This is a genomic window from Lactobacillus xujianguonis, from assembly GCF_004009905.1.
GTDB lineage: Bacteria > Bacillota > Bacilli > Lactobacillales > Lactobacillaceae > Lactobacillus > Lactobacillus xujianguonis.
In genome coordinates this window covers 3,793-61,463 of the sequence record NZ_ML136877.1, presented here as the reverse complement: position 1 = coordinate 61,463, position 57,671 = coordinate 3,793, and the positions used below count along the sequence as shown (strand labels likewise).

54 protein-coding genes, 1 pseudogene and 1 riboswitch (1 of these 56 running past the window's edge) are annotated in these 57,671 nt (G+C 38.2%); of the genes and pseudogenes, 37 read left to right on the top strand and 18 right to left on the bottom strand.

The window, feature by feature from the left end; all coding sequences use genetic code 11:
- Positions 1-579, top strand: the 3' portion of a protein-coding gene (locus tag EJK17_RS04300) for an SLAP domain-containing protein (protein ID WP_161494924.1). 567 nt of this gene lie to the left of the window's left edge; 579 of the gene's 1,146 nt are visible here — the last part of the coding sequence; the start codon falls outside the window, past its left edge; its stop codon occupies positions 577-579.
- Positions 580-624: 45 nt separating this feature from the next.
- Here EJK17_RS04300 and htpX read toward each other — a convergent pair whose 3' ends face one another.
- From htpX to EJK17_RS04285, 3 genes are all read right to left on the bottom strand, one after another.
- Positions 625-1,515, bottom strand: a complete 891-nt coding sequence (htpX, locus tag EJK17_RS04295) for a zinc metalloprotease HtpX (protein ID WP_103662271.1) — start codon at positions 1,513-1,515, stop codon at positions 625-627.
- A gap of 15 nt (positions 1,516-1,530) precedes the next feature.
- Positions 1,531-2,091 carry a LemA family protein gene (locus EJK17_RS04290; RefSeq protein ID WP_103662272.1) on the bottom strand — a complete coding sequence of 187 codons (561 nt, stop codon included), beginning with the start codon at positions 2,089-2,091 and terminating at the stop codon, positions 1,531-1,533.
- 99 nt (positions 2,092-2,190) lie between these two features.
- Positions 2,191-3,297, bottom strand: a complete 1,107-nt coding sequence (locus EJK17_RS04285) for an SLC13 family permease (protein WP_103662273.1) — start codon at positions 3,295-3,297, stop codon at positions 2,191-2,193.
- 198 nt (positions 3,298-3,495) lie between these two features.
- On the opposite strand from EJK17_RS04285, the gene EJK17_RS04280 reads away from it, so the two are divergent.
- The 5 genes from EJK17_RS04280 (at position 3,496) to EJK17_RS04260 (ending at position 7,658) form a co-directional block, all read left to right on the top strand.
- Entirely contained in the window at positions 3,496-3,900 is a 405-nt protein-coding gene (locus tag EJK17_RS04280) for an iron-sulfur cluster biosynthesis family protein (RefSeq protein ID WP_103662274.1), read from the top strand.
- A 71-nt stretch (positions 3,901-3,971) separates the two neighbouring features.
- Positions 3,972-5,750 (top strand): glycerophosphoryl diester phosphodiesterase membrane domain-containing protein, encoded by a 1,779-nt coding sequence (locus EJK17_RS04275; protein ID WP_103662275.1) that lies wholly within the window; start codon positions 3,972-3,974, stop codon positions 5,748-5,750.
- Positions 5,751-5,831: 81 nt separating this feature from the next.
- Complete coding sequence (locus EJK17_RS04270) at positions 5,832-5,972, top strand: hypothetical protein (RefSeq protein WP_103662276.1); 141 nt, start codon at positions 5,832-5,834, stop codon at positions 5,970-5,972.
- A gap of 123 nt (positions 5,973-6,095) precedes the next feature.
- Positions 6,096-6,740, top strand: coding sequence for a YfbR-like 5'-deoxynucleotidase (locus tag EJK17_RS04265; protein WP_103662286.1), 645 nt, complete (start codon positions 6,096-6,098; stop codon positions 6,738-6,740).
- Positions 6,741-7,658 (top strand): HNH endonuclease, encoded by a 918-nt coding sequence (locus tag EJK17_RS04260; RefSeq protein WP_103662277.1) that lies wholly within the window; start codon positions 6,741-6,743, stop codon positions 7,656-7,658. It abuts the gene before it with no gap.
- 98 nt (positions 7,659-7,756) lie between these two features.
- On the opposite strand, the pseudogene EJK17_RS04255 reads toward EJK17_RS04260, so the two are convergent.
- From EJK17_RS04255 to EJK17_RS04240, 4 genes and pseudogenes are all read right to left on the bottom strand, one after another.
- Positions 7,757-8,673, bottom strand: a pseudogene (locus tag EJK17_RS04255) (DUF805 domain-containing protein).
- 79 nt (positions 8,674-8,752) lie between these two features.
- Positions 8,753-9,508, bottom strand: a complete 756-nt coding sequence (locus EJK17_RS04250; RefSeq protein WP_103662279.1) for an amino acid ABC transporter ATP-binding protein — start codon at positions 9,506-9,508, stop codon at positions 8,753-8,755.
- Positions 9,508-11,133 (bottom strand): ABC transporter substrate-binding protein/permease, encoded by a 1,626-nt coding sequence (locus EJK17_RS04245; protein ID WP_103662280.1) that lies wholly within the window; start codon positions 11,131-11,133, stop codon positions 9,508-9,510. Before EJK17_RS04245 ends, EJK17_RS04250 begins: the two co-directional genes overlap by 1 nt.
- 107 nt (positions 11,134-11,240) lie before the next feature.
- Positions 11,241-11,416: riboswitch (Lysine riboswitch) on the bottom strand.
- Positions 11,417-11,464: 48 nt separating this feature from the next.
- On the bottom strand, positions 11,465-12,097 hold the full coding sequence (locus tag EJK17_RS04240; protein WP_103662282.1) for a DNA-3-methyladenine glycosylase: 633 nt from the start codon (positions 12,095-12,097) through the stop codon (positions 11,465-11,467).
- Between the two features lie 51 nt (positions 12,098-12,148).
- On the opposite strand from EJK17_RS04240, the gene EJK17_RS04235 reads away from it, so the two are divergent.
- Positions 12,149-12,508: a DUF488 domain-containing protein gene (locus tag EJK17_RS04235; RefSeq protein ID WP_103662283.1), complete on the top strand. Its 360-nt coding sequence runs from the start codon at positions 12,149-12,151 to the stop codon at positions 12,506-12,508.
- Here the strand turns inward: EJK17_RS04235 and EJK17_RS04230 are convergent.
- From EJK17_RS04230 to EJK17_RS04220, 3 genes are read right to left on the bottom strand one after another with little or no spacing between them, the layout of a single operon-like run.
- A complete protein-coding gene (locus EJK17_RS04230) occupies positions 12,503-13,294 on the bottom strand; it encodes a TerC family protein (protein WP_103662284.1) in 792 nt (263 codons plus the stop codon). The two genes, EJK17_RS04235 and EJK17_RS04230, sit on opposite strands and share 6 nt — an antisense overlap.
- Positions 13,281-13,796 carry a methylated-DNA--[protein]-cysteine S-methyltransferase gene (locus EJK17_RS04225; RefSeq protein ID WP_127796233.1) on the bottom strand — a complete coding sequence of 172 codons (516 nt, stop codon included), beginning with the start codon at positions 13,794-13,796 and terminating at the stop codon, positions 13,281-13,283. The genes EJK17_RS04230 and EJK17_RS04225 overlap by 14 nt, the downstream gene beginning before the upstream one ends.
- Before the next feature lie 45 nt (positions 13,797-13,841).
- Complete coding sequence (locus tag EJK17_RS04220) at positions 13,842-14,546, bottom strand: NAD-dependent protein deacylase (RefSeq protein ID WP_103662024.1); 705 nt, start codon at positions 14,544-14,546, stop codon at positions 13,842-13,844.
- Positions 14,547-14,653: 107 nt separating this feature from the next.
- Here EJK17_RS04220 and EJK17_RS04215 point away from each other — a divergent pair, with 107 nt between their 5' ends.
- Positions 14,654-15,130, top strand: coding sequence for a hypothetical protein (locus EJK17_RS04215; protein WP_103662025.1), 477 nt, complete (start codon positions 14,654-14,656; stop codon positions 15,128-15,130).
- A gap of 36 nt (positions 15,131-15,166) precedes the next feature.
- On the opposite strand, the gene cls is transcribed toward EJK17_RS04215, so the two are convergent.
- Together cls and EJK17_RS04205 are read right to left on the bottom strand one after the other, a co-directional pair.
- Positions 15,167-16,624, bottom strand: a complete 1,458-nt coding sequence (gene cls, locus EJK17_RS04210; protein ID WP_103662026.1) for a cardiolipin synthase — start codon at positions 16,622-16,624, stop codon at positions 15,167-15,169.
- 15 nt (positions 16,625-16,639) lie between these two features.
- On the bottom strand, positions 16,640-17,569 hold the full coding sequence (locus EJK17_RS04205; RefSeq protein ID WP_103662027.1) for an alpha/beta hydrolase: 930 nt from the start codon (positions 17,567-17,569) through the stop codon (positions 16,640-16,642).
- A 73-nt stretch (positions 17,570-17,642) separates the two neighbouring features.
- Here EJK17_RS04205 and EJK17_RS04200 point away from each other — a divergent pair, with 73 nt between their 5' ends.
- Positions 17,643-18,425 (top strand): ribonuclease H family protein, encoded by a 783-nt coding sequence (locus tag EJK17_RS04200; RefSeq protein WP_103662028.1) that lies wholly within the window; start codon positions 17,643-17,645, stop codon positions 18,423-18,425.
- Positions 18,426-18,462: 37 nt separating this feature from the next.
- On the opposite strand, the gene EJK17_RS04195 is transcribed toward EJK17_RS04200, so the two are convergent.
- Complete coding sequence (locus EJK17_RS04195) at positions 18,463-19,419, bottom strand: DUF1002 domain-containing protein (RefSeq protein WP_103662029.1); 957 nt, start codon at positions 19,417-19,419, stop codon at positions 18,463-18,465.
- A gap of 172 nt (positions 19,420-19,591) precedes the next feature.
- On the opposite strand from EJK17_RS04195, the gene EJK17_RS04190 reads away from it, so the two are divergent.
- From EJK17_RS04190 to EJK17_RS04155, 8 genes are all read left to right on the top strand, one after another.
- A complete protein-coding gene (locus EJK17_RS04190; protein ID WP_103662030.1) occupies positions 19,592-20,452 on the top strand; it encodes a glycosyltransferase family A protein in 861 nt (286 codons plus the stop codon).
- On the top strand, positions 20,436-21,092 hold the full coding sequence (locus tag EJK17_RS04185; RefSeq protein WP_127796232.1) for an alpha/beta fold hydrolase: 657 nt from the start codon (positions 20,436-20,438) through the stop codon (positions 21,090-21,092). Before EJK17_RS04190 ends, EJK17_RS04185 begins: the two co-directional genes overlap by 17 nt.
- 76 nt (positions 21,093-21,168) lie before the next feature.
- Positions 21,169-21,807 (top strand): NAD(P)H-binding protein, encoded by a 639-nt coding sequence (locus EJK17_RS04180; protein ID WP_103662032.1) that lies wholly within the window; start codon positions 21,169-21,171, stop codon positions 21,805-21,807.
- Positions 21,808-21,908: 101 nt separating this feature from the next.
- A complete protein-coding gene (locus EJK17_RS04175; RefSeq protein WP_103662033.1) occupies positions 21,909-22,895 on the top strand; it encodes a ribose-phosphate diphosphokinase in 987 nt (328 codons plus the stop codon).
- 132 nt (positions 22,896-23,027) lie between these two features.
- Entirely contained in the window at positions 23,028-23,711 is a 684-nt protein-coding gene (locus EJK17_RS04170; RefSeq protein WP_103662034.1) for a TetR/AcrR family transcriptional regulator, read from the top strand.
- Positions 23,712-23,723: 12 nt separating this feature from the next.
- Complete coding sequence (locus tag EJK17_RS04165) at positions 23,724-24,557, top strand: hypothetical protein (protein ID WP_103662035.1); 834 nt, start codon at positions 23,724-23,726, stop codon at positions 24,555-24,557.
- Between the two features lie 119 nt (positions 24,558-24,676).
- Positions 24,677-26,167 carry an ABC transporter substrate-binding protein/permease gene (locus EJK17_RS04160; RefSeq protein WP_103662036.1) on the top strand — a complete coding sequence of 497 codons (1,491 nt, stop codon included), beginning with the start codon at positions 24,677-24,679 and terminating at the stop codon, positions 26,165-26,167.
- Complete coding sequence (locus EJK17_RS04155; RefSeq protein WP_103662037.1) at positions 26,160-26,900, top strand: amino acid ABC transporter ATP-binding protein; 741 nt, start codon at positions 26,160-26,162, stop codon at positions 26,898-26,900. Before EJK17_RS04160 ends, EJK17_RS04155 begins: the two co-directional genes overlap by 8 nt.
- 165 nt (positions 26,901-27,065) lie before the next feature.
- Here EJK17_RS04155 and EJK17_RS04150 read toward each other — a convergent pair whose 3' ends face one another.
- Entirely contained in the window at positions 27,066-28,292 is a 1,227-nt protein-coding gene (locus tag EJK17_RS04150; RefSeq protein WP_103662038.1) for a CAP domain-containing protein, read from the bottom strand.
- A 149-nt stretch (positions 28,293-28,441) separates the two neighbouring features.
- Here EJK17_RS04150 and EJK17_RS04145 point away from each other — a divergent pair, with 149 nt between their 5' ends.
- From EJK17_RS04145 to EJK17_RS04120, 6 genes are all read left to right on the top strand, one after another.
- Complete coding sequence (locus EJK17_RS04145; protein WP_103662039.1) at positions 28,442-29,524, top strand: D-alanine--D-alanine ligase family protein; 1,083 nt, start codon at positions 28,442-28,444, stop codon at positions 29,522-29,524.
- A 22-nt stretch (positions 29,525-29,546) separates the two neighbouring features.
- Positions 29,547-30,287, top strand: coding sequence for a MerR family transcriptional regulator (locus EJK17_RS04140; RefSeq protein WP_103662040.1), 741 nt, complete (start codon positions 29,547-29,549; stop codon positions 30,285-30,287).
- Positions 30,288-30,361: 74 nt separating this feature from the next.
- Positions 30,362-31,471 carry a YibE/F family protein gene (locus EJK17_RS04135; protein WP_103662041.1) on the top strand — a complete coding sequence of 370 codons (1,110 nt, stop codon included), beginning with the start codon at positions 30,362-30,364 and terminating at the stop codon, positions 31,469-31,471.
- On the top strand, positions 31,468-32,253 hold the full coding sequence (locus EJK17_RS04130) for a YibE/F family protein (RefSeq protein ID WP_103662042.1): 786 nt from the start codon (positions 31,468-31,470) through the stop codon (positions 32,251-32,253). Before EJK17_RS04135 ends, EJK17_RS04130 begins: the two co-directional genes overlap by 4 nt.
- Entirely contained in the window at positions 32,225-33,043 is an 819-nt protein-coding gene (locus EJK17_RS04125; RefSeq protein WP_103662043.1) for an alpha/beta hydrolase, read from the top strand. The genes EJK17_RS04130 and EJK17_RS04125 overlap by 29 nt, the downstream gene beginning before the upstream one ends.
- 90 nt (positions 33,044-33,133) lie before the next feature.
- Entirely contained in the window at positions 33,134-34,672 is a 1,539-nt protein-coding gene (locus tag EJK17_RS04120) for a M1 family metallopeptidase (protein ID WP_103662044.1), read from the top strand.
- A 37-nt stretch (positions 34,673-34,709) separates the two neighbouring features.
- Here EJK17_RS04120 and EJK17_RS04115 read toward each other — a convergent pair whose 3' ends face one another.
- Positions 34,710-37,724, bottom strand: coding sequence for a TIM-barrel domain-containing protein (locus EJK17_RS04115; protein ID WP_127796231.1), 3,015 nt, complete (start codon positions 37,722-37,724; stop codon positions 34,710-34,712).
- Positions 37,725-37,890: 166 nt separating this feature from the next.
- Between EJK17_RS04115 and nagA the strand changes: the two genes are divergently transcribed.
- Complete coding sequence (nagA, locus tag EJK17_RS04110) at positions 37,891-39,048, top strand: N-acetylglucosamine-6-phosphate deacetylase (RefSeq protein WP_103662046.1); 1,158 nt, start codon at positions 37,891-37,893, stop codon at positions 39,046-39,048.
- 402 nt (positions 39,049-39,450) lie between these two features.
- Here nagA and EJK17_RS04105 read toward each other — a convergent pair whose 3' ends face one another.
- Positions 39,451-39,927, bottom strand: coding sequence for a nucleoside 2-deoxyribosyltransferase (locus EJK17_RS04105; protein WP_103662047.1), 477 nt, complete (start codon positions 39,925-39,927; stop codon positions 39,451-39,453).
- Positions 39,928-40,048: 121 nt separating this feature from the next.
- Here EJK17_RS04105 and EJK17_RS04100 point away from each other — a divergent pair, with 121 nt between their 5' ends.
- Complete coding sequence (locus tag EJK17_RS04100; protein WP_103662048.1) at positions 40,049-40,531, top strand: PTS sugar transporter subunit IIA; 483 nt, start codon at positions 40,049-40,051, stop codon at positions 40,529-40,531.
- A gap of 43 nt (positions 40,532-40,574) precedes the next feature.
- On the opposite strand, the gene EJK17_RS04095 is transcribed toward EJK17_RS04100, so the two are convergent.
- Entirely contained in the window at positions 40,575-41,378 is an 804-nt protein-coding gene (locus EJK17_RS04095) for a tyrosine-protein phosphatase (RefSeq protein ID WP_103662049.1), read from the bottom strand.
- A gap of 150 nt (positions 41,379-41,528) precedes the next feature.
- On the opposite strand from EJK17_RS04095, the gene EJK17_RS04090 reads away from it, so the two are divergent.
- Complete coding sequence (locus EJK17_RS04090) at positions 41,529-42,014, top strand: universal stress protein (RefSeq protein WP_425459966.1); 486 nt, start codon at positions 41,529-41,531, stop codon at positions 42,012-42,014.
- A 168-nt stretch (positions 42,015-42,182) separates the two neighbouring features.
- On the opposite strand, the gene EJK17_RS04085 is transcribed toward EJK17_RS04090, so the two are convergent.
- Positions 42,183-42,761, bottom strand: coding sequence for a DNA-3-methyladenine glycosylase I (locus tag EJK17_RS04085; protein ID WP_103662051.1), 579 nt, complete (start codon positions 42,759-42,761; stop codon positions 42,183-42,185).
- Between the two features lie 168 nt (positions 42,762-42,929).
- Between EJK17_RS04085 and EJK17_RS04080 the strand changes: the two genes are divergently transcribed.
- From EJK17_RS04080 to EJK17_RS04035, 11 genes are all read left to right on the top strand, one after another.
- Positions 42,930-43,415: a hypothetical protein gene (locus tag EJK17_RS04080; protein WP_103662052.1), complete on the top strand. Its 486-nt coding sequence runs from the start codon at positions 42,930-42,932 to the stop codon at positions 43,413-43,415.
- 58 nt (positions 43,416-43,473) lie between these two features.
- Positions 43,474-44,868: a metallophosphoesterase gene (locus tag EJK17_RS04075; RefSeq protein ID WP_103662053.1), complete on the top strand. Its 1,395-nt coding sequence runs from the start codon at positions 43,474-43,476 to the stop codon at positions 44,866-44,868.
- Between the two features lie 96 nt (positions 44,869-44,964).
- A complete protein-coding gene (gene asnB / locus EJK17_RS04070) occupies positions 44,965-46,914 on the top strand; it encodes an asparagine synthase (glutamine-hydrolyzing) (protein WP_103662054.1) in 1,950 nt (649 codons plus the stop codon).
- A 24-nt stretch (positions 46,915-46,938) separates the two neighbouring features.
- Positions 46,939-48,240 carry a carboxylate--amine ligase gene (locus EJK17_RS04065; RefSeq protein WP_103662055.1) on the top strand — a complete coding sequence of 434 codons (1,302 nt, stop codon included), beginning with the start codon at positions 46,939-46,941 and terminating at the stop codon, positions 48,238-48,240.
- Positions 48,241-48,411: 171 nt separating this feature from the next.
- Positions 48,412-50,943, top strand: a complete 2,532-nt coding sequence (locus tag EJK17_RS04060) for a plasma-membrane proton-efflux P-type ATPase (protein ID WP_127796230.1) — start codon at positions 48,412-48,414, stop codon at positions 50,941-50,943.
- 159 nt (positions 50,944-51,102) lie between these two features.
- A complete protein-coding gene (locus tag EJK17_RS04055; RefSeq protein ID WP_103662057.1) occupies positions 51,103-51,306 on the top strand; it encodes a hypothetical protein in 204 nt (67 codons plus the stop codon).
- A 9-nt stretch (positions 51,307-51,315) separates the two neighbouring features.
- On the top strand, positions 51,316-52,410 hold the full coding sequence (locus tag EJK17_RS04050; protein ID WP_161494919.1) for a PAS domain-containing protein: 1,095 nt from the start codon (positions 51,316-51,318) through the stop codon (positions 52,408-52,410).
- 186 nt (positions 52,411-52,596) lie between these two features.
- A complete protein-coding gene (locus EJK17_RS04045) occupies positions 52,597-53,814 on the top strand; it encodes an MDR family MFS transporter (RefSeq protein ID WP_103662059.1) in 1,218 nt (405 codons plus the stop codon).
- A gap of 79 nt (positions 53,815-53,893) precedes the next feature.
- Entirely contained in the window at positions 53,894-55,843 is a 1,950-nt protein-coding gene (locus tag EJK17_RS04040) for a M13 family metallopeptidase (protein ID WP_103662060.1), read from the top strand.
- A 299-nt stretch (positions 55,844-56,142) separates the two neighbouring features.
- Positions 56,143-56,358, top strand: a complete 216-nt coding sequence (locus EJK17_RS11620) for an AlbA family DNA-binding domain-containing protein (protein WP_201738267.1) — start codon at positions 56,143-56,145, stop codon at positions 56,356-56,358.
- Positions 56,359-56,433: 75 nt separating this feature from the next.
- Entirely contained in the window at positions 56,434-57,603 is a 1,170-nt protein-coding gene (locus EJK17_RS04035) for an ATP-binding protein (protein WP_236629364.1), read from the top strand.
- Positions 57,604-57,671: the final 68 nt, after the last annotated feature.

Below are 57,671 nucleotides of genomic sequence, written 5' to 3'. Positions count from 1 at the left end.
GGCGATCTGGCCCAAGTTGCTGGTAAAAATGTGATGCGCTTAAGCTATAATACTTACGTTTATAACAAAAAAGGGCAAAGAATTAAGAGCCAAGGTAAGCTGAAGAAAGGCACGTTAATCAATTACAGCGGCAAAGCTAGTGCTGCAAGTAGTGATCGTACTTATTTCTTCTATCCAAGTGAGTCTGATACTAAGCATCCGCAAGCCTTAAAGCAATATCAGATTAAGGGTCAGAGTTACTATGCCTTAGGTGGTGGCCGTTATGTCAAAGCTGCCAATGTTGATAAGATCAATGGCCAGTATGTCTTTACTAATGATCCAACTTATGTGGTGCCTTATTCAGATCTATTTGTGTTAGATAAGAACTTCAAAGATACTAAGCAGGTTGTCCGGGCCGGTAGTAAGGTTAAGATTGATCAAGTTATCAGCGTTAATAATTCAGAAGATCCACAACTTTATGTACGTTTAGCTGGTAGCAAGGATCAGTACTTGTATTGGTCTGATGCTGGTGAATATCCAAATGAAAATGAGGGTACCTTCAAATTTAGATTCTTCATGGATCCAGTCAATGAAAAGTAAATAATATCAAAAAATAGTTTGGGAAAATTTTTCCCAAACTATTTTTTACATTTTTTCTAATCGTTTAATTCGATCAGCTGTTGGTGGGTGAGTGTCAAATAAACTTCCGCTGTGTTTAAAGGGATTTTCAATGTACATTCCGCTACTTGAGCGATCCGCCACTTTCATTGGCTGACTGTTCTCAATCTTAGTCAAAGCTGATATTAATCCTTGCGGATTGCGAGTTAATTCCACTGAAGAAGCATCAGCTAAATACTCCCGGTTACGTGACAAGGCCATTTGTGCTAGGGATGCTGACAAAGGTCCCAAAATTAAGACAAACAAGATTGCTACCATCTTAAAAATCGTAACTAAGGCGTTATTATTGTTGTCGTTATCGCGATCTCGTGAGCCACCACCGAACCAGATCATTCTTGAAGCGATTCCTGATAAGAATGAAATGACACCGACTAAAACAACAGCGATGGTTGATAGGCGAATATCATAATTTCTAATGTGAGAAATTTCATGGCCTAAAACGCCTTCTAGTTCTTCACGATTCATTAAATCAAGTAATCCTTGGGTAACAGCAACGGCGCTGTGGTCAGGATCACTTCCCGTTGCAAAGGCGTTCGGACTAGGATCAGGAATAATAAAGACGCGCGGCATGGGTACTCTCCCGACCATGGCCATATCTTCAACAATATGCCAAAGTTCGGGGTTATCGGCTTCATGAATTTCATGGGCGCGATTTAAACTCATCACCATGTTAGCTGGATTACGCATGACTAAGAACATGTAGATTAAACTACCAATTACGGCTACCACAATGCCGACAATAGCATTATCGCTAAACATGTAGCCAAAGCCAGCACCAACTAGGGCTAAGATCACCACAAAAGCCAACATAACAATGACGGTCTTGCGTTTATTGCGGGCAATTTGTTGGTATAACATATTTCAACCTAATTTCTAAAACTTAACCTTAGGAACTGCCTTTTCTTCAGCTGGAGTTTCTAAGTAGTCAACCTTAGTGAAGTGGTGAATTTTAGCCACAATATTGGATGGGAAAGTTAATAACTTTTGATCATATTGCGCAGCACTTGAGTTGTAAAGTTGACGAGAGTAAGCAATTTTATTTTCAGTGTTAGTTAATTCTTCTTGTAATTTTAAGAAGTTTTCGTTGGCCTTTAAGTTAGGATAGTTTTCTGATAAGGCAAAAATCGTCTTTAAAGAATCAGTTAATTGGTTAGAAACTTCTTGAATCTTTTCCCGGTTATCAGCAGGGATTTGGGTTAATTGATTCCGCAATTCAACTACTTTTTCAAAAGTTTCACTTTCATGCTTAGCATAGCCCTTAACAGTTTCAACTAAGTTAGGGATTAAATCGTTACGCCGCCTTAATTGCACATCAATTTGACTCCAGGCTTCTTCAGTATAGATTTTAGCCTTTTGTAAGCCGTTATAAGCAGTAATGTAGATTGCTACGATTAATACAATGATAATTAATAGAATCCATAGTAATGGAGACATAGTGATCTTCCTTTCTTAACAAAGAGATATTTATTTAATTGTATCTGATATTATAACTTAATCGCAATCAAAAAAGATGCTGCTGAGCAGCATCTTAACTTAAATTCTAAAAATTAATAGTAACCAACCAACGATGGTTAAAATGATCAAACCAATGAATTGCATCACAGTCCATTCTTTGAAGAACTTAGACCGACTAGCAGTTGCGTTTTGGTTGAAAGTCTTTAAGACTAATATGTTGGCCATTGAACCAATTGCAGAACCAAAACCACCGATGTTAGAGCCGAGGAATAAGGCTTGAGCATAGGTTGTAAACTTACCAACTAAGATGGTTGATGGAACGTTACTCATGATCTGACTGGAGATAATTGATGTCAAGTAGGTAGAAATCTCAGAGCGGACCAACATATGAATTGCACCAACGATAACTGGAATTTGCTGAATATCACTAATGAAAATGAAGAAACCGGTGAAGGTTAACAGCAAAGCGTAGTCGATTTTTAACATAATTCGTGGATTGATTAAAAGTGCAAGCCCAATTGCAATTAGCATTGGCCAGATAATTGGCACTACTCGGAAAACACCGAAGAAGAAGAAAATAAAGACGGCAGTCGTGATCAAAGTTGGACGCATACTGATTTTGATTTCTTCAGTTTCTTGAACTGGGATCTCTTCTTTGGGGATGAATAAAAAGACCAAAATCAAAATCAACATTGAGATAATCAAGTATGGTATAGACCATGAAAAGAACTCCACAGCGCCAACATTATACCGACTAACCAAAAAGATATTGTGTGGATTACCCCAAGGCGTGAAAGCAGCACCAATATTGGCGCCCATCCCAATTAAAGTAACCGGTAAAATTTGTGGCAATTCATACTTTTTAGCAATATTTAAATAAAGCGGAATTAAGGTCAAACATGTAATGTCATTTCCTAAAAACATGCCGGCAATTACTGACAATAAGGTGAATAGCATGTTAAGCTTACGTGTATTATCAGCAATGCTAGTTAATTTATATGCTAAAACATCAAGCACATGCAAATAAGCATAAATCTGAATGATGGTTAGCATCGCAGCGACCGAGAACAGGGTATGAAAATTAATATCTTCAAACCGTGGACGCGCGAAAAAAAGACTCACTACTGTAATAAGAACAGTAATTTGTAAAATTCTATCTTTAGCAATATTCTTTAAGACGGTCATAAAAGGTCCCCCTCACGTGTTACAATCGTCTAAAAACCCTATTTATCATTTTGAGCCTTTTTTGTGGTGCTTGCAATGATAAATTTTGAAATTTTATATATGAAAGCCATTTCAGAGCATATTTTTAGGAAAAAGATTTAAGTCATGCTATATTTAAGTAAGTAAAAATCTAATTTAAACATAATCGGAGGGATAAAAATGGCAGACGAAAAATTTTCAATTAAAATTAAACCTGAAGCTAAAGCAGTAATTGAAAAGCAAATGGACGCAGATCATCAAATTGTAATTTTGGCACTAGATGATGGTTCTACTAAGTACTCTAAAAAGGGTGGTACTTGCACCATCGGTGACAGCTTTAAGTTTGTTACTTTAGCTAAAGCTGATCCCGACTACAATATTAAAATTGCTAACGATGCCGGTCTTGATTTGTACACGGCTCAGCCAGAAACAACTTATTTTGAACCAGGCTTAGTATTGAATGCTCGTGCTTCGACCTTAAGTTTATCTTCCGACAGTGGCATTATTGATGGTGGAGTAACTGTTAGTCAATATGAGCCAGAAAAGGTGACTGCTGAAGATCTTAAAAATGGTGGTCAATGCTAGAATAGTGATGATTAAAGACGAGACAGCTGCCTCGTCTTTTTTGTTAGTTAAGAAAGTGATATAAATAAAAAATGATCCCAGAATTCAAAAGCTACTTAAGAGAATTTAAACGGCACTGGCTAAGTTATTTACTCTTACTGATGTTGTTTGATCTTTTTAACCAGTTTATTTTGATTCCGCTCTTACGCTATATCACTACTTTTGTCTTACAAGCAGGGGCAATTCCGTTTGTTTCATATCAAAATGTGGTGACGATCATTACTACTCATACTATTGTTTTTGTGATTTTAATTTTGGAATTACTATTATTGCTGTTCTTAATCTATGTGCAATTGGTAGTATTGCTATTAAGCATTAAAACAATCGCAAGTGATAACTTTGAGTTGAAAACTATTTTTCACCTAACCTGGCAGCGCATTAAGAAAACTAGACTTAGTACGCTATTATTAGTGACGATGTATTTCTTAATCTTGGTACCGTTAGCTGATATTGTCTTTCGCACGCCGTTACTTGCAAAAATCCAGATTTCTGAGTTTATCTTAGATTATTTGACACGGACACCGCTTTTATTAGGAATTCTAGTTGCTTTTTATCTTATCATTATCTGTTTAGGAGCAAGATGGGTACTTGCGCTACCACTAATTATTTATCGACAAGAAAAGCCGCTAGCCGCGATTAAAAGCAGCTGGCAACTGACTAAAAATGGCAACTGGTGGTCATTATTGAGCCGCATGCTAGTAGTGGCAATTTCAACTGCAATTGTCTTGGTAATTTTTTATGGCTTAATTTATGGTTTACAGCTAATTTGGGACTTATTTCCTGGGAAATATTTGCCAATGACATTGGCAATTTTGAATTTAACTTTAATCCAAATAGTAAGTGCCATCGTCTTGGCTGGAGTAATAGTTGTCTTTACCTTGATATTGCTACGAGGGATTAAGTTATTACCAAAAGGAAAAAGCAGTTTTATTACAAATAAAAAGACGATTTTTATTGCAGTTTTGGCTGCTTTAATTATTGTTGCTAGTAGCGTTTTTACTAATAGTCTTTATTTAACTGGGACTAATGGCAAACGCCTATTAATAATTTCACATCGCGGAGTTAGTGACCAAAATGGAGTTCAAAATACTATTCCGGCATTAACCAAAACAGTTAAACTTAAACCAGACTATGTTGAAATTGATCTTCATGAAACTAAGGATCATCAATTTGTGGTCTTACATGACGAAAATTTAGCTAAGTTAACGGGTGTTAATAAGGCTCCAAGTGAACTAACCCTAAAAGAACTTACACAGCTGACAGCTAAAGAAAATGGTCATCAAGCTAAAATCACTAGTTTTGATCAATATCTTAAAGCCGCTCAAAGGCATAAGCAGAAATTATTGCTTGAAATTAAAACCACACCCAAAGATTCCAAAAAGATGCTCCAAAATTTCAATCGAAAATATGCAGCGACGATTTTAAGGGATCATTATCAAGTTCAGTCACTAGATTACCGGGTAGTGGAAGGACTCCATCAAATCAATTCCAAATTAAAAGTGCTCTACATTCAGCCATATAATTTCACTTATCCGCATAGCGTGGCGGATGGATATTCAATGGAGTACTCAACTTTAAATACCGACTTTGTTTGGCAAGCTCATTTAAAGCAGCATCCAGTCTACGCTTGGACAATTAATGACGAAAAGTTAATGAAGAAAATGATGTATGGGCAAGTGGATGGTTTGATTACGGATAATGTGACTCTGGCTAAGAAAGCAATTAAGGCTTATCAAGCAGATACTAGTTATGCCCAGCGAATCTTAAATTATCTGATTGTGGTTCATGTATCAGGGAATTTAGAAGTTTAATTTTGAGGAAAACTTGAAGTAGAGTCGTGGTCATGCTAAAATATACTAGATTTTCGAAAATCTGAAAGGAAGTATAGTACTATGCGTAAAGGTGAAAACTACAACACTGGTTGTGAACCAAACCAAAGACCTAAGAACAAGAGAAATGCTAAGAAGCGTGTTGCTCACGTAGCTAACGTTGTTGCATTCCTTAACAAGGCCGCAAAAGACGAAAACAAGTAGTCTTTAATAAATATTGAAATGAAAAGCAGTTTGCAATTGCAAGCTGTTTTTTTGTTGCATCCAAAAAAATTTTTTGGTAACATAGTAAAAATTTTAGACAAGTTTAGAGAAGGGATGAATGAAATGGGATTAAATGCATATATTCAGGGATTTAATAGCTTAGAATCAATTGATCGGGCACCAGGTTACTTTAAGTATCATCATCATTCTGTTGCCGATCACTGCTTTAGAACAGCTGAATTAGCTCAAATGATGGGTGATATTGAAGAAGTTAAGGGTAAACAAAAAGTTAACTGGAAAGCTTTGTATGAAAAGAGCTTGAATCACGATTATACTGAGCGCTTTATTGGTGACATTAAGACGCCGGTGAAATATGCGACCCCGCAATTGCGGAAGATGATCGGGGACGTTGAAGAAACGATGACTGATAAGTTCATCAAGGATGAGATCCCTAAGGAATTTCAAGAAATTTATAAGAAGCGCCTTTCAGAAGCTAAAGATGACACTTTAGAAGGTAAGATTTTATCTGTGTGTGACAAACTGGACTTACTTTATGAAGCATATGGTGAAATTGAATTAGGTAATCCTAATCCAGTCTATATGCAAATGTTCAAGGAAAGCTTGGAGACAATTAAGAAGTTTGATGACTTAGTTTGTGTGCAATACTTTATCAAGCATATTCTGCCTGACTTATTTAAGGGCGATTTTGCTGGTAAGGATAAGATGCAACGGATAGCTTTTAGCATTCTTTTGTTGGGGGATGATTAGGTGAAGTTCTTATGTAGTTCATGCGGTTTACGGATGGACTCGTTGCACTTTAAACAAAAAGGGTTAATGAATCCCAAATTAACTAGCATTTGTGATCTTTGCTTGCAGCGCGGAGAAATTGCAGAAAATTATGCTAATGATCCAATTAATACTTTTGCGCAAAGCTTGCTGTACACCTTTGTAGGTAAAGAAGGCGAGATTGAGGAGAGCAGCTTTTTGGTGAAAACGAAGCAATTGCGCAAGCGTTATGAAGCTTTCTTGCAAGATTATGATGGTAACGAATTAGCTCAGCAGCAACTTCCACGCGAAGAATTTAATCAAGCGGTGATTAAGAGTGAGACTGGTGCAATTGATTATGTGCCTGATCCAGGGCGAGATTTTCAATATAATCTGGAACATTTAGGCTTGCAGGTTGATTTTCAATTAAATGAAGTTGATTTTATTGACCGCGAGCGAATTCGGGCCAAGTATCATTATCGCTGTCAGTATTGTGGGCGACGGGGTCACAGTGTGGATCACAAGGATCCGGTGTCGCTATCACATAATAATGACTTGAATAACCTAATTTTGTCATGTAGTGAATGTAATCGGATTAAGTCTAATATGCCATTTGCGCTCTTTAAAGAGTTAAATGATCAAATTGCTCCCATTAATAAGCAACTAGTGAAGTATGAAAATGCACTGGGGACTTTAAAAGAGGAGTTTGAACATCGGCGCCGTAATTTAGCGGCTCAAATGCATTTAAAAGGTGTAGTTAATGATCCTGAGTTAAATGCTATGCGCAAGGAAAATAAACGCCTGCAGGATGCAATTGACAGTCTGCAGAGCGATTATGATGCTTTACGCAAGACCCGTGAAAATTATTTTGTGACTAATTGGAAAATTACTGAATTAAAAAAGAAAAACGACATTATTTAAAAATCGCTATTTTTTGTAAACTGGTTAAAATTTCATGATTGAGTTTGCAAAAGACAAACAAAGAAGCTTGATGAAATTACTCATCAAGCTTTTTTGTCCTAACGAATGCGATCTTTTTCTTCAAATAAGTATTTGTTCCACTTCACATCTTCTTTAACAGTTGGGTGGAAGAGTAAGAAGGCTAGTAATAAATTACCAATAGATGGGATGATATTTAACCACCACCACCAGCCACTAAAGCCGGCATCGTGTAGACGTCTCACAGCATGGCCTAATTGAGCTAAGAAAACCCAAATAGAAATAATTGCTAAAAATAATAAAGTGCAAATAAAGAAAATACCTAGAACTGCATAAGATGACTCGTGCTTCAGTTCTTGAGGTGCAAGACCAATAAATGCGCTAAGGGTATAGATAAGCAGATAGCTAAAAGTACCAACTACTTGATAAGTAGCTGTCCCAACCCAGTAAGAGGTTCTGCATTCCACTTGAAGCAATCAAAGAAGTGTTCTTTCAAAATTTGACCAATAGTTGGCACAGGAACTTTTTCTTCATGTCCCTCAGGATAGTCTTGTTCACTGAAGAGGTACTTGCCCCACTTAACCTTTCTTTGCACAGAAGGCTGTAAATCTAAGTAGAACAAGAACATTGCACCATAGCCAGTAAAAGCAGCCCAGTACCAGTAGCCACTATAACCAACATCGTGTAAGCGGCGAATTCTTTGACCAAGACCTGCCAAAAAAATCCAAACGAAAACAAGAATAGCAATGACGCCATCAATCCATTTTAAGCCTAGATTAAGATCGCTGTTCAAGGCGTAGCCTAAGAGGATACTTGCAATAATGCTGATGATAGCGTTAATTAAAAAGCTGATCCAAAAAGACTTTCTAGTAGTACGGCCTTTCCAATTGAAGGGTTGTAAATAGACTTCGTTTAAAATTTGGCCAAAGCTTTCTTGGGGTGGTTTAGGTAAACTTTCATCGTATGGACGGATGAAATAGTAGTTGTTGTTTTTCATTCATTTTCCTCCCAGATGTTTTTCTATATTATAGCAAAAAATAAACTTAAGCCTATCACGACTTAAGTTTATTTTTAAATTAGAAGTCCATTTTTCTAAAGTTGCTAAGAAACTTCTGTGTTTTTTCATTTTGAGGATGATCAAAGATTTGGTCAGGATGACCTTGTTCAGTAACGACACCGTCACTGATAAACAAGACATTGTCAGAAATTTGCTTAGCAAAGCCCATTTCGTGGGTAACAATCACCATCGTTAAACCAGTAGTTGCTAGCTTTTGCATAACGTCTAGTACTTCACCAACCATTTCTGGGTCAAGGGCACTAGTCGGTTCATCGAAAAGCAAAACTTCTGGATCCATGGAAATAGCACGTGCGATGGCTACTCTTTGTTGTTGACCACCAGATAATTGGCTAGGTTTAGCATGGATAAAAGGATCCATCCCTACCTTTTTCAGGTTAGCTAAAGCGATCTTCTTGGCTTCTTCTTTTGAACGCTTAAGCACTAATTGCTGCCCAACCATGCAGTTTTGCAAGACATTTTTATTTTCAAACAAGTCAAATTGTTGGAAAACCATTCCGACTTTGGCTCTGAACTTATTACGATCATAGCCTGGAGTCAAAATGTTTTCGCCATGAAAATCAATTTCACCGCCAGTTGGCTCTTCTAGTAAGTTAATGCAGCGCAAGGTAGTTGATTTACCACCACCGGAAGGACCGATAATGGTCATGATTTCACCTTTGTTGATGTCGAAAGAAATATCACGTAAAACTTTGTGATCACCAAAGGATTTTTGCATATGCTTTAAACTCAAAATTGTTTCGTTAGTTTCAGTCATTAGTTATTTGCCTCCGCATCCTTAGGTGTACCAACTTGTACTTGGTTGGCCATTAAATTGTAGTTCTTTTTACCTTCAAGTTTTCTTTCAATTAAATTGAAGATCCGAGTAATTGTAAAGGTTAAGATCAAGTAAATTGCTGAAATCATGAGGTAAGTTGGGAAGAACTTAAAGGTTTGACTCGCAATCGTTGTACCAACAAAGAACAATTCTGAAACAGAAATAATACTCAATACTGAAGTATCCTTGATGTTAACGATGAATTCGTTAGTAATTGATGGTAAACAGTTTCTGATTGCTTGTGGCAAGATAATGTGCCACATTCTTTGATTATGAGTCATTCCCAAGGCACTAGCAGCTTCAAATTGACCTTCTGGAGTAGAAATAATTCCGCCCCGGATAATTTCGGCTAAGTAGGCACCAGTGTTAATTGAAACGATGATCAAAGCCGCTGCAGTTCGGTTAATATTTAAGTGCCAGAATTGAGCAATCCCGTAGTAGATAACAGCAGCCTGAACCATCATTGGTGTTCCACGGAAGACTTCAACGTAGACTGATAAGAGCCACTTGATGAAGTTAAGAGCCCAACGCTTACCGCGAGTAGTAGGGGTAGGGATGGTCCGGATAATCCCAACTAATAAACCAATGAAGAAACCGGCAATGGTACCAACCAGGGCTAAAAGCAATGTCATGCCAATTCCTGACATAATCATGCCGCCGTATTGTTTCCAGGTAGAAACAAGCCAGCTTTCTTTTTTACCATTCTTACTCTTGCTGTCAGTCTTTGGTTGTTCCTTGACAGCTTCAGTCATTAAGCGGGTACGTTCTGAAGTAGGAATAGTTGCTAAAATTGCATTAGCTTCTTTTAAAAGTTTTTTGTTAGATTTAGCAATCCCGATTGAAGAAACAGATTCTTCTTCAGAAACGTGGAAGCCAGGCATTTTGCTGATTGGCACAGCCTTAATATCAGGATCTACCAACTTGAAAGAAGTAGATTCCGTGTCTTCGGCAACATAACCATCGATAGTGCCTGAGATTAAACTTTGACGCATAGCAGAGAAGTCACGCATTGCAGGTTCTCTGTGAGCACCTTTTAATTCTTTGATTAAATCGTAGTGGAAAGTACCTTGTTGAGCCGTTAACTTAGCACCTTTGAAATCAGTCAATTTCTTAGCGTTAGCAAAACGACTAGTGTTCTTGGTGATAACTACAAAAGTACCGCGCCGGTATGGCTTAGTGAAGTTGATTGCTTTTTTACGTTCAGCCGTAGGACTCATCCCAGCGATGATCATATCAATCTTGCCAGAAGTTAAGGCAGGAAGTAAACCATCCCATTCAGTCTTAACAGCGACGACCTTACGGTGTAATTTTTTACCTAAAATCTTAGCAATCTTGACGTCGTAACCGTTAGCCCAAGTACTCTTTGAGCCTTCGATTGGAATTGCACCATTGGCATCGTTAGTTTGGGTCCAATTGTATGGAGGATAGTTAGCCTCCATCCCAATCTTTAAGACGCCGGAATCCTTTTTAGCAGCTTGAACTTGCGTGTTGCTGTATCCGATTCCGCCGATAAGGGTAATGAGAACTGCTAAGAAACTAGCAATCCAATTAAATCTTGACTTCAATGAAAAAACCTCCAATGTTTTCTACATAAAGCCAATACAATAAAAGCCTAAAATAAAAACCTCACTTGCCAAAGCAAGCGAGGTGTCAAATCATCAGTACTTAAACCAAATCTTATAGCGCTCCCTGGGGACGAACCAGGACAGTCTACAGGATCTTCTCCTGTAGCCCAACGAAATCCTCTCACGAATAAGAATTTCATTTCGGCGACGAAGCTTACATTGGCTTTCAGTGCATTCGTGTGCTCCCACCAACTTTGTCTTTGCCGCAACCTCTATTGCATTGGGAAATTTATTTAACTGAAAAGAATATTAAAGTAAAACTAAACTCTTGTCAAGCCCATCCATTGTTTTTGGCATAATTTCTTTTTTTCATGTCAGAAACATAAGGATTACCTGCGACATAAAAACGCAAAGGCTGTTTAGCCCAATAAGGATCTGACTGATTAATACCGACTCGCGGAGCAGCGATTATTTCCTGGGGCAGACGCCGATTTTGGTCAGCTAAATCAACCTTAAAGGGTGAATCGCTAAGAAAATGCAAATCCCAGTTGCGGCTGGTGATTCCTAAAGCTTGCATCATTTTACCAGGGCCATTAGTTAGTAGAACCCCGTCTTTACCATGGCGATTCTTGACCATAGTCTCAATCCCCCAGGCAGGTTCGATAGCGCGGATTAACACTCCTTGTGGTTCATCTTCTTCTTGGCAGGCAATGTCAAAGAAAAAGTATTGCCGTTGTGAATAAATATAAAGTGTACCGCCGCGGCGGTAGAGTCCTTCATTGGCTTGACTACGTCGACCGCCAAAAGAATGAGCGGCCCGGTCTTTTTTACCAACGTAAGCTTCAGCTTCAACGATATAGCCGCCGAGTTTACCTTGCTTTTCATCAAAAATTAATGGTCGACCGATTAAATCTTTAGCAATTTCAGCCGTTGAATGATTAGTAAAGTAAGTTGAATAATCCATTTTAATCCTTTCTGCAGTACACTAATAGTAAAAGAAATCGAGGTAATAAAGATGTCAGAAATTAAGTTAGTGAGAATTTATGAACATGAACAACCACAAGGCTATCGCATCTTAGTTGATCGTATGTGGCCACGTGGAATTAGTAAAGTAAAAGCCGCTTTAGATGAATGGGATAAAGAAATCGGTCCCACAAATGAATTACGTAAATGGTTCAACCATGAAGATGAGAAATTCCCGGAATTTCAAGCAAAGTACGAGACTGAGCTAGATCATAATCATTTTACTCCGGAATTTATCCAAACGGTAAAAAGTCACTTAGAAAAAGAAGATGTCTTGTTCTTATATGGGGCTAAAAATAAAGAGCACAACCAAGCGGTTGTACTCAAAAAATACGTTGAGCAAAAATTATAAATGCTTTTTACCGTGTCGCTTAACGCGCCAGAAGTGGAAAAGAATCGTCAAGCCTAGAATTGCAAAAACAAGAATTGCAAAAGCGGTATTTGGCATTTCATAATGTAATGGTGGTAAAGCAAGTAATAATTTAAGGGCAATAATTCCAATTAAGACATAAGCCATTGGCTGCAATTCGGGAATAATGTCCATTAACTTAATAATGATTTCGGCAACTCCTCTCATACAGAGAATTCCGATCATCCCACCAATTAAGACCACGACTGGATTATCTGAAACAGCTAAAGCTGCCAAAACTGAATCAATTGAAAAGACAATATCCATTGATTCAATTGAAATAACCGTTCGCCAAAAAAGAGAAAGGACATGCTTTTTCTTTTTTGGCTTCTTTTTTTCGCGGGCTTCTTTACGTTCTTCTTTTTCTTTTTCATGCTCGGCAGCTTGCTTAGGGTGACGCTGGTCATAGAAGAATTTAAAACTGAGATAAAAGAGGTAGATACTACCAGCTAATTTGATTTCCCAGAAATTAATTAGGTAAGTCCCAATTCCGATCACAATAAAGCGGAAAATATAAGCGCCCCATAAACCATAAAGTAAGGACTTTTCTTGATCTTTTTTATCAGGCAAAGCTTGAGTCTGGGCTGCTAAAACAACAGCATTATCAACTGATAACAGACATTCCATTAAAATCAAAGTTAGGATAATCATCCAGTCTTTACCACTGGTTAGAACGTGGCCCCAGTTTCCTAAATCAAAAAAGGGCGCATAGAGTTTAAAGATTGTCATGCAAGTGACTCTTTTCTAAATTAATTAAACGAGCCTTTTCTTTGGCTCCTAAACGATAACCACCAATTTTACTATTGGACATAATAACTCGATGGCAGGGAATAAAGATTAAAGCAGGGTTTAGTGCTACCGCATGGGCAACAGCTCTGACAGAGCGGGCGTTATCCAGTGAAGCAGCAATATCACCATAGCTTACAGTTGTGCCATAAGAAATTCTTTGGACCATATTAAGCACATTTCGCTGAAATGGTGTCCCAAACTCGGAGATGTCGATGGGGACATCAAATTCCTTACGGGTGCCAGCAAAGTATTCTTTTAATTCCTGAATATATGGTGCTAGCCGTTTAGGATCACGGACTAGCATCCTATTTGGATAATAACTAAAAATAGGTGATGCTTCACTGTCCTTGAGCCCAACATATGCCAGACCATCTTCAGTCATGGTTAAAGTATAAGTCCAAGGATCAATTTTGACATCATCATAATAGAAGATCTCTGCCATCAAAATTTCCTTACTATATCTCAATTATTAAAAACTACAAGTTGATTAAATTTTGGCGAAGACATCCAAGGCATCGCCGATAATTGCGTCAATTCCTGCTGCGGGAATTTCAGTTTTATTGATTGCCCAAACTTTAGCATTCTTTTTACGGTAAGCCAATAATTGTGCAAATGGATAAACAACAAAACTAGTGCCGACAATTACTACCAGATCAGCTTGATTTATTGCGTCAACAGAATTGGCTAAATTTTGTGGGTTAATTGCCTCACCATATAAGACAATACCGGGACGAATAATTCCACCACAATCTTTGTGCAGGTAGCTAGCTGCGTATTCTTTATAAGATACAGGTTTATGGCATTTAGTGCAATAAATATTATATAAATTACCATGAAACTCTACTACGTGCTGATTTCCTGCCTTACTATCTAGTCTATCAATATTTTGTGTAATTAGCGTTCCTTTTTTGTTACAAATTTCTGCGATTTTTTCATGAATTAAGTTAGGCTTGGCATCTGGGAAGTACATATTGTTCATGACAAAGTCGTAGAAAAACTTTGGTCGATTATAAAGAGTACTCTCACTTAGGATGGTTTCTGGGCTTTCAGAAACACCGTTATAGATCCCGCTTTTTGATCGGTAGTCAGGGATGCCAGAGTGGGTTGAAACACCAGCCCCAGTTAAGAAAACAACGTTTTTTGCGGCTGCTAGGTCTTGCTTAAAAGCAGCAATTTTTTCTGAATTATCCATTGGTATTTTTCCATTCATTATTTTTGGTAAAAGTCACTTACATTAATTATAGCGCTCTGTTTTGTTATAATAGGAAAAAGACGTATTTATAGTTAGGGGTTATTGCAATGCAAAACTTTTATATGGTGATTAACGCCATCTTGTTTGCCTATGCTTGCTATAGTTGGTATTGGCAAGCAAAATTAGATTTAAGGGGCAAATTTCGACTTTCAGTTTTAATTTGGACCCTAATTATTATTTGGTTAGGTTTTAGTTGGAATTACATTGAATCGGGAGATCCAGGGATTAATTTCTTCCTAGCCTTAATTATCTTTGTAAGTATTATTGATGGTTTTACTGGCCTAGCTCCTAAGCGGGCCGTTGTCTCAGGTTACTTTAAGCGGACAGTAAAATATTCTGAAATCGATGGCGCCCTCTTAATCAATGTCCCGAGTCCTAAGAGCCCCTCGGTAATCTGTATTTTGAAGACTAATAATGGCCGTCAATATTATTTGCGCTTTCGCGGAGAGGTAAGTCAGGTAATTGGTGCTTTGAAACGCCACACTGATCATAATATCAAAATTGAAATTAATTCGATTATTTAAAAATTGTCTGGGAAAAATATTTTCCAGACAATTTTTTTAAAGTATTGGTGATAACATGCGAGATAAACTTTGATAAATTCGCAATAACCGCCCTTGTTTCTTAATCATATCTTTAGTTAACAAGGTTGAATTCTTCATATCACGGACAAAGCTTTGTTCCATTTCTTTGTTAAAGCCTTTATCGTAAAAAATTGCGTTGTCCTCAAAATTTAGGTCATAAGAACGATAATCTTGATTCATTGAGCCCACCGTGGCATAAAGATCATCAACTAACATCGTCTTGGCATGGAGAAAACCAGTGTTATAAATATAAATTTTGACCCCATAACGTGTTAGTTCATTAGCGTACCACTGAGTAGCCCGATAGATAAAGGGATGATCCGGTTTACATGGAATCATGATCCGGACATCAACTCCCGAGCTGGCAATGGTTTGCCAGGCCGCAAAGACCGCATCATCTGGAATTAAATAGGGCGTTTGAATCCAGAGCCGTTTGCGCGCCATCAGCATTAAGCGCATCATCCCGTTACGCATGTAAGGTTCATACCGATCAGGTCCGTCAGAAATGATCTGGGTGGCGATATTGCCCATTGAAGTATCATTTTCATCTAAATCTGGGAAAAAGAGCGAGCTGTAAGTGATAATTTGAGTATTCTTAAGAATCGAAGCGTTCCAGTCCATCATAAACCGTTCTTGTAAGAGCAAGGAAGCCGAACCGACTAGCCGGACTTGACTATCACGCCAGTAGCCGAATTTCTTCTTTCGGCCTAAATACTGGTCTCCAATGTTAAAGCCACCAGTCCAGGAAATTTTCCCATCAACGACAACAATTTTCCGGTGCAAGTGGTAATTGATCCGGTACCGAGTGATCATATTACGTGAAGTAACGAAGGGCAAAACCTCGCCTCCAACTTTTCTCAATTGATCAAACCAAGCTTTGCTGGCTCCCATTGAACCCCAAGCGTCGTAAAGAACGTGAACTTTTACTCCTTGCTTAGCTTTTTTAATTAATAGATTAAGAATTTGATTGCCAATTTCATCACTGTAAAAAGTGTAAAATTCAACGTTGATTGTTTCTTGAGCATGTTCTAAATCACGAATCAGGTCGTCAAACATTTGCCGACCATCCTCGTATAATTTGACACTATTATTCTTGGTTAATGGCGATTCGCCATCTTTGTCAAAGAAATTAATCGCAATTTTTCCTTGCTCAGAAGTATCATTGGGACTCGCCTTTTTAGGTGCTTGGGTAATAGTGCGTTGCACGTTGCGCAGGCCAATGTGCTTTTGTTTATTAATAGCGAAGATATTCTCTTGCGAAATTCCCCGACCAAAAAAGCCATAAAGAATTAGACCTACAATTGGCAAGACTAATAGAATAATCAGCCAAGCCCAGGTAGTGGGGACTGACCGTCTGCGGTGAAAGACAATGTAGAAGGCCAGGATGGTATTAGTAATGAGTATGATGTGCCATAGGTTATGCAGCCAAATCAACGAATTTCCTCCCAATTATTTTAAGCCAATAAACCGGTTAACAATGTCAATGACAAAGGGATTGTCATGCATCCAGCTGTGTTCAGCGTACTTTTCACCGCGAACCTCAACTTCTTGATAAAAGTGAGCATGTGGCGCCAAGATATAACGAATGCTCTTAGCGGAAACTACCGAAATAAATTTATCAGTATTAGTGTTATCGAGGACATTACCATAAATATTGAGGACTGAAATATCAGAATTGAAGCGGCGCCGGTTAAACAGTAAATAAAGATAGTGCGGGTTCATCACGCTGGGGCGCCCTTTTTCATTTAAAACATTGACGTTGGGAATATCGCCGAGATAAGTTACTCCGTCAAAGGGACCAGCGATAAAGGCGCATTTATCAAGGTGCGGAAATTTCTTTTGCCAGGAGTGCTTCATTTCAGTCCGAATAACGCATGGGCAGGCTAAGGAATGAGCCACTGCAGTATAACGCTGGAAGTGATAACGTTTAGCTAAAAAGGGCAAAACAAAGCTTAAGTAGTAATCAATGCCATAAATACCGACGATTCTTTGGCGAAAAGCCACTTGAACGATTGGTTGACGATCATTGGTCCAAGTGCCTTCCAGTTTAAAACTGCCAAACAGATCAACGGTGACCTTGAGATATTTGGCGTTATGCTTGTCTTTTAAAGCTTGGTCAACCATAACGCGAGTGGTGTAATCTCCACCGCGAAAGCCATGAAAATAAATGATTGGCACCTGCTTTAAACCGGCAGGTACTTCTTCGATAGTCGCATGGTCATCGATAATTTTTTTATGCATGCGTAGGAAAATGCGCGTTGGTGCAAAAGTAGCTAATAACCCTAAGCTGATCATACTGAACATGCTTGGCTCTTGCCAGAGATCACGTTTACGATTCTTTTCTGCTTCTTGCGCATATTTTTTAGAGTTGAAGAACATCTTGCACCACCTTACAATTAGTAATAATTATATTTTATCATTGTTAGAAATTTTTTGAGATGGGTGAAACATCATGAAGTTTTATGCTGTAAAAAAGGGACGCAAGCCAGGAATTTATCGCAATTGGGAAGAGACTAAGGCCCAAATTGATGGCTTTTCTGGTGCGGAGTATAAGTCATTTACTAAAATCACGGATGCGACCGATTATTTGGATTGGAACGCACAAACACATGGTGAAATCTTGCAAGAAAGTGAAGATACTTTACAAGCAGCACTTAAAAAGATTAAGACGAAAACGCGTGAGTTGAAACAAGAAAATAAACAAGTAATGGCGAAGTCGAAGTCAAAGCCACAATCCAAACCTAAGATTAAGGAAAATTATTTTGCTACAACCTATACTGATGGTGGCACGCGCAATACCGGTGTTTATAAAGGTGGTCATGTTAAAAAGACTGATAAAGCTGCCTGGGCTTACCGGATTGAATGGGGTGAAGGTGAAGTCCATGAAGCCGGTGGCGAATATGGAGCCACGAATAACAAGATGGAACAGACAGCATTGATTAATGCCTTAAAAAAACTTATTGAGTTAGGTTTTAACGAAAAGAAATTACACTTTGTGTTAGATTCGCAATATGTTTTAAACGCAATTAACAAGGGTTGGTTAGCTTCTTGGAAGAAGCGCGGCTGGAAACGGTCAAAGGGACCATTAGCCAATACTGCTGAATGGCAAGAACTTGATCGTTTACTTAAGCAATTTCCAGATGCTACTTTTGATTGGACTAAGGGTCATGCCAACAATCGCGGAAATGAGTTTGTGGATCACTTACTTAACAAATATATGGATGAGAAGATGTAAAAAAAGAAGCTGCACAGCAGCTTCTTTTTTATTGAAATTATCTGTTTACAACAACTGTTCCAAACAAGCCACTGAAGAAGTGGACCACGCTATCCCAAAGTTGTTGGAAAAAGTTGCGGTTTTCTGGAGTGTTGAATTTATCAAAGATGCCTTTAGCATTTTGCTTAATTTGCTTTGATAAAGTTGCCGCTTGTTCTTTAAAATTACCATTCTTCAAAGCACCTGAGTTGCGAATTTCGATCAACACATTCACAATTTGATTCTTTTGGTTGTTGTTAATGGTATCGCCTAAGTGATTAATTTTAATTTGATTATTAACGATATCCCGAATTTGGCTGTCAGAAATATTGTTTCCAATTTTAGCCATATCACTTTTCGCACCCGCAACGGCATTGCTTAATTGAGCATCACTATAGCCATCTTTTTTCTTATTTTCTTGGGTAATCCCACTTAAAGTGTTCATTTCATCTTGGGCGGCGTTAACCTGACTTTGATTTAAGGCATCTCCGTTTTTAGCATAAGCAGCATAAACACCAGCTAAAGCGCCAGAACCATCAATCGGAATGGCACTAGTGACATAGATATTAGCGTCAGTAATTCCAGCGGTTAAAGCAGCATTTTTGTATTGGTTAGCCGTAATGGTTGTAATATTGTCGCGGCCATTATAGTCTAAAATCTTCACGTTAATTCCAGAACCAGGGCTAGTTTTTTGAATCATGGCACTAGACCAGACCCCAGAAGAAGTGGTGAAGTTGTCACCTGAAGGGTTAAGGTATTTAACTAAGTCTTCACCAGTTACGGTAATTGTTTGATAATTACCGCCGTTTAGTGGTGCGGTTAAAGTTTTTAAAGTGCCGCTTTTTTGAGCTTCAGTTAACGAAGTTCCTAGCGTTACAACGGGCGTTTCATCAGCTTGGACTTTTTGTTTAGGTAGCGCCCAAAGCGCGACGGCACTTGCTAGCAGAATAGTTAAGAATGTAATTATTTTTTTCATGATTTATTTTTTCTCCTTATTAGTTAGATTAATTATAATAGCCTATTTTGCCAAAGCGTCAAGTTAATACTTCAAGACAAGTCATTTTAGCAAATAATTAAGCTTTGTCATCGTCTGGCTATTATTCCCGTAGCTTGTGATGTTATAATAAATAAAATATGGGGGAAATAGTATGTTAAATCAACCTGAATTAACTGTAATTATGCCAGTCTATAACATGGAAAAATATCTGGCAAGAGCGCTGGATCATTTAGCTAAGCAAACCGATCCCAACTTTAAATTGCTTATTGTTAATGACGGTTCTCAAGATAAAACTAGAGAAATAGCCGAATCATATCGTGATCAATTTCGTCATTTTCAAATCATTAATAAACCTAATGGTGGCTTGTCGGATGCCCGCAATGTCGGGATGGCAAATGTTGACACGCCGTATTTTACTTTTCATGATGGCGATGATTGGGTTGATCCTGATTACACTGCATATTTTGTCAAAGCTTTTCATGAACACCCAGAAGCTGCCATGGTTAGTTGCGGCTTTTGGATAGATTATGAAAATAAGCCAGGTTCCATTCCAGCAACCCAGAAGAATATTGAGCAAATGCTTACTAAGAAGCAAACTTACCGGCAAATTGTTAACTTTTTAGGTTCCTTGTTCTTTAATAAGGCTTTTGTTTCACCAGTTAAGGGTTATACCTGGAATAAGGGATATAAGACTTCAGTTGTCCATAAGTATCATTTGCAATTTGTTAAAAAATTGGCCTTTATGGAAGACCAAATTTTTAATGTGCGCTATTTATCGTTAACTGACGGCTTTTACTGTAGTAGTCAATCACTTTATCATTACTGGCAACGTGAAGACAGTATGGTTCATAACTTCAATTTGAAGATGGTGCCGGATAATTTTAAGGCTAATTATTTAGTTTGGAAAATTATCGCTAATAGTCTGTGGAATGAACACAAGCAAAAAACGCAGCTCACAGATCAAAAACTAGTTAGAGTAGATGAGGGCAACAGCAATGAAAGAAAAGGTTAATGGGGTTCAACTTTATTACCACAAACTAGGTAAAGGAACACCACTTTTACTTTTGCATGGTCATCACTTAGATGGAGGAATGTTTGATAAAATTGTTCCTCCTCTTTCTTTGTATTACACCGTTTATGTGCTAGATATGCGAGGACACGGTTTAAGTGAAGGCGACAGTGCAGAACACTACCAAACAGAAGTTGAAGATGTCTATAGCTTTATTAAGCAAGTAGGCATTGAAGGCTGCTACTGTTACGGCTTTGATGCTGGTGGGTTAGTAGCAATGATGCTAGCTTACCAACATCCAGCAATTTTTAAGAAAATTATTGTTGCCGGTGCTTTTGTCAATAGCGCTGGCATTCAGCCATATCATTATTTGACTGAAGGTGTATTGCGCTTTATGAAGTTGGACCGTGATAGCCGGGTTGAATTAACTGAGAGTTTCATGTCAGAAGAGACCTTACAGAAGATCAAGATTCCGGTTTTATGTGTTGTCGGCGAAAAAGATTGGGTTAAAGTTGAGCACGTCCGTTGGTATAGTCAACTAATACCTAACGCTCACTTAATTTTGATGCCACGTCAGACTCACAATAGCTATGCTGTTAAAAGTTTGAAGATGCTTGATTTAATCAAAGACTTTTGCAAATAAGATAATTGGTATGTTTTTCTTACTGCTTGCGTTAAAATACGAGTAAACAGTAGATTAAGCAAAAGAGGTCATAGAAATGGTAAAAGTTGTTGTTCTAGGTGCACATGGACAAGTGGCGCAAATCGCTGAAAGATTTATGCTGGCAGATCAAGATGTCGAAACAACTTTATTCTTACGTAACGCTGAACGCATGTCTGATAAAAAGGGGCAAGCGCGTATTATCGAAGGTAGTGCAACTGATGCTGCTCAACTAGAAAAAGCAATGAAGGGTCAAGATATTGTTTATGCTAATTTAGGTGGCAAAGACGAAATTGACTTGGAAGCTGAAGCTGTCATTGAGGCCATGCATAACGCTAATGTGAAGCGATTAATCTGGATTTCTACTTTAGGTATTTATGATGAAGTACCTGGTAAGTTCGGCGAATGGAATAAAGCAACTTTAGGTGATTATATTACTGAATACGCCAAGGCTGCTAAGCGGATTGAAGATTCTGATCTTGATTACACTATTATTCGTCCAACTTGGATGGATGACAAAAATGAAGTTGATTACGAAAAGTCCAAGAAGGGTGAAGCAATTACTGATACGGAAGTTTCAAGAAAATCCGTTGCCGCTTATGTTTACCATTTAATTAAGAATCCTAAGGAAGATGTTAAGCAATCTATTGGCTTAGGCAAACCTGGCACTGCAGGAGATAAGCCAAGCTGGTATTAATTTAAAATTTCTTAACTAAAGAAGCCACGCTTTTATTTCTAAGTGTGGCTTTTTTGTATATAATAGATCTGTATATGATTTTAAATTCAGAAGAGGTAGCTATGAACAAGGAAGAACTTCACGAATTGTTACACCCAATGAAAGTTATTGGCTTGGGTGGTAATCCAGCATTGAACGAAAAAATTGCCGCTATTTTGAATCGGCCATTAATTGAAACTGCGGTTCACCACTTTAGTGATGGTGAAATCCAAGTTAATATTGGTGAATCTGTCAGAGGTTGCGATGTTTTCGTTATTCAATCAATTCAAGATCCTGTTAACGAAAACTTCATGGAACTTGAAATTATTCTTGACGCACTTCACCGTGCATCAGCACATACGATTAACGTTGTAGTTCCATACTTGGCATATTCACGTTCAGATACTAAGACTCGTTCACGTGAACCAATTACTGCTAAGTTAATTGCAAACTTACTTCAATTAACAGGGATGGATCGGTTAATTGCGGTTGATTTGCACGCATCTCAAATTCAAGGTTTCTACAATGTACCAGTTGATCACTTACATGCAATGCCACTTCTAGCTCAATATTTCTTAGATAACGGGATTGCTAACAAGGGTGACGATGACGTAGTTGTTGTTTCACCAGATCACTCAGGTGCTAAGCTTGCTCGTAACTTTGGTCAATACTTCGATGCTCCAATTGCCATTGTTGACCAACGTGGTGCGCGTTATGATACTGAAGTTCACGATATGATCGGGGATGTTAAGGGCAAGAAATGTATCATTGTTGATGACTTAATCGACACTGGTTCACGGATTGCTTCTTCAACTAAGTCAGTCTTAGCAGCTGGCGCAACTAAGGTTTATGTTGCTGCTACGCACGCTCTTCTTTCTAAAGATGCAACTGATGTCCTTAATGAATTACCAGTTGAACAAATTGTGGTAACTGATACTATTAAGCACAAGCATTACCCAGACCGCATGGTTAGAATTTCTGTTGACCAATTGTTGGCACGCGGGATTGGCTATGTTTACAACGATCGTTCAATTCACCAAATTTTTGATGAACAAAATCGCTTGAAGTAGTTAATAATGAACAAATAGCATAAAAATGATCCTCATTAGGTGAGGATTATTTTTTTAGAAAAGATATCTTTTTTCTGGTCATATATATCCCATCATTGGTATAATGAAAATTAATCGTATAGGAGAATAATTATGGCAAGACGAAAAAACATGAAGAGAAGAAGAGTTATTCTTGGGAATACTTTTCGATTAATTAGAGAAAACGGGATGGAAAATGTCTCTTTGCAAATGATTGCGGAAAAGTCAGGCATTTCTAAGTCTCTTTTACAATCTTATTATCCACATAAAGCTAAATTAATTAGTGATATTGTCCGTAACTTGTTTAATACTTTAGGTGAACAAGTCGATAGTTATGATAACATCAAGCATTTCTCGCCATATGCTCATATGAAAGCTTTTGTTTATACGATCGGAGTGCTAGGGATGCATGATGCTGGGCTAGACCGAATTATTTCACAAGCTTTTACTAATAATGAAACTTTGGATAATTGGGGTGTCATGCTTATTAAATGGGTGCGCGATACGCACTTATTTGATGATGTTGGTACTAGTCAAAATGAGCTTGAAAGTGGGATTTCTTTTGTGACGATTGGTGCAGGTCGCCTTTATCATGACCGTAAGAAGCACCGCTTAACAGCAGAGCAACTAGCAGATTATACGACTAGTTCTTTGATGTTTAGCTTTTGTCACTGCAAGCCAGCTGAAATTGACCAAGCATTAAAAGATGGCCACGATATTATTGAATCAGCTGATATGGAAAGTGTTCACACTGCCATCGATACGATGTTTGATGAGGATAAAGAAATTATCAGCTAAAAGGGGAAAAACATGGTAGATAACTCACGCGGTGAGTTACGCCGGATGGATCACGAGCAGACTAGCCAGTATAAACGAACGCTGGCTTTTGTAATTTTTATTATTTTAGCGCTTGTGATGATTACGGCAACTTTTTTAAATCCGCTTTTTATGAAAGGGCAGATTCGCACTAGTAATAATCGAGCTGTAATTGTGCGGCAGGTAAACAGTCATTTTAATACTTTGGCTGAATTAATTGGTGCCAAGCAGGAAGATGATTCCAACTTACTAACTGTTCAAGAAAGTGAACCAATTGCTGATCAAGTAATTGATTATTCCTTAGGTTTACACTGGTTTAAGATGAATAGTTTGCCACTAGCAGAACAAATCTTAACGACAATTGATAAAAGCGTTGATCAAGGTGCTTCAAGTGGTGCGCAAGCAGTACGTAAACGATTGAAAAAAGAAGGCAGTAATGCCGCTTATTTAGTAGCTCAGGCCTTTAATCTGCAAGTAGTTGCTTTAGGTGCCAATATTGCCACTTTGTTGTTAATCGTCAATGTGATTATTGTGGTGATCACGATTATTACTTTGCTCTCACTGATTAGTGATATGCGTTCACGCAGTAGTACGAAGGCCTTGGTGCACGATGTGACTGCAGCTGGAATGTGGGCCGGCTTTTGGCTAATTCTGATTAATGGTCTGCTAGCTTTAATTCCAGTTGTCTTTAATGTTGAGACTTTGCAATTAGCCGATTTAGGCTTTTTGATGGAGATTGCAAGTGGGGTCTTCTTAGAATTTGTCATTGTTGGCGTAGTGCTTTATATAATTTGCGCAATTCCATGGCAAATTACAACTGCAAATTAAAAAAATAATAAATGAGTCTAGTTCAATTTTGAAAAAATTGCTGGACTCTTTTTTTGTTTAAGTGCTATACTTAGTTAATCAGTTTAATTATTTTTTAATGTTAATGATTGGGTGAAACGATGAAAAAGAGTAAGATCGGCGCAATTGTGATGGCGCTAGTAATAATGTTTTCCACCCTTTTTTCGTATAATTCGGTAACTTATGCCGCTAATACTGAAAAAAAGGTTGCGGAAGGCACAGTTTTAAAAAAGATCAAAACTAGTAAAGAATTAGTAGTTGGTACCTCTGCTGACTATCCACCGCTTGAATTTACAGCTAGTGAAAATGGCAAAACCAAGTATGTTGGGGTAGATATTGAATTAGCTAAGGATATTGCTAAAGATTTACATGCCAAGTTAGTGATCAAAAATATGAGCTTTGACTCGTTATTGGTAGCTCTTGAGACAGGTAAAGTTGACATGGTTATTTCTGCGATGACCCCAACTCCTGAACGGAAAAAGAGTGTGGCTTTTTCTAAGATTTATTATCGGCCAAGTGGTGAATATTTCCTAATTAATAAACGTGATCGGAATAAATATAAGAATATTAAGAACTTTAAAGGCCAAACTTTAGGTGCCCAAACAGGTAGTATTCAATACAATTTAATCCAAAAGCAGATGAAGGGTAGTAAAGTTAAGGGCTTAGGTAAGATTAATAACCTGGTTTTGGCTTTGCAATCTGGTAAAGTTGCCGGGGTAGTTGTGGAAGAATTAATTGCGAAGGCTTATGCCCAAAATAATCCGAGTTTACTAGCTGTTAGATCTGACTTAAAAGAAGATCAAGCAGGTAATGCCATTGCGATTGCTAAAGGGCAAAATGACTTAGTAGCGCAAGTTAATAAGACGATTAACCAGGTGAAAAAGCAGCACTTGATTGATAAGAAATATCTTCCTGAAGCTGCTAAGTATATGAAGACCGCCAATAAAAACAATACCATGATGAAATACGCTCCTTACTTTGTAAAGGGTGTTTGGTATACCATCGTCATTACGATTTTCTCTGTTTTGATTGGGGTAATTTTAGGAACGATCTTAGCTTTAATGCGACTTTCCAAGATTAAGTTAGTACACTGGCTTGCCGTTTGTTATATCGAATTTGTCCGGGGTACACCACAAATGGTACAGATTCTGTTCATTTACTTTGGGGTTGGTTATTTGATTTCTAACTTATCAGCGGTAATGGCCGGAATCATTGCCATTGGGCTCAATTCTGGGGCATATGTCGCTGAAGATATTCGGTCAGGAATTAATTCGATTGCTAAGGGTCAAACTGAAGCAGCCCGCTCACTCGGTTTAAGTCAGGCTAAGACTTACCGTTATGTTGTTATTCCTCAAGCGTTGAAGAATATTTGGCCAGCACTGGGTAATGAATTCATTACTTTGTTAAAGGATAGTTCATTGGTTTCTGTCATCGGGGTTTCTGAATTGATGTACCAAACGCAATTAATTCAGACGTCCACCTACCGCGGAGTACTACCGTTGTTTATTGCGATGATTATTTACTTCATCATGACTTTCACTTTATCAAGAATTTTGAATCATTTTGAGAAACGGATGAAACACAATGACTAATGCAATTATTAAAGTTGACCATTTAAAAAAGAATTTTGGCAAAAATGAAGTCTTAAAGGACATTTCCGCTGAAGTTGATCAAGGCCAAGTGATTTGTATTATTGGCCCTTCAGGCTCAGGTAAAAGTACTTTTTTGCGCTGCTTAAACGTCTTGGAACGGCCAATGTCCGGCAAGATTATCTTTGACGGAACTGATTTGGCTAGTTTAAAAGACGGTCAAGAGTTAGATGAATTACGGGAAAAGATGGGAATGGTTTTCCAGAACTTTAATTTGTTCCCGAATATGAACGTCATTGAAAATATTAAATTGGCGCCAATGAAAGTTAAAGGTGAAAGTGAGGCTGAAGCTGAAAAAGAAGCCTTGTCCTTGTTAGCTAAAGTTGGTTTAAAAGATCGCGCACAACAATATCCAACTAGTCTTTCTGGTGGACAACAACAAAGAGTAGCGATTGCTAGAGCTTTGGCAATGCATCCCGAAGTGATGCTCTTTGATGAACCAACTAGTGCGCTTGATCCGGAAATGGTTGGTGAAGTATTAACGACCATGAAAGATTTGGCTAATTCAGGGATGACAATGGTTGTGGTAACGCATGAAATGGGCTTTGCTCGTGAAGTTGCCGATGAAATCTGGTTTATGGCAGATGGTTATCTGCAAGAAAAGAACAAGCCAGAAGAATTCTTTGCTCATCCGACTAGCAAGCGGGCACAGGACTTTTTAGCGAAAGTTTTGTGAGTGTGAAGAAACTCCTCGACAAATAGCCGAGATAGCGTAGAACTGACTTAGAATACGAAGTATTCAAGTCATGTTCTAGCTATAGTCGGCTATTTTTGTTTCTGAACACGATAATTCTGGAATGGAGAATGCAAAGAGTGGCTGGAAATTTTCCCACTCACTTTTTTACTTAATTTTTAGTAAATTACGAATAAAAAAATTGTGGTCCCATTGGCCCTTTTTTAAAGAATCAAAATAATTAAACGGTTGTGAAAGTTTACTCTTCAAATCTCGGGTGGCCCACAATTTTGCATTTTGGATTAGAAACGGCGATTTAGTCGTCGTATTTTTTTGCGCCAAAGCATTTTGGTAGGTTTTAGCTTTGCTAGTTAAATGCTGACTAGCTTGACGCAGGTTGGTTGTCTGTTTAAATAATTTAAAGGAATATTTGTATAATTTATTAACTTTAACTACATATTCGTGACCGGCAATAATTTTAGTTTTACCAGGTGAATAGGTAATTACAGTTTTGAAATTTCCATAGCCATTGTTACTGTAGTTTTTAATATTAGTGGCAGTATGGGTAATCTTGGTGTCTTTGTCAGTAATCGTAATCTTGGGCTTTTTGGTAAAAGCGCGATTAGATAGATAAATTGACCAAGCAACTTTTTTACCTTTGGCTAATTCAACTGGGAAAACACCATTACTTGGGTAAACCACAGCAGCTTTACTTGCTGGTTTAAACAAGTCATCAACATTTAAAACTTTTTGCACAGAATAACGGTAACCGTTACTACCATAAGCAGCGCCAATTCCAGTAGTGGTAAGCCGTGTAGATAAAAGCCAAGCCCTGTGACCTGTATCTGAACCGGTTAAATTATAATGGTCAGTTAACAAATCAGTAATAACGTCGCCAGCTGTTTGATCATTAACATTAAAGTTCAAGTTAGAAGTTTCAGAAGTATCCTGGGCTAATTTCCAAAGTGAATGGTTAATGTAATTTGGCTTAGTTTCTGAAGGCAAGCCATGTTGATTAATAAAAGGATTAGCATTTATCGCTGCCATCACGGCTGCCGTTTTTTGGGCAGTTGTGTTAGTAGTCGCATTGGCAGTGACTGCCGGCAATCCAAACAAGCTACGGTAATAATTAATATAAGCTAATTGACTGGAGATGTAATTCTTCTTCAATTTTCCAGCCTTAAAGGGTGCTGAAAGGTGAGGCGCCTCATCATAAAGATTATTGATATTGTATCTTTTTTTACTTAAGCTAGCATATTCTTTTTGAAAATGATGAACTTGCGAAACTTCTCCTGGTGAAAATGTTGCAGCTTTGGCGTTTTGATTAATTAAGCTAAAGGGAGCCGCAAGCGATAGTTCGGCGACCAGCATGATTGAAAGTCGGCGCAGAAACATACTGTCACTTCCTTCTTTTGTCTTATTAAAGTTATTATAACGCAAGTTGAAAAGGCTTTATTGAAAAATGTTTGGTAAATCTTCGTTTTTCCCAGTATTATTGCGTATAATTAAGAGATGGTAACAATTATTAAGAGGTAAAAAAGACAATGACTAAGAAAACACAAGTAGGTTTGATTTTCGGAGGTAATTCATCCGAATACGAAGTTTCAATTGTATCAGGTAGTAATATTTATAAGGCAATTGATAAAGACAAGTTTGATGTGCATCCAATTTGGATTACCAATGATGGCTACTTTGCCGATGAAGAAGAATCCTTCAAAGTTTTAAAGGATCATTCTTATCAAGTAAAGAATCCACATAAGGTTAAGAACTTGTCTAACTTGATTGAACTTGCTAATTTGCCAGAAATTGATATTTTCTTCCCAATCGTTCACGGTAATTTAGGTGAAGATGGTGGTTTGCAAGGTTTGTTCAAGATCTTAGATAAGCCTTTTGTTGGTGATGATATCTTAGCTGCTGCAGTGACAATGGATAAGGAATTCACCAAGATTTTAGCGCAAAGAGTTGGCGTTCCAGTTGCTGACTGGATTGCGGTTAAACGCTTTGAATACGAAGATAAGAACAATGACAAATTAAATTACGACAAGGTTGCTGAAAAATTAGGCAAGGACATGTTCGTTAAGCCTTCTAACCAAGGTTCTTCTGTCGGGGTTAGCCATGTTACTAATGCCGCAGAATACCAAAAGGCCCTTGATGAAGCCTTTAAGTATGATGATAAGGTCTTAGTTGAAGAAACAGTACCTGGTACCGAAGTTGAAACTGCCGTTTTAGGTAACGACAAGCCACTTGTTTCTGGCGTTGGTCAAATTACTAATGCTGCTGGTTCTTGGTATTCATACGAAAACAAGTATGATGATAATTCAACTTCTAAGCTACAAATTCCAGCTGATTTACCAGATCGAATCGTCGAAAAAGTTCGTACTAATGCTTTGAAAGTTTACCAAGCTACTGAATGTTCAGGAATGGCTCGGGTTGACTCCATGCTCACTCCTAGTGGTGAAGTAGTTCTAACTGAAGTTAACGCTTTGCCAGGCTTCACTAACATCAGTATGTATCCAAAGCTTTTTGAAGCAGCTGGCATTTCATATCCTGACTTAATTACGCGTTTGATTGAAGTAGGACAAGAAAGATTCGATCACAAGAAGACTTTGCTTCATAAGCATGATTAATGCGGTGGATTGGAGTAAGTGAATGACAAGTAACAAGCATGATTTTGAGGAACTTCAGACACCAAAGGCAGCTGCTAAAGAATTAGGCATTAGTGTTGCCACTTTAAGAAAGTATTCTTTAATTGTGGAAAAGGTTACCGGCAATCATCAATATTTTGAACGCACCAAGCAAAATGCGCGCTTGTATCATCAAAAAGATATTGCCGATCTGGATGCCTTTCATAAGTTAGCGAAAAACAATGGCCTAACTTTGCAAGAAGCTGCTCGTCAAATTTATGAAGTTACTGATCAAGCAGAAACTGCTAAAAAGCGGGCTAAAGCGCAAGAAGAGCCCAAGGAAATAATGAGCACCGCGCAAATGGTGAAATTATTAACGGCTTTACAACATACAATTGCCACGCAAAATGAAGCAATTAGCAGTTTGCAACAACAATTGAATAAAATTGAAAAGCAAAATCAAACTTTACTAGATGAACAAAAGCAGCTTGCAGCGCCTAAAGCTCAACCCCAAACAACTTTACCTGATATTTCAGAAGTTGTAAGTGCTGAAGAAATTAAAACTCCAGAAGAGGAAAAGGCACAAAAGCGGGCAGAAGTTGAAGCTGATAAGGAAAAATCCCAAGCAGAAATGCATGAGCAAATTATTGCTAAGGCTAAGGAAAATGCTAAAAAACGGGCCACAGCCAATGTTCATCGAACCTTAGAAGATATGCAAGTTCCAGTAAAGAAAAAGCATTGGTGGCAAAGATTTTTAAATTATTAAGATTTAGTAAGACGGCTTTATTAAAAGCCGTCTTTTGTTTTAGAGTAAAAAAGTAACGAGAAACGAGGGGTTAGATGCGTAAGATTAAACGCAAATATTGGCTAGCGTTATTGGTATTAGGGATCGGCGGATTGCTATCAGCGGCAACGTATTTTGCTGTGGGTATTTATCAAAAGGATAATGTCGCAGTAATTACTGATACGCATATTCCTGATCGCTTAGTTGAAAAGAATAAAGATGTTTATAACAATCAAGATCAAACGCGTGAACAAACCATTCATTTACGCGTTTTAGATGGAAAATACAAAGGGAAAACCTTTACGGAAAAGAATGTTTATTATCCATCTCAGTTAATCACGCAAAAATATCGGGCAGGACAGCGAATTTTTGTCAGTATCAAAAAAGGCAATGTCGCTTTAGGTAATCCTAAACGCGACTGGGTATTAGTCTTAATCTTGACGATTACCATTGCTTTAATGGTGGCGACAGTTGGTAAGCATACCATCGCTTTAGTCGTTTCGATGGCTTTAAGTTGGTTAATTTTTTACGCTGTGATCGTTTTAGATGTAAAATTAAATGGTACTTATATTGTTTTACTCTTTAGTTTAGCTGACATTGTCTTTTCATTCTTTAGCTTGCTGATTGTGCAAGGCTTTAATAAAAAGATGCTAGCAACTTGGCTAGCGACTTTACTTGGGGTATTTGTTTCCTTTGCGATTTGCTATTTAATTATGAAATTAACTGGTGAATCGGAAATGAAATACGAAACCGGTGACTACGCAACTCAAGATCCACGTGGCATCTTTTTAGCACAGACTCTCCTTGGAGTGCTTGGTGCGGTAATGGATGAAGCAACGGATATTATTTCCAGCCTGTACGAAGTCGTCCAAGTAAAGAAAGAAATTACGGCTAAGCAATTAATTCAAAGTGGTCGGACAATGGGGCAAGAAATCATGGGACCATTAATTAATGTCTTGGTCTTGATCTTTATTGCTGAAGCATTGCCAATGACAATTCTTTATTTACGTGATAACAATACTTTAGGTTCTGCCTTTGGCTTTACTTTATCTTTAGGAGCAACACAAAGCGCGATTTCAGCGATTAGTATTGTCTTAACTGTTGTCTTTGCGACAGCTTGCAGTTTATTGTTCTTGAAGGAAAAGAGGGGGAAGCAGAATAAATGAGTACGCTCCTTGCTTTAATCATCGTGTTGGCGATTTTAATGACATTAGTAGGCGGGGAAACGGGCATCCGTAGTTTCTTTAGTGTGCTAATTAATACTTTATTACTGATTTTAGTAGCGATGCTGATCTCTTGGGGAGTAAATATTCCAATTATCACTTTGATTTTTATTCCTTTGAAGTTGGTCACGATCATTTACTTAGGAACTCACGATTATACGGTAGCTAAAAATTCTTTTATTGCTGCTTTAATTGTTTGTTTGTTGGTTAGTGTAGTAATTTTAGGTGGACAATGGCTAGCACAAGCTGCTGGACTGGGCCCAGAAGCTGGTGAAGTTTTAGTCGGTTTGTCACAAATGCCAGGCTTAAGTTATCCGATGATTGCCATTACAGTGGCCATCTTTTCAACTTTGGGTGCAATTGCGGAAGCAGCGGTAGCTATGAGTTCAGGTTTACTTGAGCTGAAAAAGCATAATCCAATGATTACTAAAGAAGAACTCGAAGCAAGTGGTACAGCGATTGGTAATGATGTGTTAGGCACGGCTATGAACACCATTTTATTTGGGATGTTCGGCAGCTTTTTGTCATTATTTTTATGGTATTTCCGCTTAGGTTATACTTTTGGTGAAATTGTAAATGAAAAGTTATTCGTTAACGAAGCCTTAATTATTATGTATTCTTTGATTGGGGTGTTGTTAACAGTCCCACTTTCTTCCTTGCTTTTAGCAAGAGGATTGGGTAATTCTGAGGTGAAAAATGAAAACGGAAAATCTAACCCTAACTAATTTTAATGGCCGGCAATTTAAGGTTCATACTTATTTCTTGGCTGACAATCCCAAGCTGGTTGAAAAAGTAAAGCCGTTGATCATTGTGATTCCAGGTGGGAGTTTTGATCATTTGTCTTTACGTGAAGGTGAACCAGTTGCTTTAGCATATGCTAGCCATGGTTATAACAGTGTGGTGATGGAATATAACTTGGTTCAAGATCCAGGGAAGATTTATCCAGATGCCGGCTTAGATGTGTTAACCACGGTTAAATATTTCCGCGATCATGCCGCTGAATATCAGATTGATCCGCATAAGATTATTACGATTGGCTTTTCAGCTGGAGGTCACGTGGCAAGTAGTGCCAACTACATGGCAAATAGTGAAAAATACCAAAGTCAATTTAACTATGAGGCTAAGAATGTACGACCTGATCGGACAATTTTAGGGTATCCGTTAATTAATATTGAACACATTGGCTTTCCAATTCCTGATGGCGAAGAAAAAGACATGCCTGATGATCCCAAATTGCAAGATAGTGCTTTAGGTGTTACACGTGAAACACCAGCTACTTTTATTTTCCAGGCTTGGGATGATCCAGTAGTTTTAATTAGTAATTCAATCGAATATCTTAAGACTTTACATGATAATGGGGTTAGATGTGAAGTTCATTTGTTTACTCGAGGCGGGCATGGCTTTTCACTAGCGCGACCAGAAGTGGTTGAAGAAGGCAACGCTTGGCAGAATAATCCGCATGCCACTCATTGGTTTAATTTAAGTCTTGAATGGCTTCAACAAGAATTAGCATAAAAGAAAAAAGCAGCCAAAAAATGGCTGCTTTTTGCATGCAATCGTGGTATCTTTAAGCATAATTAATTTTTTAAAGAAAAAGGAATTGTTATGAAAGAAAAGAGAATTTGGCTCACTTTAAGTGCGGTGATCACACTAGGCTTAAGTTTCTGCTTGACTACTAACTTGCAAGCTGCTAGCACCGATCCAACTATTAAGGCTACTCATTATCAAATGCAGGTTAAATTGAATCCAAAGAAGAATCAATTGACAGAAAAGGTGACGATTAACCTGCAAAATAATAGTGATCAGACTTTTAAGCAAGTCTTAGTCCGTAATATTGCGGCCGGTGTTTTAAAGTATGATCAAAAGCATTTTGCTAAACATAATCGCCAGGTTAAGACTAGGATTAAGCAAATTACTACTGGTAAGCAAAAATTGACTTACAAGCTGGGGAAAGATCATAGTGATCTCTATGTTAATTTGAATAAAGAATTAGATCCTGGTCAAAGTCAAAAGTTAATGGTGAAGGTGACAACTTCTGTACCTTACCGCAGCGACCGCTTTGGTTATCAAAAAGTTAATGGCGGTAAACTTTATAATTTATCCTTCTGTTTCCCATATTTGAGTGACTACCGTCATGGCCAATGGGTCGCTCATCCTTATTCTGATGAAGGAGAAAATCGCAATAGTGTAGTCAGTGACTATCAAGTTACTTTCCTTGCACCGCGGGCTTACAAGGTGGCAGCTAGCGGCCAGCACACCACGAAAAAGGGGAAAACTATCATTAATTCTCCGCAAACTAGGGACTTAGCGATTGTCGCTTCTAACCGTTTTAAGGTGAGTCAAACTAAGACTGATGGCATTAAGATCAAGAATTTTTATTTCTTAAGTAAAAATAAGCAAAATATCCGCAATTACGTGAAGTTAAGTAATCAAACAGCAAAAGATAGTTTAAAGCTGTTTAAAAAGACTTACGGGGTTAAATATGCTTATCCAGAATTAGATATCACCCAAAGTCCGTTCCCCGAAGATACTGGCGGAATGGAATACACCGGCTTAATTATGGTCTCTGATGAAGGCTTCTTAGCTAAGAAAAAGGCTGGAATGCAAGCTGGCTACGAATTATTGCAAGATGTTAGTCATGAAGTGGCTCACCAATGGTTCTTTGGCATGATTGGTTCAGATGAGTTCAATGAAGCTTGGCTAGATGAAGGTATGGCCGAATTTAGTGAAGATTACGTTTATGATTTAACTGAAACTAAAAGTTCTGATCTTTTCCTTAAACTTAACCATGTATCTTTACCAACTAAGAAGACTAAGGCCAACACAATGAAGCTCTTTACTGACGAAGTTAAGAAGGCAATTGCTTCTAAGAAGAAAACGATCATTAATTATCCAATGGATAAAATTCCTAAAGGACAAGATGAGACGAATCTTGATTATGAGGGTGCTAAAGCCTTTTATGCGGAATTGATGGTAGCAATGGGTAAGGAAAAATTCTTCAATGCCATGAAGGATTATTGCCAGACTTACTACATGAAGCAGGCAACAGGGAAAGATTTCTTAGCCGTAATCCGTAAATATGATAATTCTGAGCAAGTAAACCAGATTATTAATAAATTTATTGATCCTAAGTTTTTAGGATAAAAATAAAGCACCAATTTTGGTGCTTTATTTTTTACTCTTATTTATCTTTTTGTCTAAAGAAGATGACTTCTTTACCAGCCACAATTGAACCAGAGGACTTGTAGACTGTTAATCTAATGGTCTTGGCGGTAACGTCTCTTAAGCCGATCACTTTGTTCTTGCTATCAGCTTTCCAAGTGTAACGGTCACCGTATGGCGCAAAGTTTTGACCATCTTTTGAAATTTCTAAGCCGACTTCGATTGGATCACCTTCATGATCAACGTTGCGCGGAATAAAGGTCATCCGGCTTAATTTCTCAGCTTGTCTAAAGTTAAAGGTCAGTTGTAATGGTTTCTCGGTGCTAAAGCGTTCCTTAGTTTGCCATTCACTTGCCAGTTTCAAATCGGTTAAGTAGCTTAATGGATGGTCACTAGCAGCTTCGTAGTTAGAAGTTACGGTGACATCATGTAAGGCATAATCCATCGCCGCCCGTTTAGTAATTGCGCCGAATGGTTCGGACCATTCAGAGACCTTATTGCCAGCGACGTTTCTAATCCGTAAAATGTAGCGGGTATTTGGCGTCAATTCGTGGAAAGTAAAGCTTTCGCCATCAATACCATCGTAAAGAATGCCATTGAGCTCAATTTGAACCTTATCAGTTACCTTTGGCCAGCTGACATTAATTGAATGAGCGGTAATCTTTTCAGGATCAATGATTGCTTGTTTTGGTGCACGTAAAACAGAGTCAGTAATTGAGTGCACCAAAACTTGATTACCGTAATTGAAGTTTTGAATCGTAATTTCAATCTTAGAATCAGTGATATCGCGCTTGGCCAGTTTGATTTGCAATGCAACTTGCTTTGCTTCACGGTATTGGTCAAATTCTGGCATCCAGCTGTAATTAGTGTTGTAGAAGAATCCTTCCTTAGCGTGCGCAAAAGTATCAACGGTCCCGTATTCTTGCATCTTAACTTCTTGATCATTGATCTTCACCGTCAAGCGGTCAGGGTAACTATCACACATAATATTCAAGTTAGTTGGCATTTCATCTTCCATCCCGCTGAAATCGCCTTGGGTTGGATCGATCGTAATCGTTAACTTGCTTGATTCAAGGTTACTGGTGATCTTAGTTTCTGAATGGTTATGCGTGAAGTCATTATAGCCATTGTCATCATAGAAGGTCATTTGACTCTTACCTTGAGGGTACAAGACATAATCACGTTTACCTAAGTCTAAGATAGTGCCACCGCGGACAAAGGCAGGTAAGTGCCAGATTGGGTAAGACAACTTATTATAGACGCGGCCACCTAAGTATTTTTCACCAGTGAATAAGTCAATCCACATGGTGCGGTGGTTTGGCAGATATAAATTATCCTTACGTGAATTACCAGCGCCATCTTCACGGCCATTAGTAATTGGTGAAATTAACAAGTTAGGACCAAGCATGAATTCATGTTTAACTTGCTCAGTGTAATTAACTTGTTCATGTGGAAATTCAATAAAGAGGGCCCGCATGATTGGTGCACCTAACTGGGCTTGGTAGATTAAAGCATATAAGTAATTCTTTAATTGATTACGTAAGTTGAGGTAAGCCCGGTTAATCCGGGTCATCTTGCTGTTATAAGCAAAAGGCGTCTTACTGAACTTACCTTGATCATCAATCGTAAATAAGAAAGGCGTAAAGGCTTTCCATTCAAAGTCACGAATTGAAATTTGAGCATTGCCACCACCAATGGTGCCGTCAACACTGCCACTAGTCAGTGGTTCACCTGATAAGTTAGCACCTAAAAAGCCAGCCACTTGGGTACCGATACTTTCCCAATTACCACCTGCGTCTCCAAAGATTAAGGCAGATTGTGCTTGGCTACCAGTTAGACCATTATCAGTGAAGATTAATGGTCGGCGCCGATTTAAAGCGGCCTTTAAGAGGTCAATATCTTGATTTAAGGCCTTGGCATTAGTTTGCTTAGTAGCAATAAAGGAAGTGTTCTTTGGCAAATCTGTCAGCACTTCATCACTCCAAAGTCCAGTTTCCACGCCGTGGGTATTGGCATATTCGCTAAAGCCAGCTAAGGCATCGGGATCAACTGCTTGAATTTGGAAGTTAGGAATCATCCAGCCTAGTGGGAAGTGGAGTTTTTGATAACGATCAATCATGGCACGGGCCGAGAATTGATATTCTTCTTCGCCGTTTAAGGAAGCTTTAGCACTAGCTAAATTGCTATCGGTAGTGCGGGTGTAATAGTTACCGTCTTCAAACATGGTCGCATTACGCTCTTTAGCTTCACTTGGCTGCCAGAGAGTTGAGTAAAAATTCCCGACGTAACCCAAATCAAGGGCATATTTTGGTGGCATCAATGGTGTTCCAGTTAAGGCATAATATTTCGCCAAAATATCACTAGGTGAATTACCAATTAAGTAGAAGTTATCAAACACACCACTGGTGTGAGTAATGATGGTTGCATCCTTTTGGACAGAACCAAAATCATATTCACCAGGTTCAAGCGTATTTCTGAACTCACCAAAACCAGCATTTGACCAAAAAAATGGCACTTGGCTCAATACGCCGCCGTCACCAGTGATTTGGTCGCGCTTGATTTCAATGTGGTTACCTTTATGGCTAAAAGAACCATTTTGTAAACCTCCACCAAAGTAAAATTCATTTTTGTTTTGTTTAAGAATTTCAGTGGTTTGGCCAGGGCCAATTTCAAGTGGGCTCAATTGAACCATCCGGGTCCGATGCAGCGTTTCATCGAAAATGGTAATCGTTGCTGACTTTTGCCCCAAAATTAATTGGTAATTACCAGTTTGAATGATTAACGAATCACTAGTTGCACGTGGGCGTGATTTCGTGAAAAATTGATTATTAAACTTACTTAAATCGACTAAATGTGAATGATCTTCGTTAAATTCTTTTTGTGGATCAAGAAAGTAACGGAAAATTCCATTGCCTAAAATGTAAAGCCGGGCAACTTCTCCAGTTACATAGTGCAATTCATAAAAGTGATCGCGCTTATTTGCACCGATAAGTTGTCCTAATTGGTGTCTATTTGTTTGCGTATCTTGTGTCATATTGCTTCTTCCTAATTAAACTTGTTAGTTCTTATTATAACTAAAAAAGGATAAGATTTTCTTGCAAATGCAATAAAACTGGTAAATACCAATTTTATCAAGTAAAATAAAGAGGACAAAAATTAATTTAAAAGAGATATTTGAGTAATTAAGAGGACTTGTTAAAATGACCTATTACATTCATGCTGATAAATTCTTTTTAGAAAACCGCACTGAAAATGGCGGTTACTTAGCCGTTGAAGATAATGGTAAATTTGGCTTTTACTATCCAGAAAGTCAAAAGCCAACTGGCAAGATTGTTGATTATCTTGGTAAATGGGTTGCTCCAGGTTACGTTGACACCCACATTCACGGTTCTTTACGGGAAGATACCATGAAGAGTGATTGGGAAGGAATTAATAAAATTTCCAAGGGCCTTCTCAGTGCTGGTGTAACTTCTTGGATGCCAACGACGATCACTGCTGCAAGTAGTACGTTGACTAAAATTTGTGAGATGTTTGCGGCTCACAAGGGTGAAGAAGATGGCGCTAAAATTCAAGGAATCCACTTTGAAGGTCCATTCTTTACTGAAGAGCATGCGGGAGCAGAAAATCCTAAATACATGATTGATCCTGATATTAATGAATTTAATAAATGGCTCAAGGCTTCTGATGGGATGCTGAAGAAAATTTCCATGGCTCCTGAAAGAAAAGGCTCACCAGAATTTATTCGTGAAGCAGTTAAAGAAGGAATCGTAGTTGCCCTAGGTCACTCTAGTGCTAGTTTTGATGAAGCAGTAGCAGGAGTTGAAGCAGGTGCTAGCATGTTTACCCATACTTATAATGGGATGCCTGATCCCAGTCACCATACCCCAACTATTTCTAATGCAGCTATGGCCTTAAATAATGTGACTGATGAATTGATCTGTGATGGTCACCATGTGCAACCAGCAATGGTTCGGGCATTAATTAATGCCGTTGGTCCAGAACACATTGCCTTAATTACAGACTGTATGGAAGCTGGAATGATGCCTGATGGCGATTATATGCTTGGAGAATTACCAGTTTATGTCAAAGATGGCATGGCCCGCTTAAAGGACGGCGATAACTTAGCCGGTAGTATTTTGCAATTAAAGGACGGCGTGAAGAATGTAGTTGATTGGAACATTGTCACGCCAGAAAAGGCCGTGATGATGGCATCCTATGTTCCAGCTAAGAGTGCCCACTTGCTTGAGCAATGTGGCTCAATTAAGCCAGATAAGCCAGCTGATTTCTTGATTTTGAATCCAGCTATGACCTTACAAGAAACCTACTTAAACGGGGTTTCTAGATACCAAGCTGAATAAAGAGTAAGTGGTCAGAAACTAGTAGTCAAAAAACTACTAGTTTTTTTATTATTTTGAGTGAAAGCGCTTTATTTATTTTTAAAAGCATGGTATATTATGAGTGTAAAGAAAAGAAGATAAAAATAATTAAGAAAGGATGAGTTCCGATGGGCACTTAAGGATCAACAAGTAAGATAACTGAAAGGTTGTGATTCCGATGGGCATCACAGATAATGTGATCAAAAAGCTAACAAAGTGATAATTTACATAAGAGGTCCGAAACTATCAGTGGACATAGAATAATAATTATTTAATTAAATCACTTTAATATCATTACTTGGAAAGAACAATATATGTTAATAAATTCAAAAAAATGACTCTTCACCATAGATTATGTGAAGAGTCATTTAATTGCCCTAAATTTTAGTAGACAGCACCATCGTAGAAGCCAAAGCGTGGATTGTTGAAATCATAGTCCTTTAATTCACTGATCTTGATGGCATTGTCGCAAACGCCCCAGCTCATTAAATTAATTGGCTTGCCATAATATTCATCTGGGATTACCAAGAGAATAAATTTACCTTGACTTAAAGCATAGCCAAGTTCCATCCCTAAGCCCACATCTTCTTCATCAGGCAAATAAACACCTAGCATAATGTCACTGGTTTTAATCCCAGTTAAATCATTGCGATAAGTAGCAGTAGCCCATTCGATATCATGCAAGTATTCAGGGTGTTCATCAACGCGGATACCCTTATATTGGTTTTGCAAAGGCACATAGCTATTTTCCAAGTCGATGGTTGGGTTAGCCTTTAAAGCAGCCATTGCTTCATTATAGGCTTTGTTTTGCTTGTCGTTAAACCAACCAGCACCGAAATAAACAGTTTTTGTTTTTGTCATCTTTTTCCCTCACTCTAAAAGTTAATTCTTTTATCTTTTCAACTTTAACAGAAAAATAGTTGAAAAAAAGGTCTTGATATTTTATCGTCAATGTTGAAGACAGAATTGAGAAGGGATTAGGATGGAAAATTCAGTAATTTTTGCTCGAGATGCCGTTTTTGTAACTGATGAAACTGAGCAAGATGACTTACTTAAAGAAATTTATGACCACTTATTACAGCAAGGCTATGTTAAGGGCAATTTCTTAGCTCATATTATTGAAAGAGAGCATAATTTTCCTACAGGTCTTGATACCAGTACTTTAGGCAGCAACTTGCCCAATATTGCGATTCCGCATACTGAAGGAGCATTTGTAAATACGCGCTTGATTGTCCCCGTAGCGCTAAAGACGCCGGTGATTTTTCATAATATGATTAAGCCAGAGCAAGAATTGCCAGTTAAATTCTTATTTATGCTTCTGGAGACCAATCCTGATGGCCAAGCTAAATTGCTTAGTCAAGTGATGGACTTTTTAGCTAAAACGCCAGCTAAGGATTTACAACACTTTTTAAATTTTGATGATCCGGATGCGATTTATGAATATTTAATGCAGAATTTTGCGTAAAAAGAAAAAAGTGAGTGAAGAATTTAGTCCTTCAACTCACTTTTTAGTCTGCTAAATAGATGCGGCGCAAGTCCATAATGTCGCTACTTGATAATTTCATCACTTCACGCAAGTAATTATTAATACTGCCGTAGTCATCAGTCATGATTTTAATAGTATGATCTAAGTAGCCAGCATGGACGCTTTGAATGTCGCGGATTGATTGCAAGGTGTTTTCATTTTTGCCTTGGGCCTTTTCACGGGCAACCATGCCGTCGACGAAGTCTTTAGTAGTAACGTTAGTTAATAAGTAATCTGCTTTAATCGTTCTAAGAGGCACGCCTAACGCTGTCAAAATTAACATGGCGCCAAAGCCAGTCCGATCTTTACCAGCGGTGCAGTGGAAGACTAAAGCTTCATCTTTTTGATCATTCTTAAGTAGATAATCAAAGAACTTGCGGTAAGCTACCTGGGCAGATTTGCTTTTCACCATATCTTCATAAGCATAGAGCATATGATTAAAGCCGAAGTCCGCATCATCTTTAGATTGATTATCTAAGTCATTGATACTCTTAGAAGAGTTGGTTAAGTCTTCACTAAAGACTGGATTGAATTCATAATGAGCGCCTTCAGGTACCCGGTCAGGTTGTTTAGTAACTTCAGCTGTACTGCGGAAGTCAACGATATATTTAACACCGTAGTCTTTTAAATAATCTAGGTCAAAAGGTGAAAGATCAGCTAGATTACCCGTCCGTAATAATTTATGGGTTTTAATCTTCTTGTTTGATAAAGTCGTGTAGCCGCCAAGTTCACGGAAGTTGCGGCCACTAGTGATTGGTAATTGTTGCTTAATTAGTTTATCAGCCATTATTTTCCCTCCTTACCGAAAAATAAGCATTGAACTCAATTCTAACAACATTTTTCAAAAGAAACAATTAAACAAAAGTAACCTATTTCAAAATTATGCTAAAATAAGAGGTAAGTAAGTGGAAAAATAATTTTATAGGAGATGAAAATTTTGGCTAAGGAAAAGAAAGAAAGCATTTTAGTACCAGTTGATGGTTCTGAATCAGCTGAAAGAGCTTTTGATAAAGCTGTTAAAGTTGCGATGACTGACAATGCTCATATTGATATCTTAAACGTAATTGATACCCGTCAATTCATGGGTGAAATGCAAGATACTTTGATTTCTGGCGATACAATTTACCAAATGACGCAAGATTCAGAAGAGTATTTGAAGAGTTTAAAGAAGTGGGCACACGATAATTTCGGTTTTGATGATATTGATTATCACATTCGTTATGGTAGCCCTAAGCGGATTATCTCTTATGACTTTATCAAAGACCATAAAGATACCTTAATTGTGATGGGTGCAACTGGTTTGAACGCAGTTGAAAGAATGTTAATGGGTTCAGTTACTGAATACGTTAACCAACACGCTTTGGCTGATGTGTTGATTGTTAGAACTGATATTGATAACAATCCAATTAAGCCTAAAGCATAGGTGAGTGAGAAGAAACTTCTCGAGAAATAGCCGAGATAGTGTAGAACTGGATTAGAATACGAAGTATTCAATCCAAGTTCGTAACTATAGTCGGCTATTTCTGTTTCTGACCACGATAATTCTGAAATGGAGAATGCTAAAAGTCTGGGAATTTCCCAGACTTTTTCTTTATCCCTGATATTTGAATGGGCAGCATTCAATATGGTCATTAATTAACCCGATGCTTTGTAAGTAAGAATAAATAATTGTTGGTCCGACAAAGACAAATTTTTCTTCCTTCATCTTCTGGGCCACATTCTTAGCAACATCACTTGAAGTTGGTACATCTTCAAAAATTTCTGGATTATGCATAATTTGCATCGGTACCATTTCTTGTAAGAACTTGGCGAAGCTGCCGTATTTAGCTTGGATCATTAAGATTGCCTTAGCATTTTGAATAGCAGATTCAATCTTACGGCGGTTGCGAATAATAGAAGCATCGCCGACCAAGCGATTAACTTCGCGTTCAGTGATGCTGGCCACTGCAACCGGGTCAAAGTCTTTAAAGGCTTTACGGAAGTTTTCCCGTTTATGCAAGATCACGCGCCAGTTAAGTCCAGATTGAAAAAGTTGCAAGACTAACATTTCAAACAAATATTGGTCCTCTAGCTTCATCTTGCCCCATTCATGATCGTGGAAGTTCTGAATGATTTCATCACGGGTTTGACCCCAAGGACAACGTAAGTTAGCAAAATTTGGTTGATTCATGATAAAAAACTCCTTTTAGTGCTTATTTTTATGATCTATATATAAATACGCAAAAAAATAAAATTCCGCCGAAAAAAGTTGAAAAAACTTTATTTATTTTTTAAACGCCCAAAACCCGCATGAAGGGCGTTTTTTGTTATAATGTAGAGTGAATTTGAGGAGGGCAACATGGAAAAGTTAAATACAATGATGTTGGCAGATGATTTAGCCTTATCACAAGATAAAATTTTAAGTGGTGAACAAAACTTTGATGCCGAAGCAGTTTACAAAATTATTGATGGTTTGGGTGTGCTTAATAACCCAATTAAAGACTACTTTGACATGACCGAAGAACAATATTACGAAACAGAAAGCGACCACAAGTTGGCTTTGCTTAATATGTCAGGTAAGTTAACCGACTTGCATGACCGGATTTTGACTAATCACGTTGATGGCTATGTTGATAAAGACGAAATCAACCTCACTTATAATCACGAAGATCCTTATGAAGATGATCTTTACAATCCAGCAGTTGATTATCATGTGTTAACTTACAGTCTAAAAGTTATCGGTGCAGTTCAATCAATTGCTGCTAAAGACTTGCAAGAAGTATTATCTAAAGATGCTGTCTTGTCACTAGGACTTGCTACATACGCTTTAGCACAAAACGCATAGTTTTTTCGAGTCGGCAACATGAGGCCGGCTTTTTCTTTTGTCTTTGAGGCGAAAACAAATGGGAATTTTTAAATATGGTCGGGGTTTAGTTGATAAAGTAGTTGGCGCCACTAAGCGCTCGAAGATTAATAAAAGTGAAGAACTACTTGACCCGATGCAAAAATATACGACAGTTGGCGAATATCATGTTAATGCAGAAGACGGCACGCCAGACGGCCGCTCCTTTGTCTTAACTGTTTATAAAGATGAAAAAGGTATTTTACATCAAGCTTTAAGTCCAGAAAGTACACGGAAATTAGCGCCTGAATATGTGCGTAAATTTAATGAAGAATTGGGCCGTTTTCGTGCATTTAGCAATACTGAAACTGGCCGCCGCTATCAAGTGGAAAATTATTTAGATAACTTTGTTCAGTATGTCAAAGATCATACCCGGCAAGGCGAAGATTCCATTAATATTAGCGTGATAACTGATACTCACTTTAAGGATAAGGATAGTATCGACTTTTATGGTTGGAATGGTTTAACTCATACCCGCGAATTTTCTTATCTTGATCAATCAGGCATTCTTAGTCTTAAAGCCCATCTTGGTGACTGGATTGACGGTTCAGATGCTGGTTTAGTCAGTGAAGGTGAATTGGTTAAGTTGCGGGATGCTTTTAAGTCAAAATTACCTTACTTAATGATTAAGGGTAATCATGATGAAAATGATAAATTTGATGAGCATCATGATTTAAGTGCCTCTTTCCCAGAAAATGAATTTGAAAACACGATGTGGCCAAGCATGTACAGCCAAGCCCGGATTCACTATGTTTCGCGCCAACATGGGGTAGGTTATTTTGACTTTGATAACTTGCGAGTGATTTCGGTTAATACTTCAGATATTCCTTATGTTTTAAATTTAAAAGGGCAAAAGCGTTACGATACCAAGATTACCTTAGGAATTCGTGAAGACCAAATCGAAGAAATTATTGAAATCTTGTCCCATTCGTCTGGCAAGAACATTATCTTTATGAGTCATGCCAACCCGATTAACCGCAAAGGCTCTAATGCTTTGAAATTTAATGGTCGCTCTTTACATGAATTGCTAGTTGCCTTTAACCAACGCGAAAGAGGGCGTATGCATGCCGGTGAAGCGGTACCACCAGAATTTCGCTTATCGAATGATTTTGATTTTACTAATATTAAAAATGCGAAGATCATTGCTTACTTCTGTGGCCACCGCCACCGTGAGGATCAATATCGGATCAACGGCATTCAATATATTTTGTTTAATTGTTCTGCCTTAATGGGGGCCAATCATTCCCTAACCACCAAGTACAATAAGAATTGGCACCGGCAGATTGACCACCATACGGAATTTGCGGGTTACATTGTTAACGTCGATTTGAAAAAGCATCGTTTACAAGTTTTTGGTTATGGTGCTGCCTCAAAACGCAAAATCTTTTTCATTTAGTTAAGAATTGACCTAGCATTTGGCTAATACAAGGCGATAGCTTATAATAAAAAAGTTCAATTAAATTAATTTAGAGAGATTAAGGGAAGTTAAAATATGTGTGGAATTGTTGCATTTTATGATCCAAAAATAAATGACAAACAAGCCGTCATTGGTAAGATGATGGCGACCATTAAACACCGGGGACCAAGTTCCGACGGTTACTACACTAATGATGAGGTTGCACTAGGCTTTAGAAGATTATCAATCATTGATCTTCGCGGCGGCAGCCAACCTATTTATAACGAAGATAAAACTAGAGCAATTATTTTTAACGGTGAAATTTATAACTTTAAGCCACTTAGAAAAGAATTAATTGAAGCTGGCCATACTTTTACGACTAAGGCTGATACTGAAGTATTGCTTCACGGCTATGAAGAATGGGGTATGGATGGCTTACTTAAGCGCGTGCGCGGGATGTTTGCTTTCCTTATTTGGGATGATAATAACAAGACCCTTTATGGTGCTCGTGACTTCTTTGGGATTAAGCCCCTTTACTACAGTGATATTGATGGTCACTTATTAGTCGGCTCAGAACTCAAGAGCTTCTTGGAATATCCTAAGTTTAAGCGTGAATTAAACGTGGAAGCTGTGAAGCCATATTTAATGAACCAATATAATGACTTAGATGAAACTTTCTTTAAGGGTGTTTACCGCTTCCCAGCAGGCCATTGGTTTGAATACAAAGATGGTGAAATGCAAACGCACCAATACTGGGACGCTGAATATCAGGAAAATAATTTAAGCTTTGAGGCAACAGTTCAAAAGATCAATGAAGATTTGAAGGAAACAGTTGACTTGTACCGGAACGCTGACGTTAAGGTAGGGGCCTTCTTATCTGAAGGGGTTGACTCTAGCTTCTTAACGACCTTGCTTGATCCAGATGATGTCTTCTCCATTTCCTTTGATGATTCAACTTATGATGAAGCTTCAAAAGCTAAGGCCTTGTCTGATATCAAAGGTTGGCACTTCTTCAGTGATAAAGTTGATGCCGATGAAGCGATGCATGACTTTGCGGAAATGCAATACCACATGGATGAACCTGATGCTAACCCATCAATTATTCCTTTGTGGTACTTGTGTAAACTAGCTCGTAAGCACGTAACGGTTGCTCTTTCTGGTGAAGGTGCCGATGAATTATTTGCTGGTTACGTTAACTACGGGATGCACACTCATAATGATGTGATCAAAGTCTTTACGAGTGAATTGCAAAAATTACCGCAAAACAAGCAATGGAAGTTAGCTAAGAAGTTAAAGAAGATGCCTAATTTCCCAGGCCGGGTTCACATGTACACTAACTTAGCTAAGCCAAGTGAATTCTACGTTGGTCAATCAGTGATCTACGATATGAATTACCCAACAATTTTCACTTCTAAAGATGCTAACAGTATCTTGCAACCAAGTTACCGTAATAAGTTAACGGTTAATGGTATTTACCAAAAGGACTTTAAGAAGGTTGAAAATGTCGACCGGGTTAAGCAAATGCAATATATCGATTTGCACCACTTCATGCTTAACGATATTGAACAAAAGGCCGATAAGATTTCTATGGCCCACTCATTAGAATTGCGGGTTCCATACCTTGATAAGAAGATTGCCGAATTAGCTAACTCCATTCCAACCAAGTACTTGGTTAACCGTCATGATACTAAGTATGCTTTGCGTAAGGCTTCAGAAAAGGTCTTGCCAGAAGAGTGGGCTAAGCGGCCAAAGCTTGGTTTCCCAACTCCAATTAAGCAATGGTTACAAGAACCACGTTTTTACAAGCAAGTACGTGAATTGTTTAGCGCTGAATTTGTTAACGATATTTTCGATCAAAAGAAGATTATCAAATTGCTTGATGACAACTACAATGGTGATGGTTCACATCGTCGTCAAATTTGGGCAATTTATACCTTCCTTGTTTGGTACAAGCTCTTCTTTGTAGACTACGAAAATACGGTTAAGAAATATCAACATGTTCAACCAGAAGTAGCAAACTTAATTGCTCAAGGTAAATTACTTTAAGATTAGGGAGTTCAGGACGAAATAATGACAAAGAAATTTACACCAATTTTACTTGGTAGTGATATTAATGTTTATGGGATGGCTCGTTCATTTAATGAAGCCTATGGCATTAAAGTTAAGGCTTTAGCTGATGTGCAATTAGCGGCAACGCGTTATTCAAAGATTGTCGATGTCGAATTGCACCATGGCTTTAGTGGTGATCCAACTTTCATGGATGTCATGCGCAAGAAGATGGAAGAATACAAGAGTCATAAAGAACCAGTAATCTTGATTGCTTGTGGTGATGGTTACGCTGAATTATTAGCTAAGCACAAGGAAGAATTAAGTAAGGTCTTCATCGTGCCTTACATCGACTATGACTTACTAGAAGTTTTGATTTCTAAGGAAGGCTTCTATAAGACTGCTGAAAAGTACGGCTTGCCATATCCTAAGACTAAGATTATTACGATGGCCGATTACCAAGCTGAAAACTATTTGACCATTCCATTTGATTATCCAGTTGAGTTAAAGCCTGAAGATCCTGTTTCCTGGCTGAAATGTCAATTTGAAGGTCGTAAGAAGACTTTCACCATTCATGATGAAGCTGAATTAGCTGATATTGTCACTAAGATTTATACTCACGGTTATAAGGCTGATTTGATTTTACAAGACTTCATTCCAGGTGACGACTCTAACATGCGGACCTTGAATGCTTATGTTGACAAGAACCACCAAGTTAAGATGATGTGTTTGGGCCACCCATTACTTGAAGATCCAACCCCACAATCAATTGGTAACTATATGACCATCTTGCCAGCTTATGACGAGAAGCTTTACGAACAAGTTCAAGCCTTCTTGGAAAAATTGAACTACACTGGCATGGCTAACTTCGATATTAAATATGATGTGCGTGATGACCAATACAAGTTCTTTGAAATTAACTTGCGTCAAGGTCGGTCAAGCTTCTACGTTACCTTGAATGGTTATAACTTGGCTAAGTGGTATATCGATGACTATGTCGAAGACGTCTTGAAGGATCGTGAGACAGTTTATGGTAACAAATTAAAGTCTAAGTACAAGCTATGGATGGGTGTACCAGTAAAGATTTTTAAAGAATATGCCTCCACTAATGATGCTAAAAAGACCGCTGAAGAATTAATTCATGAAGGTCGTTATGGCACCACGGTCTTTTATGATAAAGATCGCAACTTCAAACGCTGGCTCTTAATGAAGTACATGTTCCATAATTATTATGCAAGATACAAGAAGTACTTCCAAGTTAATAAGGGTCAATATTTCGATGACAAGATTGAAGCTTTGTCACGTAAGGCCAATAGTGATAAATAACATTGAAAATAAATAAGTGAGAAGTCTAAGAAATATTTTTCTTAGCTTTTTTATTTTTTAGTTAAGTAAATTTTAGTTTTGTTAAAAAATTGCTTTAAATCTTGTTTTTTTAAATTTACAGTACTAAATTAACTGTAAATAAAATTTATATACTTGGAAAGAGGGATAAAAATGAGCGAGCAAAAAAAGGTTGTATCAAATGCTACTGCTCAGGGATCACTTGAAAAAGCAGATCTTAAAGATGTGTTGAGTCAAATGCAGGTTGATCCTAAAGTAGGGTTAAGTGATGCCGAAGCCAAGAAACGTTTAGCTGAATATGGTCCAAATGCCATTACTGCTAAAGAAGAGCCAATGTGGCTTAAGTTCTTAAAGGACTTTACTGGGCCAATTGCTTACATGATTGAAGCAGCAGCTGTTGTGTCTGCTATTATTGGTCACTGGGATGATTTTATTATTATTCTTTGCTTGCTACTCTTTAATGCATGTATTGAATTGTGGCAAGATCGTAAGGCAAGTAATGCTTTGTCTGCTTTAAAGAAAGGGTTGGCACCAAATGCGACAGTCTTACGAGACGGCCAATTTAAGACAATTCCGGCTAGTCAATTAGTACCAGGAGATATTGTTAAAACACGTTTAGGTCAAATTGTTCCAGCAGATTTACGTTTTACTGGTGGAGATTATGCTTCAATTGACCAAGCAGCCTTAACTGGTGAAAGTTTGCCAGTTACTAAGAAGATTGGTGATGAGGCTTACTCTGGTAGTATTGTTAAACAAGGTGAAATGACCGGTGTTGTAATTGCAACCGGGTCACATACCTTCTTTGGTAAAACTGCTAAATTGGTTGCTACAGCTGGTGGTCAAAGTCACGCTCAAAAGGCGATGTTTAAGATTGGTAACTTCTTAATTGTGGTTGCTGTTATCTTAGCTTTAATCATGGTTGCCTTCAGAGTTTACAATGATTTAACTCATGGCAGTTTTGGTCTTAATACTGCTTTGAATATCTTGCAATTTGTTTTAGTTTTGCTGGTCGCCTCAATTCCAGTAGCGATGCCAACCGTCTTTTCAATTACTTTAGCGTTAGGGGCTTTGAACCTTTCCAAGAAAAAGGCGATTGTTTCTAAGTTATCTGCCATTGAAGAAATGGCCGGGGTCGATATCTTATGTAGTGATAAAACCGGTACTTTAACTAAGAACCAGTTAACTTTAGGTGAGACAACCTTAATCGATGCTAAAGATGACCAAGAAGTAATTTTGATTGGATCACTGGCTTCGAATAAAGCCGACAACGACCCAATTGATAACGCCGTTATTAGTGCGTTAAAGGATCAAAGTCAGCTGCAAAATTGGGTAGTTGATAAGTTTATTCCGTTTGATCCAGTTTCTAAACGGATTGAAGCTCACTTACACCAAAAGGATACGAATGAAAAACTTTGGGTAGCTAAGGGTGCGCCACAAGTTATTGCTCAGATGGCTGGAACGCCGGACGTTGAAAAGAAAGTTAAAGATGTTACTGCTGCCTTAGCTGCTAAGGGTTACCGGGCCTTAGGTGTTGCCGAAAGTAAAGATGAAGGCAAGACCTGGACTGTCTTAGGTGTCCTTTCAATGTTTGATCCACCACGGGATGATTCTAAAGCCACGATCGATGAATGTAAGCGCGAAGGAATTAGCGTGAAGATGATTACCGGGGATGATACCGCCATTGCCATTGAAACTGCTAAAAAGTTAGGCATGGGGACCAATATTTATAATGCTTCAGAAGTCTTTCCTAAAGACCTTGATCCCAACAATGTCCCTGATGATTTGGCGAAGTTGATTGCTAATGCTGATGGTTTTGCCCGGGTCTTCCCAGAACACAAATATGCCATTGTTAAGACTTTGCAAAAGCAAGGACATATTGTGGCAATGACCGGGGATGGGGTTAACGATGCCCCAGCTTTGAAGCAAGCTGACTGTGGGACCGCTGTTGCTGGTGCCACCGATGCTGCTAGAAGTGCTGCTGCGTTGATTTTGACCTCACCAGGTTTGTCAGTTATCCAAACTGCGATTACGGAAGCTAGAAAGATTTTTGCTAGAATTACGAGCTACACCATTTACCGGGTAGCCTTGACCATGAACATTATGTTCTTAGTTGTCTTGTCATCAATCTTCTTGAACTTCCAGCCATTAACGGCGGTTATGATCGTGATCATGTCACTCCTTGATGACTTACCAATTATGACGATTGCTTACGATAATACTTATGTAAGTAAGCGGCCAATTAGATGGCAAATGAAGAAGATTTTGACTACCTCATCAATTTTGGGTGTCTTTGCGGTAATTCAATCAATGCTTTTGTTAGTAGTTGGCTTTATGGCTGCTAAGAATCCAGGCTCCATCAGTTTCTTTAACGTTACGAGCTTCTCACAATTGCAGACAATTATGTTCTTGCAATTGGTTGCTGGTGGACACTTGCTTTTGTTTGTCACTCGGCAAACGCGGTGGTTCTTTGAAAGACCATTTCCAGCTAAGGCCTTGTTCTGGGCCATTGTTATTACCCAAATTGTCGCTGCTTGTGTCTGCTACTTTGGCTGGTTAGTTCCAAAGATTTCTTTAGCCAGGATCGGTGAAATTTGGCTCTATAACATCATTTGGATGTTTGTTTTGAACATTATCAGAATGATTATTGAAAAAGTTCAGGCAAATGGTGCTAGTGCTGAGAAGTAAAAAATAATAATTAATTAAGAATCGACAATAGTTTAGCTTTTAGCCAAAATTATTGTCGATTTTTTCTATTCTGCGATAGAATTAACCATAGTGATAAATACAGGGCAAATGGTATACTTGTAGTATGGAAACGGAGTATTTAGTCAGGTGGGTGAGCATGTGAATAATTTGAAGATTGACGCCAAAATGCAACAGAATATGTTGCAGGCGATGCAACTTATCGAAAATGATGACGATAATATTGAAACTAAACGTGCGATCTTAAGTACTGCTAAAAAGTATCGTTGTGCTAATGCCCAAGTAGAGGGGCATCCCTTGAGCACTTTATATTTAGAAAACGATGCCATTCAGGATTTAGTGTAGAATCACTTGTTGCCTGATCTGAAGAAGTGGCAACAAGATGGGAAAAACGCTGTCTTGCTAGCTTGCTTGCAGCGAGATTTAAAGAAGCTAAAGAACATCAAGTACCATTATTTGCGTAAAGAAAATTCGCTTTATAACTTCTTAGTTAAATATGGTTTAGTCAGTGATGATACTTCTTCATTCTTATGGGGTATTGAAGACGAGATCAGAACCATGGTGAAGAATACAGCGGCCTTATTAGAAAAAGATCCGCTGCCTGATAAATATGTCATTGAGGCCAAGGTCGAAAAAGTTGCTAGCGCAGTGATGGAAATGATTTTTAAAGAAAATACCATCTTTTTGCCAATTTTATCGATTATTTTGACGCCAGATGACTGGTACATGGTTAAGCAGGATGAATTAGAAGTCGGCTATTGTTTGATCAAGCAACCACCTTCATGGCATCCTTCAGATGAAGAACGCGATGAATTTAAGTGGGAACAGAATAATGGCGGCCAGTTGAATTCTGAAACAAGATCCGCTTATCGCAAGTTCTTGAAGCGTTACCGGCAACCAGAAAATCGGGTTTATGCGGATACGCCAGTTGAACCTTTAAGAGGGGATGAAAGTTATCCAGTTGGTAATGAGGATAACAGTCCTGACCTGGTCTTAAAGAATGTTGGCGATATGACCTTGAAACTGGAAATTGGTTCATTAAGTTTGAAAGAAATTCCAGCAATCTTTAACGTGTTGCCAATCGATTTAACTTTTGTTAATAAGTATGACCGCGTTAAGTGGTTCTCTAATTCTGATCGAACCTTTCCGCGGACACGGAGTGTTATCGGCCGGCCAGTGATTAGATGTCATCCGCCACGCAGTATTGACAAGGTAATGGAAATTTTGCAAGATTTCCATCAAGGATTAGCTGATAGTGAAGACTTTTGGGTCGATGTGCATGGTAGAACGATTTATCTTTGCTTTTATGCTGTGCGCGATAAAGATGATAATTATCTAGGCTGCCTAGAAGTAGTCCAAGATATTACCCGCTTTAAGGATATTACGGGTCAGAAGACGTTAGAGAATAAAGATCAATTTGAAAAACGTTATCACGATCAGAAAAAATGAGTGGTCAGAAACTTCTCGAGAAATAGCCGAGATAGTGTAGAACTAACTTAGAATACGAAGTATTCAAGTTATGTTCGTAACTATAGTCGGCTATTTCTGTTTCTGACCACGATAATTCTGGAATGGAGAAAACCAAAAATAAAAGATAGAATAGAAGTATTTAAATCATCAGAAAGGACGGATTAAATGAGATTAGCACACGGAGAAAATAGTAGAGATGAAATCAAGTTACGCTGGTTAATCGTTGGTGAACTCTTTACCTGGATTGGGGCCAGCTTTATCTGGCCGTTAACTTCAGTTTATTTGAACAAGCAGCTCCACATTAGTTTATCAATGATTGGGGTTGTCCTCTTCTTCAACTGTGCCGGCAATATTTTAGGCTCAATTATTGCGGGCCGGCTTTATGACAAGATGAACCCTTATCCATTAATTCTGTGGGGCGTCGGCTTAGATGCCTTAGTTTTGTTCTTACTTGCGGCCTTTCATGGTTGGCCAGAATACTGGATTTGGCTGACGCTCACGGGCTTTTTAGGTGGCTGGAATGGAACACTAATTAATTCCATTGCCACTAGTTTGAAAAAATATCCGGGGCGCTATGTCTTCAATATTCTGTATTTCTCACAGAACTTAGGGGTCGTAACTGGAACCTTGATTGTGGGTTATCTCTATGACTACTCGGTAACTTTGCTGTTTGTGATTGCGGCGCTACTTTTTGTGGTGGTCTTTGTTAATGCCGTCTTTAATTACCGTCCAATTATTACTTTTCACCAAGAACGGCTTGCTAAAGCCAAGAGTGGGGACAAAGTTAAGGCCGAACCAATGCCTAAACGTAACTTTATCTTGACGATGACCTTCTTTACGACTTTAGCTGTTACTTGGTTAATGTACATGAACTGGGAATCTAACTTGTCCGTTTATATGGTTTCATTAGGTATTCCGTTCCACTTGTACAGTTTGCTCTGGACTTTAAACGCCACGATTATCGTGATTATGCAGGGAATCTTAGCCAAGTTTCCACGAATTTTTAAAAATCTGTTCCATCAGATCATCTTTGGCATTTGTATGTTCTCCTTGTCATTTATTACCTTGGTCTTTGCCAAAGACTTCTTCCATTTTGCCTTGTCGATGACCATTTTGACCTTAGGCGAATCCACTGCTTTCCCAGCTATTCCGGCCTATGTTAATGACTTGTCACCATTGACGAGTAAAGGAAAATATCAGGGTTCAATTATGGTTGCCAGTGGGATTGGCCGCGCCTTTGGACCTTTATTTGGCGGGTTAGTGATTGATCAAGCCGGCTATATTCCTTTCTTCTGGGTAGCCGCAATTGTCATTGCCTTGATGATCATCGTGATGGTGCCAACTTATGTACACTTACGCAAAAATATCACGATCTATAAGTAAGAAAGTGACGCCAAATTAGTGAATTAATGATATTATTAAGACAGTTTAATTTTTATTTAAAAAAGGAGGACTTTTCTTAATGAAGAACCAATTTTCCGTTCGTGGTGGTGCTGGCGATATTTTAAAGCCAGATACTAACACCCGTCCCCAAGACAATTTGTATTTAGCTGTTAACTCTGAATGGCTTGAAAAGACTGAAATTCCATCTGATCGTTCAAGAATTGCTTCTTTTGATGGCATTGACTTGAAGATTGAAAAGAACTTGATGCAAGATTTTAGTGATTTTGCAGATGGTAAAAAGGATGTTCCAGATGTCAAAGACATGGATAAGGCCGTTGAATTCTACAAATTGGTACGCGACTTTAAGAAGCGGGATGCTGACGGTGCTGAACCAATTAAGGCTGATTTAGCAACGATTGAAAGTATCCGTGACTTTAATGACTTTAACTTGAAGGCTGCTGATTTAGCTAATATTGCTGCTTTGCCTTTTAGCATGTATGTTGATGCTGATATGAAGAATACTAAGATTAACGTGACTCACTTCGGTGGTCCATCAGTCTTCTTACCAGATACCACTACTTATCAAACTGATGGCGCTAAGAAGCTTTTAGACGTTCTTAAAAAGCAATCTGTGAAGCTTTTGACCATGGCTGGTGTAGCTGAAGGCAAGGCTGAAGAATACGCTGAAAACGCCCTTAAATTCGATGATAAGCTTTCTAAAGTGGTTAAGTCAGCTGAAGAATGGGCAGATTACCCAGCAATGTACAATCCAATGGACATTAAAGACTTTGAAGCTAAGTTTAAGGAATTCCAAATTGATTACTTCTTGAAGGAAAGCTTCGGTGAAGTTCCTGACAGAATGATCAACACTGAACCACGCTTCTTGGATCACGTTAACGAAATTATTAACGCTGACAACTTTGAAGAAATCAAGGCTTGGATGATTGTGAAGTTTATTAATAGTAACGCTAGCTACTTGTCACAAGACTTCCGTGAAGCTGCCTTTCCGTTCCACCAAGCTTTATCTGGTCAACCAGAATTGACTAGTCAAGAAAAGCAAGCTTACCATTTAGCTAATGGCTTGTTCAGTGAACCAGTTGGGGTTTACTATGGTCGCACTTACTTTGGTGAAGAAGCTAAGAAGGACGTTGAAGACATGATTCATAAGATGCTTGGCGTTTATGAACAAAGAATCAACGATAATACTTGGCTTAGCGAAGCAACTAAGAAGAAGGCGATTGTGAAGTTAAAGGCTTTGATCTTGAAGATTGGTTATCCAGACAAGATTGAAGCAATTTATGACCGCTTCAAGGTAACGCCAGCTAATGAAGGTGGTTCTGTTTACTCCAACGAACGGGATGCCGCAATTGAAAGTCAAAAGTACAACTACGAGAAGTTGCACAAGGATGTTGATCGGACCGTTTGGCTCATGCCAGGGAACCTTGTTAACGCTTGTTACGACCCACAAAGAAACGATTTGACTTTCCCAGCTGCTATTTTGCAAGCTCCATTCTATGACTTGAAGCAAGATCGTGCTGAAAACTACGGCGGAATCGGAACAGTTATTGCCCACGAAGTTTCTCACGCCTTTGACAACAACGGTGCGCAATTCGATGAATTGGGTAACATGGTTAACTGGTGGACTGATGCCGACTACGCTGAATTTAAGAAACGGACTCAAGCAGAAATCGACTTGTTCGATGGCATCAAGTATGGTCCAGTAACCTTGAACGGTAAGCAAATTGTTTCTGAAAACATCGCTGACCAAGGTGGTTTGACTGCTGCTGTCCAAGCTGCTAAGGATGAAGGCGACGATTTGAAGAAATTGTTTGAAAACTTTGCTCGAATTTGGGCTAACAAGCAATTGACTGAATCCATTAAGACTCAAGTTGCCGTTGACGTTCACGCTCCTGGTCCAGAAAGAGCTAATGTGCAATCACAATGTCAAGATGACTTCTATGAAGCCTTTGCTGTTAAGCCAGGGGATGGCATGTGGCTTGATCCTGACAAGCGGGTTCACATTTGGTAATTAGGGTAAAAGTTGCTATAATATTGATGTAACAAAAAAGGCCCCTTGCGGAGCCTCATGCATGAACCGCTAAAAGGGCGGTGGCCATTGACAAACAACTAAAAAGCCGGATGTACTTCTGGCAAAGTCTTTAGCGGCTTTTTAGTTTCTACTTCTTCCATAAATGGTGGAAGATATATAAGCTCGAGCAGAAATGCTCGAGCTTTTTATATGCGATAAATATACCATATGTTCGCCTAAGAAATAGAAATAATGGTATAATCAAACTCTAAAACTAAAGCTATTTGTAGGAGAGAAAAATGAACTGGGAAGATGTAAAAGGCATGGAGGCAACTTATCTTGATTATAAAGAAAAGTTAGAACTCAAAAAACCGATTAGTTGGCTAAAGTCAGTAGTTGCGTTTGCTAATACTAAAGGTGGTCATATTATCTTTGGCGTAACTGATAAGACCCATGAATTTGTAGGAATAGATGATTTACAAACGGTTTCTACTAAAATATCAGAACTAATCTAAGCTCATGTAAAGCCATATCCACGTTTTACCTTAGAGCAGATTAATAATTTAAACTCTGATAAAAAATGTATTGATTTGGAAGTCACGAATGGCCCCAATTATCCTTACTATTATGTTAATCAACAAGGTAGAAAGATTTTTATTAGACACGGTGATAGATCGGAAAAGGCTACTTCAATTGAACAAAATAATTTGCTGTTAAGAGGCTTAAATAAGAGTTTTGATGCTTTGCCAACAAGTATCCCTTTGTCTGATGTTAGTTTCACTTTAATGGCTGCAACTTTTAAACAAAAGACAGGTGAATCCTTTAATTATGCTACAGATTTGACTTCGATGGGATTCATGACAGATGATGGGCAGATAACTAATGCCGGATTATTAATGAGTGATCAGGGGCTTTTGAAGCAATCTAAGATAGTTTGCACGAGATGGAAGGGAAATCAGAAAGGTAGTATTGATGGGGATGCGTTAGATGATGCAGAATTTTCTGATACAAGTTTAATTACCTTACTTACTAATGCTGAAACTTTTGTAAAAGTAAATTCTAAGAAACCTTGGACAATTGTGGGGATGACTCGTGAGGAAAGAAGTGATTATCCATTCAAGGCAGTGAGAGAGGTACTTGTTAATGCATTAATTCATAGAGACTATCAAATTCGAGGATCTGAAGTTCATGTTGATATGTTTGATGACAGAATAGAGGTAATGTCACCAGGTGGAATGATGAATGGAAGTAGAATTCAGGACCTCAATTTGAAGAAGGTCCCATCGATGAGACGAAATGAAATAATTCCTGATTTCTTTAGTCGATTACATTATATGGACAGACGTGGTAGCGGGATTCAGAGAATTCTTGAATCTTATGAAAATTTTGTAGAGCAACCTGATTTTTATTCAGATGATACTATCTTTTGGGTTACTTTACCTAATCGAGGAGTGGCTACGCTTGTTAAGAAGAATAAGAAAATAGAGCAGAATAAAGAAAAGACATCACAAGAATTTCTTGAAGATGTTGAAATTAGATATAAAAGTAAATTAAGTGAAGAATTTAGACAAATTACTGTAAATAAAATTATGGATTTCTTTAACAAGTACGAATTTAAGTATTCGTTTAATAGAGATGCCTTAGCAACTCATTTAAAAGTAACATCGCATACTGCTTCAAAATATATCCAAAAATGTATTAAATTAGGAATTATGAGAAAAGAAAGTAGAGGAATATATTTTTTCAATAAGCTGTTTTAGAGTGAAAATTACTTAAAGATTGAGAGCTTTGGGCTGAGAAGAGGGAACTTCAAACTTAAAAAGGGTAC

Coding starts and splice junctions, on each gene's coding strand:
- htpX (WP_103662271.1), bottom strand. CDS start 1,515: ATGTTATACCAACAAATTGCCCGCAATAAACGCAAGACCGTCATTGTT.
- EJK17_RS04290 (WP_103662272.1), bottom strand. CDS start 2,091: ATGTCTCCATTACTATGGATTCTATTAATTATCATTGTATTAATCGTA.
- EJK17_RS04285 (WP_103662273.1), bottom strand. CDS start 3,297: ATGACCGTCTTAAAGAATATTGCTAAAGATAGAATTTTACAAATTACT.
- EJK17_RS04280 (WP_103662274.1), top strand. CDS start 3,496: ATGGCAGACGAAAAATTTTCAATTAAAATTAAACCTGAAGCTAAAGCA.
- EJK17_RS04275 (WP_103662275.1), top strand. CDS start 3,972: ATGATCCCAGAATTCAAAAGCTACTTAAGAGAATTTAAACGGCACTGG.
- EJK17_RS04270 (WP_103662276.1), top strand. CDS start 5,832: ATGCGTAAAGGTGAAAACTACAACACTGGTTGTGAACCAAACCAAAGA.
- EJK17_RS04265 (WP_103662286.1), top strand. CDS start 6,096: ATGGGATTAAATGCATATATTCAGGGATTTAATAGCTTAGAATCAATT.
- EJK17_RS04250 (WP_103662279.1), bottom strand. CDS start 9,508: ATGACTGAAACTAACGAAACAATTTTGAGTTTAAAGCATATGCAAAAA.
- EJK17_RS04240 (WP_103662282.1), bottom strand. CDS start 12,097: ATGGATTATTCAACTTACTTTACTAATCATTCAACGGCTGAAATTGCT.
- EJK17_RS04235 (WP_103662283.1), top strand. CDS start 12,149: ATGTCAGAAATTAAGTTAGTGAGAATTTATGAACATGAACAACCACAA.
- EJK17_RS04230 (WP_103662284.1), bottom strand. CDS start 13,294: ATGACAATCTTTAAACTCTATGCGCCCTTTTTTGATTTAGGAAACTGG.
- EJK17_RS04225 (WP_127796233.1), bottom strand. CDS start 13,796: ATGGCAGAGATCTTCTATTATGATGATGTCAAAATTGATCCTTGGACT.
- EJK17_RS04220 (WP_103662024.1), bottom strand. CDS start 14,546: ATGGATAATTCAGAAAAAATTGCTGCTTTTAAGCAAGACCTAGCAGCC.
- EJK17_RS04215 (WP_103662025.1), top strand. CDS start 14,654: ATGCAAAACTTTTATATGGTGATTAACGCCATCTTGTTTGCCTATGCT.
- EJK17_RS04205 (WP_103662027.1), bottom strand. CDS start 17,569: ATGTTCTTCAACTCTAAAAAATATGCGCAAGAAGCAGAAAAGAATCGT.
- EJK17_RS04200 (WP_103662028.1), top strand. CDS start 17,643: ATGAAGTTTTATGCTGTAAAAAAGGGACGCAAGCCAGGAATTTATCGC.
- EJK17_RS04195 (WP_103662029.1), bottom strand. CDS start 19,419: ATGAAAAAAATAATTACATTCTTAACTATTCTGCTAGCAAGTGCCGTC.
- EJK17_RS04190 (WP_103662030.1), top strand. CDS start 19,592: ATGTTAAATCAACCTGAATTAACTGTAATTATGCCAGTCTATAACATG.
- EJK17_RS04185 (WP_127796232.1), top strand. CDS start 20,436: ATGAAAGAAAAGGTTAATGGGGTTCAACTTTATTACCACAAACTAGGT.
- EJK17_RS04180 (WP_103662032.1), top strand. CDS start 21,169: ATGGTAAAAGTTGTTGTTCTAGGTGCACATGGACAAGTGGCGCAAATC.
- EJK17_RS04175 (WP_103662033.1), top strand. CDS start 21,909: ATGAACAAGGAAGAACTTCACGAATTGTTACACCCAATGAAAGTTATT.
- EJK17_RS04170 (WP_103662034.1), top strand. CDS start 23,028: ATGGCAAGACGAAAAAACATGAAGAGAAGAAGAGTTATTCTTGGGAAT.
- EJK17_RS04165 (WP_103662035.1), top strand. CDS start 23,724: ATGGTAGATAACTCACGCGGTGAGTTACGCCGGATGGATCACGAGCAG.
- EJK17_RS04160 (WP_103662036.1), top strand. CDS start 24,677: ATGAAAAAGAGTAAGATCGGCGCAATTGTGATGGCGCTAGTAATAATG.
- EJK17_RS04155 (WP_103662037.1), top strand. CDS start 26,160: ATGACTAATGCAATTATTAAAGTTGACCATTTAAAAAAGAATTTTGGC.
- EJK17_RS04150 (WP_103662038.1), bottom strand. CDS start 28,292: ATGTTTCTGCGCCGACTTTCAATCATGCTGGTCGCCGAACTATCGCTT.
- EJK17_RS04145 (WP_103662039.1), top strand. CDS start 28,442: ATGACTAAGAAAACACAAGTAGGTTTGATTTTCGGAGGTAATTCATCC.
- EJK17_RS04140 (WP_103662040.1), top strand. CDS start 29,547: ATGACAAGTAACAAGCATGATTTTGAGGAACTTCAGACACCAAAGGCA.
- EJK17_RS04135 (WP_103662041.1), top strand. CDS start 30,362: ATGCGTAAGATTAAACGCAAATATTGGCTAGCGTTATTGGTATTAGGG.
- EJK17_RS04130 (WP_103662042.1), top strand. CDS start 31,468: ATGAGTACGCTCCTTGCTTTAATCATCGTGTTGGCGATTTTAATGACA.
- EJK17_RS04125 (WP_103662043.1), top strand. CDS start 32,225: ATGAAAACGGAAAATCTAACCCTAACTAATTTTAATGGCCGGCAATTT.
- EJK17_RS04120 (WP_103662044.1), top strand. CDS start 33,134: ATGAAAGAAAAGAGAATTTGGCTCACTTTAAGTGCGGTGATCACACTA.
- EJK17_RS04115 (WP_127796231.1), bottom strand. CDS start 37,724: ATGACACAAGATACGCAAACAAATAGACACCAATTAGGACAACTTATC.
- nagA (WP_103662046.1), top strand. CDS start 37,891: ATGACCTATTACATTCATGCTGATAAATTCTTTTTAGAAAACCGCACT.
- EJK17_RS04105 (WP_103662047.1), bottom strand. CDS start 39,927: ATGACAAAAACAAAAACTGTTTATTTCGGTGCTGGTTGGTTTAACGAC.
- EJK17_RS04100 (WP_103662048.1), top strand. CDS start 40,049: ATGGAAAATTCAGTAATTTTTGCTCGAGATGCCGTTTTTGTAACTGAT.
- EJK17_RS04095 (WP_103662049.1), bottom strand. CDS start 41,378: ATGGCTGATAAACTAATTAAGCAACAATTACCAATCACTAGTGGCCGC.
- EJK17_RS04085 (WP_103662051.1), bottom strand. CDS start 42,761: ATGAATCAACCAAATTTTGCTAACTTACGTTGTCCTTGGGGTCAAACC.
- EJK17_RS04080 (WP_103662052.1), top strand. CDS start 42,930: ATGGAAAAGTTAAATACAATGATGTTGGCAGATGATTTAGCCTTATCA.
- EJK17_RS04075 (WP_103662053.1), top strand. CDS start 43,474: ATGGGAATTTTTAAATATGGTCGGGGTTTAGTTGATAAAGTAGTTGGC.
- asnB (WP_103662054.1), top strand. CDS start 44,965: ATGTGTGGAATTGTTGCATTTTATGATCCAAAAATAAATGACAAACAA.
- EJK17_RS04065 (WP_103662055.1), top strand. CDS start 46,939: ATGACAAAGAAATTTACACCAATTTTACTTGGTAGTGATATTAATGTT.
- EJK17_RS04060 (WP_127796230.1), top strand. CDS start 48,412: ATGAGCGAGCAAAAAAAGGTTGTATCAAATGCTACTGCTCAGGGATCA.
- EJK17_RS04045 (WP_103662059.1), top strand. CDS start 52,597: ATGAGATTAGCACACGGAGAAAATAGTAGAGATGAAATCAAGTTACGC.
- EJK17_RS04040 (WP_103662060.1), top strand. CDS start 53,894: ATGAAGAACCAATTTTCCGTTCGTGGTGGTGCTGGCGATATTTTAAAG.
- EJK17_RS11620 (WP_201738267.1), top strand. CDS start 56,143: ATGAACTGGGAAGATGTAAAAGGCATGGAGGCAACTTATCTTGATTAT.